The 56,801-nt window shown below is 48.9% G+C and carries 63 protein-coding genes, 1 tRNA gene, 1 other RNA gene and 2 pseudogenes (2 of these 67 running past the window's edge); 7 read left to right on the plus strand and 60 right to left on the minus strand.

Going from position 1 to position 56,801, the window contains the following annotated elements; all coding sequences use genetic code 11:
* The 10 genes from U719_RS12635 to U719_RS12680 all read right to left on the minus strand — a co-directional run.
* A protein-coding gene (locus tag U719_RS12635; RefSeq protein WP_023469164.1) for a PLP-dependent cysteine synthase family protein crosses the window boundary here: on the minus strand, positions 1-225 show its beginning. It extends 699 nt beyond the left edge of the window; only the first 225 of its 924 coding nucleotides appear in the window; its start codon is at positions 223-225; the stop codon falls past the left edge of the window.
* On the minus strand, positions 222-686 hold the full coding sequence (locus U719_RS12640) for an S-ribosylhomocysteine lyase (protein WP_023469165.1): 465 nt from the start codon (positions 684-686) through the stop codon (positions 222-224). The genes U719_RS12635 and U719_RS12640 overlap by 4 nt, the downstream gene beginning before the upstream one ends.
* 3 nt (positions 687-689) lie before the next feature.
* Positions 690-1,328: a class I SAM-dependent methyltransferase gene (locus tag U719_RS12645; protein ID WP_023469166.1), complete on the minus strand. Its 639-nt coding sequence runs from the start codon at positions 1,326-1,328 to the stop codon at positions 690-692.
* Positions 1,329-1,866: 538 nt separating this feature from the next.
* Positions 1,867-2,148, minus strand: coding sequence for a thioredoxin family protein (locus tag U719_RS12650; RefSeq protein ID WP_023469167.1), 282 nt, complete (start codon positions 2,146-2,148; stop codon positions 1,867-1,869).
* A 98-nt stretch (positions 2,149-2,246) separates the two neighbouring features.
* A complete protein-coding gene (gene gcvH / locus U719_RS12655) occupies positions 2,247-2,630 on the minus strand; it encodes a glycine cleavage system protein GcvH (protein WP_023469168.1) in 384 nt (127 codons plus the stop codon).
* Positions 2,631-2,694: 64 nt separating this feature from the next.
* Positions 2,695-3,057 carry an arsenate reductase family protein gene (locus U719_RS12660; protein ID WP_023469169.1) on the minus strand — a complete coding sequence of 121 codons (363 nt, stop codon included), beginning with the start codon at positions 3,055-3,057 and terminating at the stop codon, positions 2,695-2,697.
* Between the two features lie 39 nt (positions 3,058-3,096).
* On the minus strand, positions 3,097-3,549 hold the full coding sequence (locus U719_RS12665) for a DinB family protein (protein WP_023469170.1): 453 nt from the start codon (positions 3,547-3,549) through the stop codon (positions 3,097-3,099).
* 75 nt (positions 3,550-3,624) lie between these two features.
* Positions 3,625-5,409, minus strand: a complete 1,785-nt coding sequence (locus tag U719_RS12670; RefSeq protein ID WP_023469171.1) for an acyl-CoA dehydrogenase family protein — start codon at positions 5,407-5,409, stop codon at positions 3,625-3,627.
* Positions 5,406-6,596 carry an acetyl-CoA C-acetyltransferase gene (locus U719_RS12675; protein WP_023469172.1) on the minus strand — a complete coding sequence of 397 codons (1,191 nt, stop codon included), beginning with the start codon at positions 6,594-6,596 and terminating at the stop codon, positions 5,406-5,408. The genes U719_RS12670 and U719_RS12675 overlap by 4 nt, the downstream gene beginning before the upstream one ends.
* A 17-nt stretch (positions 6,597-6,613) precedes the next feature.
* Positions 6,614-9,031 carry a 3-hydroxyacyl-CoA dehydrogenase/enoyl-CoA hydratase family protein gene (locus U719_RS12680; RefSeq protein WP_023469173.1) on the minus strand — a complete coding sequence of 806 codons (2,418 nt, stop codon included), beginning with the start codon at positions 9,029-9,031 and terminating at the stop codon, positions 6,614-6,616.
* 183 nt (positions 9,032-9,214) lie between these two features.
* On the opposite strand from U719_RS12680, the gene U719_RS12685 reads away from it, so the two are divergent.
* Both U719_RS12685 and U719_RS12690 read left to right on the plus strand, forming a co-directional pair.
* Positions 9,215-9,862, plus strand: coding sequence for a class I SAM-dependent methyltransferase (locus U719_RS12685; protein ID WP_023469174.1), 648 nt, complete (start codon positions 9,215-9,217; stop codon positions 9,860-9,862).
* A 2-nt stretch (positions 9,863-9,864) separates the two neighbouring features.
* Positions 9,865-10,125, plus strand: a complete 261-nt coding sequence (locus U719_RS12690; RefSeq protein ID WP_023469175.1) for a hypothetical protein — start codon at positions 9,865-9,867, stop codon at positions 10,123-10,125.
* A 418-nt stretch (positions 10,126-10,543) separates the two neighbouring features.
* On the opposite strand, the gene U719_RS12700 is transcribed toward U719_RS12690, so the two are convergent.
* The 13 genes and pseudogenes from U719_RS12700 to U719_RS12760 all read right to left on the minus strand — a co-directional run bounded on the left by U719_RS12700 (position 10,544) and on the right by U719_RS12760 (position 20,761).
* Positions 10,544-11,362 carry a DUF2785 domain-containing protein gene (locus U719_RS12700; protein WP_023469177.1) on the minus strand — a complete coding sequence of 273 codons (819 nt, stop codon included), beginning with the start codon at positions 11,360-11,362 and terminating at the stop codon, positions 10,544-10,546.
* Positions 11,363-11,421: 59 nt separating this feature from the next.
* Entirely contained in the window at positions 11,422-12,339 is a 918-nt protein-coding gene (locus tag U719_RS12705; RefSeq protein ID WP_023469178.1) for a proline dehydrogenase family protein, read from the minus strand.
* Positions 12,340-12,423: 84 nt separating this feature from the next.
* Positions 12,424-13,098 (minus strand): TVP38/TMEM64 family protein, encoded by a 675-nt coding sequence (locus U719_RS12710; protein ID WP_023469179.1) that lies wholly within the window; start codon positions 13,096-13,098, stop codon positions 12,424-12,426.
* Positions 13,095-13,754, minus strand: coding sequence for a hemolysin III family protein (locus U719_RS12715; protein ID WP_041255537.1), 660 nt, complete (start codon positions 13,752-13,754; stop codon positions 13,095-13,097). The genes U719_RS12710 and U719_RS12715 overlap by 4 nt, the downstream gene beginning before the upstream one ends.
* Before the next feature lie 218 nt (positions 13,755-13,972).
* Positions 13,973-14,588 (minus strand): annotated as a pseudogene (hisIE, locus tag U719_RS17050) (bifunctional phosphoribosyl-AMP cyclohydrolase/phosphoribosyl-ATP diphosphatase HisIE).
* Complete coding sequence (gene hisF / locus U719_RS12725; RefSeq protein ID WP_023469183.1) at positions 14,585-15,334, minus strand: imidazole glycerol phosphate synthase subunit HisF; 750 nt, start codon at positions 15,332-15,334, stop codon at positions 14,585-14,587. The pseudogene hisIE and the gene hisF overlap by 4 nt, the downstream one beginning before the upstream one ends.
* Positions 15,328-16,032, minus strand: coding sequence for a 1-(5-phosphoribosyl)-5-[(5-phosphoribosylamino)methylideneamino]imidazole-4-carboxamide isomerase (gene hisA, locus U719_RS12730; protein WP_023469184.1), 705 nt, complete (start codon positions 16,030-16,032; stop codon positions 15,328-15,330). Before hisA ends, hisF begins: the two co-directional genes overlap by 7 nt.
* Positions 16,005-16,592: an imidazole glycerol phosphate synthase subunit HisH gene (hisH, locus tag U719_RS12735; RefSeq protein ID WP_023469185.1), complete on the minus strand. Its 588-nt coding sequence runs from the start codon at positions 16,590-16,592 to the stop codon at positions 16,005-16,007. The genes hisA and hisH overlap by 28 nt, the downstream gene beginning before the upstream one ends.
* A complete protein-coding gene (gene hisB, locus U719_RS12740) occupies positions 16,589-17,170 on the minus strand; it encodes an imidazoleglycerol-phosphate dehydratase HisB (protein ID WP_023469186.1) in 582 nt (193 codons plus the stop codon). Before hisB ends, hisH begins: the two co-directional genes overlap by 4 nt.
* A complete protein-coding gene (locus U719_RS12745; protein ID WP_023469187.1) occupies positions 17,143-18,114 on the minus strand; it encodes a histidinol-phosphate transaminase in 972 nt (323 codons plus the stop codon). Before U719_RS12745 ends, hisB begins: the two co-directional genes overlap by 28 nt.
* Positions 18,114-19,331: a histidinol dehydrogenase gene (hisD, locus tag U719_RS12750; RefSeq protein WP_023469188.1), complete on the minus strand. Its 1,218-nt coding sequence runs from the start codon at positions 19,329-19,331 to the stop codon at positions 18,114-18,116. Before hisD ends, U719_RS12745 begins: the two co-directional genes overlap by 1 nt.
* Positions 19,328-19,939 (minus strand): ATP phosphoribosyltransferase, encoded by a 612-nt coding sequence (hisG, locus tag U719_RS12755; RefSeq protein ID WP_023469189.1) that lies wholly within the window; start codon positions 19,937-19,939, stop codon positions 19,328-19,330. Before hisG ends, hisD begins: the two co-directional genes overlap by 4 nt.
* Entirely contained in the window at positions 19,940-20,761 is an 822-nt protein-coding gene (locus U719_RS12760) for an ATP phosphoribosyltransferase regulatory subunit (RefSeq protein WP_023469190.1), read from the minus strand.
* 122 nt (positions 20,762-20,883) lie between these two features.
* On the opposite strand from U719_RS12760, the gene hisJ reads away from it, so the two are divergent.
* Entirely contained in the window at positions 20,884-21,678 is a 795-nt protein-coding gene (gene hisJ, locus U719_RS12765) for a histidinol-phosphatase HisJ (RefSeq protein ID WP_023469191.1), read from the plus strand.
* 70 nt (positions 21,679-21,748) lie between these two features.
* On the opposite strand, the gene U719_RS12770 is transcribed toward hisJ, so the two are convergent.
* From U719_RS12770 to hxlA, 3 genes are all read right to left on the minus strand, one after another.
* Positions 21,749-22,498 (minus strand): hypothetical protein, encoded by a 750-nt coding sequence (locus U719_RS12770; RefSeq protein WP_158408703.1) that lies wholly within the window; start codon positions 22,496-22,498, stop codon positions 21,749-21,751.
* A 177-nt stretch (positions 22,499-22,675) separates the two neighbouring features.
* Entirely contained in the window at positions 22,676-23,224 is a 549-nt protein-coding gene (gene hxlB, locus U719_RS12775) for a 6-phospho-3-hexuloisomerase (protein WP_023469193.1), read from the minus strand.
* Positions 23,225-23,860 carry a 3-hexulose-6-phosphate synthase gene (hxlA, locus tag U719_RS12780; protein WP_023469194.1) on the minus strand — a complete coding sequence of 212 codons (636 nt, stop codon included), beginning with the start codon at positions 23,858-23,860 and terminating at the stop codon, positions 23,225-23,227.
* Positions 23,861-24,064: 204 nt separating this feature from the next.
* On the opposite strand from hxlA, the gene U719_RS12785 reads away from it, so the two are divergent.
* The gene (locus tag U719_RS12785) at positions 24,065-24,430 is read left to right on the plus strand and encodes a helix-turn-helix domain-containing protein (RefSeq protein WP_023469195.1); all 366 of its coding nucleotides are present in this window, start codon (positions 24,065-24,067) and stop codon (positions 24,428-24,430) included.
* A gap of 57 nt (positions 24,431-24,487) precedes the next feature.
* On the opposite strand, the gene U719_RS12790 is transcribed toward U719_RS12785, so the two are convergent.
* From U719_RS12790 to U719_RS12855, 15 genes are all read right to left on the minus strand, one after another.
* Positions 24,488-24,997, minus strand: a complete 510-nt coding sequence (locus U719_RS12790; protein ID WP_023469196.1) for a GNAT family N-acetyltransferase — start codon at positions 24,995-24,997, stop codon at positions 24,488-24,490.
* 29 nt (positions 24,998-25,026) lie between these two features.
* Positions 25,027-26,832: a DUF262 domain-containing protein gene (locus tag U719_RS12795; RefSeq protein ID WP_023469197.1), complete on the minus strand. Its 1,806-nt coding sequence runs from the start codon at positions 26,830-26,832 to the stop codon at positions 25,027-25,029.
* 78 nt (positions 26,833-26,910) lie between these two features.
* Positions 26,911-27,269, minus strand: a transfer-messenger RNA (tmRNA) gene (gene ssrA, locus U719_RS16665).
* Positions 27,270-27,327: 58 nt separating this feature from the next.
* Positions 27,328-27,798, minus strand: a complete 471-nt coding sequence (gene smpB, locus U719_RS12800) for an SsrA-binding protein SmpB (protein WP_023469198.1) — start codon at positions 27,796-27,798, stop codon at positions 27,328-27,330.
* A gap of 32 nt (positions 27,799-27,830) precedes the next feature.
* Positions 27,831-30,185, minus strand: coding sequence for a ribonuclease R (rnr, locus tag U719_RS12805; protein ID WP_023469199.1), 2,355 nt, complete (start codon positions 30,183-30,185; stop codon positions 27,831-27,833).
* 14 nt (positions 30,186-30,199) lie between these two features.
* A complete protein-coding gene (locus U719_RS12810; protein WP_023469200.1) occupies positions 30,200-30,940 on the minus strand; it encodes a carboxylesterase in 741 nt (246 codons plus the stop codon).
* Between the two features lie 101 nt (positions 30,941-31,041).
* Positions 31,042-31,275, minus strand: coding sequence for a preprotein translocase subunit SecG (gene secG, locus U719_RS12815; protein ID WP_023469201.1), 234 nt, complete (start codon positions 31,273-31,275; stop codon positions 31,042-31,044).
* Positions 31,276-31,412: 137 nt separating this feature from the next.
* Positions 31,413-32,330 carry a ribose ABC transporter substrate-binding protein RbsB gene (rbsB, locus tag U719_RS12820; RefSeq protein WP_023469202.1) on the minus strand — a complete coding sequence of 306 codons (918 nt, stop codon included), beginning with the start codon at positions 32,328-32,330 and terminating at the stop codon, positions 31,413-31,415.
* A gap of 27 nt (positions 32,331-32,357) precedes the next feature.
* A complete protein-coding gene (gene rbsC / locus U719_RS12825) occupies positions 32,358-33,326 on the minus strand; it encodes a ribose ABC transporter permease (protein WP_023469203.1) in 969 nt (322 codons plus the stop codon).
* A gap of 1 nt (position 33,327) precedes the next feature.
* Positions 33,328-34,806 carry a sugar ABC transporter ATP-binding protein gene (locus tag U719_RS12830; RefSeq protein ID WP_023469204.1) on the minus strand — a complete coding sequence of 493 codons (1,479 nt, stop codon included), beginning with the start codon at positions 34,804-34,806 and terminating at the stop codon, positions 33,328-33,330.
* 12 nt (positions 34,807-34,818) lie between these two features.
* Positions 34,819-35,208 carry a D-ribose pyranase gene (gene rbsD, locus U719_RS12835; protein WP_023469205.1) on the minus strand — a complete coding sequence of 130 codons (390 nt, stop codon included), beginning with the start codon at positions 35,206-35,208 and terminating at the stop codon, positions 34,819-34,821.
* On the minus strand, positions 35,205-36,083 hold the full coding sequence (rbsK, locus tag U719_RS12840; RefSeq protein WP_023469206.1) for a ribokinase: 879 nt from the start codon (positions 36,081-36,083) through the stop codon (positions 35,205-35,207). The genes rbsD and rbsK overlap by 4 nt, the downstream gene beginning before the upstream one ends.
* A complete protein-coding gene (locus U719_RS12845; protein WP_023469207.1) occupies positions 36,080-37,060 on the minus strand; it encodes a LacI family DNA-binding transcriptional regulator in 981 nt (326 codons plus the stop codon). Before U719_RS12845 ends, rbsK begins: the two co-directional genes overlap by 4 nt.
* 198 nt (positions 37,061-37,258) lie before the next feature.
* Positions 37,259-37,498, minus strand: coding sequence for a hypothetical protein (locus U719_RS12850; RefSeq protein WP_023469208.1), 240 nt, complete (start codon positions 37,496-37,498; stop codon positions 37,259-37,261).
* Positions 37,499-37,822: 324 nt separating this feature from the next.
* Complete coding sequence (locus tag U719_RS12855; RefSeq protein ID WP_023469209.1) at positions 37,823-38,170, minus strand: hypothetical protein; 348 nt, start codon at positions 38,168-38,170, stop codon at positions 37,823-37,825.
* A 153-nt stretch (positions 38,171-38,323) separates the two neighbouring features.
* Here U719_RS12855 and U719_RS12860 point away from each other — a divergent pair, with 153 nt between their 5' ends.
* Positions 38,324-38,626, plus strand: coding sequence for a hypothetical protein (locus U719_RS12860; protein ID WP_230088507.1), 303 nt, complete (start codon positions 38,324-38,326; stop codon positions 38,624-38,626).
* A gap of 138 nt (positions 38,627-38,764) precedes the next feature.
* Here U719_RS12860 and U719_RS12865 read toward each other — a convergent pair whose 3' ends face one another.
* The 10 genes from U719_RS12865 to U719_RS12910 form a co-directional block, all read right to left on the minus strand.
* Positions 38,765-39,013 carry a hypothetical protein gene (locus tag U719_RS12865; protein WP_230088506.1) on the minus strand — a complete coding sequence of 83 codons (249 nt, stop codon included), beginning with the start codon at positions 39,011-39,013 and terminating at the stop codon, positions 38,765-38,767.
* Between the two features lie 12 nt (positions 39,014-39,025).
* Positions 39,026-39,937 (minus strand): acyl-ACP desaturase, encoded by a 912-nt coding sequence (locus U719_RS12870; protein ID WP_023469212.1) that lies wholly within the window; start codon positions 39,935-39,937, stop codon positions 39,026-39,028.
* Between the two features lie 269 nt (positions 39,938-40,206).
* Entirely contained in the window at positions 40,207-41,499 is a 1,293-nt protein-coding gene (eno, locus tag U719_RS12875) for a phosphopyruvate hydratase (protein WP_023469213.1), read from the minus strand.
* Between the two features lie 59 nt (positions 41,500-41,558).
* Positions 41,559-43,106, minus strand: a complete 1,548-nt coding sequence (gene gpmI, locus U719_RS12880) for a 2,3-bisphosphoglycerate-independent phosphoglycerate mutase (RefSeq protein ID WP_023469214.1) — start codon at positions 43,104-43,106, stop codon at positions 41,559-41,561.
* Positions 43,107-43,859, minus strand: a complete 753-nt coding sequence (tpiA, locus tag U719_RS12885) for a triose-phosphate isomerase (protein ID WP_023469215.1) — start codon at positions 43,857-43,859, stop codon at positions 43,107-43,109.
* A gap of 27 nt (positions 43,860-43,886) precedes the next feature.
* Positions 43,887-45,071 carry a phosphoglycerate kinase gene (gene pgk / locus U719_RS12890; protein ID WP_023469216.1) on the minus strand — a complete coding sequence of 395 codons (1,185 nt, stop codon included), beginning with the start codon at positions 45,069-45,071 and terminating at the stop codon, positions 43,887-43,889.
* A 121-nt stretch (positions 45,072-45,192) separates the two neighbouring features.
* Entirely contained in the window at positions 45,193-46,200 is a 1,008-nt protein-coding gene (gene gap / locus U719_RS12895; protein ID WP_023469217.1) for a type I glyceraldehyde-3-phosphate dehydrogenase, read from the minus strand.
* Positions 46,201-46,253: 53 nt separating this feature from the next.
* Positions 46,254-47,282, minus strand: coding sequence for a sugar-binding transcriptional regulator (locus tag U719_RS12900; protein ID WP_023469218.1), 1,029 nt, complete (start codon positions 47,280-47,282; stop codon positions 46,254-46,256).
* A gap of 115 nt (positions 47,283-47,397) precedes the next feature.
* Entirely contained in the window at positions 47,398-47,658 is a 261-nt protein-coding gene (locus U719_RS12905) for a glutaredoxin family protein (RefSeq protein ID WP_023469219.1), read from the minus strand.
* Positions 47,649-48,791: an RNA polymerase subunit sigma-54 gene (locus tag U719_RS12910; protein WP_023469220.1), complete on the minus strand. Its 1,143-nt coding sequence runs from the start codon at positions 48,789-48,791 to the stop codon at positions 47,649-47,651. Before U719_RS12910 ends, U719_RS12905 begins: the two co-directional genes overlap by 10 nt.
* Positions 48,792-48,944: 153 nt before the next feature.
* Between U719_RS12910 and U719_RS12915 the strand changes: the two genes are divergently transcribed.
* Both U719_RS12915 and clpP read left to right on the plus strand, forming a co-directional pair.
* Positions 48,945-49,020, plus strand: a tRNA-Arg gene (locus U719_RS12915).
* A gap of 182 nt (positions 49,021-49,202) precedes the next feature.
* Positions 49,203-49,787 (plus strand): annotated as a pseudogene (gene clpP / locus U719_RS12920) (ATP-dependent Clp endopeptidase proteolytic subunit ClpP); the annotation flags it as partial.
* A 121-nt stretch (positions 49,788-49,908) separates the two neighbouring features.
* Here the strand turns inward: clpP and U719_RS12925 are convergent.
* The 9 genes from U719_RS12925 to ppaX all read right to left on the minus strand — a co-directional run.
* On the minus strand, positions 49,909-50,145 hold the full coding sequence (locus U719_RS12925; RefSeq protein WP_023469221.1) for a hypothetical protein: 237 nt from the start codon (positions 50,143-50,145) through the stop codon (positions 49,909-49,911).
* Between the two features lie 82 nt (positions 50,146-50,227).
* Positions 50,228-51,184, minus strand: a complete 957-nt coding sequence (gene whiA, locus U719_RS12930; protein ID WP_023469222.1) for a DNA-binding protein WhiA — start codon at positions 51,182-51,184, stop codon at positions 50,228-50,230.
* Positions 51,181-52,179: a YvcK family protein gene (gene yvcK / locus U719_RS12935; protein ID WP_023469223.1), complete on the minus strand. Its 999-nt coding sequence runs from the start codon at positions 52,177-52,179 to the stop codon at positions 51,181-51,183. The genes whiA and yvcK overlap by 4 nt, the downstream gene beginning before the upstream one ends.
* Positions 52,179-53,048: an RNase adapter RapZ gene (gene rapZ / locus U719_RS12940; RefSeq protein WP_023469224.1), complete on the minus strand. Its 870-nt coding sequence runs from the start codon at positions 53,046-53,048 to the stop codon at positions 52,179-52,181. The genes yvcK and rapZ overlap by 1 nt, the downstream gene beginning before the upstream one ends.
* 111 nt (positions 53,049-53,159) lie before the next feature.
* A complete protein-coding gene (gene trxB / locus U719_RS12945; protein ID WP_023469225.1) occupies positions 53,160-54,122 on the minus strand; it encodes a thioredoxin-disulfide reductase in 963 nt (320 codons plus the stop codon).
* Between the two features lie 61 nt (positions 54,123-54,183).
* Positions 54,184-55,668 (minus strand): tetratricopeptide repeat protein, encoded by a 1,485-nt coding sequence (locus U719_RS12950; protein ID WP_023469226.1) that lies wholly within the window; start codon positions 55,666-55,668, stop codon positions 54,184-54,186.
* 96 nt (positions 55,669-55,764) lie between these two features.
* Positions 55,765-56,145: a sporulation phosphorelay system protein KapB gene (kapB, locus tag U719_RS12955; RefSeq protein WP_023469227.1), complete on the minus strand. Its 381-nt coding sequence runs from the start codon at positions 56,143-56,145 to the stop codon at positions 55,765-55,767.
* A gap of 30 nt (positions 56,146-56,175) precedes the next feature.
* Positions 56,176-56,658 carry a DapH/DapD/GlmU-related protein gene (locus U719_RS12960; RefSeq protein WP_023469228.1) on the minus strand — a complete coding sequence of 161 codons (483 nt, stop codon included), beginning with the start codon at positions 56,656-56,658 and terminating at the stop codon, positions 56,176-56,178.
* Positions 56,642-56,801: the 3' portion of a pyrophosphatase PpaX gene (gene ppaX, locus U719_RS12965; protein ID WP_023469229.1), read on the minus strand. The gene runs 497 nt beyond the window's last position; 160 of the gene's 657 nt are visible here — the last part of the coding sequence; its start codon lies beyond the right edge, outside the window — the gene reads right to left on this strand; it ends in the stop codon at positions 56,642-56,644. The genes U719_RS12960 and ppaX overlap by 17 nt, the downstream gene beginning before the upstream one ends.

The following is a 56,801-nucleotide window of genomic DNA, read 5'->3' on the forward strand; positions in this document are numbered from 1 at the left end:
GCCGGTATTCCCGGCTGTCGGCTCGATGATCGTACCGCCTGGTGTCACATGTCCGTTTTCGATTGCTGCATCAACGAGTTGAATGCCAAGGCGGTCTTTGACGCTGCCCCCAGGGTTCATCCATTCGAGCTTCGCCAAAATGCGCGTACCAGCAGGCAAATCGAATGAAGTGATCTCGTAGAGTGGTGTGTTTCCGACGAGGTCGCGGACGTTGTTCGCGATCATCCGAAGACGATGTCCCATTCATCACGACCGGCAAGCATTTTCTCGGCATAGTGCTTCGCTCCTTTGAGGTCATGTGCGCTCGCAAATCCACATTGGACTTCGTTTTGCGCTGGAATCTCTTCTGCTGCGAGGACGTCTTTCAACGTCTTCTCAACGAGTTCGCTCATTTTTTCGACCGAGTCGAAGTTCATCATCGCCATGTAGAAACCTGTTTGGCATCCCATCGGCGAGACATCGATGACATCATCCGAGTAGTTACGGATGTTTTCAGCAAGTAAGTGCTCGAGTGTGTGCATCGCACGCATCGGCATTTGCTCAACGTTTGGTTGCGTGAAACGGATATCGTATTTGACGACTTGGTCGACTTTACCTTCTTTATAACCCGCGACGCGGATATAAGGTGCTTTGACTTTCGTATGATCCAGGTTAAAGCTTTCGACGTTCATTTTTTGAAGTGCCATGATTTATTCCCCCATTTTCTCGGCTTCTACGAGCCAGACGAAGTGATTGTATTGTATAAATTTAACAGTGAATCCTCGTGCTGTAAACAATTCTTCCATGACTGGAATCAACGGGTAGAACTCGCGTTCGAGATCTTCCGCTAACGCGTCGAACCCTTGAGCACGTGCTTCACGAATCGTTTGCAGGCGTGCCTCTTCTGAGACGAACATCGTATCCGCGTAGACGATTTTTCCGTCTGCCGGTAAATGTGATGCCATCAGTTCGATCGCTTCTCCCTTTTCCTCATCTGTTAGATGATGAAACGCATACGTCGAAACAAAACTGCGTGCTTCCTTCGCTTCGAACGAGAGGAAGTGACCGTCTTGTACATCAAGTGACGGAATCTTTTCCGTCAGGATTGCCCGCATCTCCGGACTTGGTTCGACGGCGAGTACGGCGTCGTGACGTGCCAGAAGACGTTGTGTCAGGTTCCCTGTGCCTGCTCCGAATTCAATGACCGGCGACTGCGCTTTATCCGCTACTGTATCCAAAATCTCATCGTATCGACGAAAAACCTCTTTATACTCCGGATCGTGTCCGGTTACTGTCTCGTCATACGTCGATGCCCATTCTGTGAAAACATCCATAAAACGTACTGTCATGCCTTGTCGTCCTCCATCTCACCAGTTAATTCCGAGTAATCGGATATGAATTAAAGTAATTTTCCTTATTCGCATTGTAGCAAGGAGATTCTATCCTGGCAAGCGACCGGCTCAAAAAACTTCCAGAAAACAAAAAAAGGCGTTGCCGGCGAACCGACAACACGAATAATGTGGTTAGAAATGCTACGAAGGAAAACCCAGCTCCATTCGGAATTGTTCGCTCTTCCGCGTGGAGGACGGCGCCTGTTCGACATGATCGCCAGCTTACGTTCACTTCCTGATCGGTCCTTTCGATCCACCACCCGTTCATTGCACCGCTTCGTCTTTGGGGGACGACTTAAGGGGAAACAATACACCGGCTTAGGATGGGAGAAAGGGTTCAGGACTTGAATCGTATTGAACGATCATCTCTGCTAGACTTCCTATAATGCATTTCTAGAAGTTGTTATGAATATACCATTCATATTTCTGCGTTGTCAACGGATTATTGTAAATATTCCGACAATTTAACAAAAAGAAAAATCCAATCGGACTTCTCTTACCGTTCTTGACAGAAAGCAAAGACGTTTTGAACGGACTGGAAAGCATAAAGTCGCTCTACGACTTGATTTTCTTCAATTCGCAACAACGCAGGAACACTCATGACACGGGCTTCTTCTAAAAAATCCGGAATGAAATTCCCGTTCGCCTTCTGAATCGATTGACCTGATTCCGTCGCTTCGACGATATCGAGCATACGTTCCGCGATGGCGCATGTCCCGCACATCGGTGCATAGACATACAATAGCCCGTTTTCCGGGACGGTCGTGACCTCTTGCATGACGGTCGCTCCTTTCTTCGTGGTATCTGTCGTCAGTATACAAAAAAAAGAGAGCGGACGAAACGCAAGCGCCTCGTTCACTCTCTTTTCGTTAAGTATTACTCGTTGATCATCGATTTGTATGCTGCAGCATCCATCAATGCTTCGACTTGCGATGCATCTTCGATTTCGATGTCGACCATCCAAGCGCCTTCGAATGGTGACTCGTTGACGAGTTCTGGGGAATCTGAAAGATTTTCGTTGATGGCAACGACTTTACCAGAGATCGGTGCATATAATTCCGAGACTGTCTTGACCGACTCGACTGAACCGAATGGCTCGTTTGCTGTGATCGTATCACCGACTTCAGGCAATTCGACGAAGACGATATCCCCGAGTTCGTGTTGCGCGAAATCCGTGATTCCGATGCGCGCCTTGTTTCCTGATACTTCGACCCATTCATGTTCTTCCGAATAGCGTAAGTTGTCTTTTACTTGACTCATTTCCGATTCCCCCTGTGGACTAATTTGGACTAACGTGTTCAGTATACCAAAATCGACTCTGAACTTAATACCATTTTCCTTGATACATTTCTTCCTTGAAGCCGATCGTGACGTCTTTCCCGTCTGTAACGATCGGACGCTTCAACAACATACCATCACTTGCGAGCAACTTGTATTGCTCGTCTTCCGATAACTCTGGAAGTTTGTCCTTGATCCCTTGCGAACGATACGATTGACCGCTCGTGTTGAAGAATTTCTTCAACGGCTCTCCACTCTTTTGATGAAGTTCCTGGATCGTCGTTGCAGATGGTGTTTCCTCGACGATATGTTTGTAATCCACTTCGACACCGTGCTGTTCGAGTGCTTTTTTCGCTTTGACGCACGTACTACATTTCGGATAGCCGTACATCGTGACTGTTTTTGTCATATTCCTCACCTCACCTCACCTTCAAGAGTAGCAGATGGATCACTTCTGCTTCAAGCGTGCGAGCGCCCCGTCAATCTGATCTTGATGATGGGCGTCATGGGCAACGAACGACTCGACGAAGGCTTGCGGTCGAAAATCCTCATAGGTCGCTTCAAATTGCTCGTCAGACAAACGATCGAGGTGATTGACGATGTCACGCCGGACGCTGATTGCTTTCTTCAATAAGGCGAGCGGATCAATATGATGCGCATATTCGACCGCTAGTCGATTGAACTGATCAAAATCCGTCTCGACGAGCGTCAACGGTTCATCCGGTAATTTCGAGATGGCATGATCGTAATAAAACCGGTCCCATAAATACAGATGACTGACGCACTCAAGGACGGTCCACTTGTTAAGCGCAAGCGGCAGATCCCATTCTTCCGGCGACAAACGTTCAAGGGATTGATAGTAGGCAATCGCAAATTGCAGTTCAACCAATTCTTGGCGCATCTCGTTTTCCTCCTCCAACCAAAAACTTCGCCTTTACAGAGATTTTCCCTGCAAAGGCGAAGCGGTAAACCTGACTTAGACCGTATATTTGTTTGACTCGATGAGGCGTTTTGCGATGTCGCGTTTCGTACCGATGACGTTGATCGGCTGGTAACGGCTGAATTTTTTCAGCGCTGAGAGCAACATCCGGAGCTCGTCGCCGCTTGCTGCCGCGTAGAGTGTCTCTTTCGCGTCACGCTCGACAGCTTCGAACGCTTGTTGTGCGAAGACTTCCGTGTAACGGACTTTCAGTTCGCTCTTCTCGATTCCTTTGTCGGCAATCGCTTTGTCCGTCCGGACGATTGCTGACTCGAGCGCATAGATCGCACTCATGATGTCGGCTGTATTCGCTAAAATCTCTTGCTCGCCTTGGAGTTTGTCCTGGTATTTCTGGACCGCTGTTCCGGCAGTCAACAAGAAGATCTTCTTCATCATCGCGAGTAAGTGGCGTTCGCGATCAAGTGGTGCTGTTCCGATTTCGGTCGGCATGAAGCTCATCACTTCTTGTTGTAGACGCTGTGCTTCCGCAAGCAACGGCAGCTCGCCTTTCATCGCTTTCTTCAGCAGTGTTCCTGGGACGAGGAGACGGTTGATCTCGTTCGTTCCTTCGAAGATCCGGTTAATCCGTGAATCACGGTACATGTTCTCGACTTCATATTCTGCCATGAAGCCATAACCGCCGTGGATCTGGACCGCTTCATCGATGACGTAATCAAATGTTTCCGAAGCAAAGACTTTGTTCATCGAGCATTCAATCGCGTACTCCGCGATTGCATCGGCGATTTTCTTACCGTCCTTGCTCTCTTCTTCTGACAACTGATCGAGACTGTCTTGGAACAGACCACCCGTCCGGTAGACTGAACTTTCCATCGCATACGTCTGTGCTGCCATCGTCGCGAGTTTTTCTTGAATCAATGGGAACGAGCTGATCGGTGTCTTGAACTGTTTCCGTTCATTCGAGTACTGGACTGCGAGATCAATCGCCCGTTTTGACGAACCGACAGCACCAACAGCTAATTTATAACGACCGACGTTCAAGATGTTAAAGGCGATGACGTGACCGCGTCCGATCTCACCGAGGACGTTATCGACTGGTACTTCTGCATCTTGTAAGATCAACGTCCGTGTCGATGATCCTTTGATTCCCATCTTTTGTTCCTCGACGCCTGTCGAGACGCCTGGATACGATCCTTCGACGAGGAAGGCGGTGAACTTGTCACCGTCAATTTTTGCGTAGACAACGAACAAGCTTGCAAAACCAGCGTTCGTGATCCATTGTTTTTCACCGTTCAAGATGTAGTGCGTACCAGCTTCGTTCAAGACAGCCGTCGTTTTAGCACCAAGAGCATCCGAACCAGAGCCTGGTTCCGTCAACGCGTACGAAGCAATCCACTCCCCTGAAGCGAGTTTCGGCAAGTATTTATGCTTTTGCTCTTCGTTACCGAAGAAGACGATCGGCAACGAACCGATTCCGACGTGTGCGCCGTAGCTGAGGGCGAATGAACGACCCCGTGCGAACTTTTCCGTAATGATCGAAGACGAAATCTTATCCATCTGATAGCCGCCATATGCTTCCGGAACGTCTGCACCGAGTAGACCAAGCTCGCCTGCTTCACGGAGGAGACCGACTGATAATTCGAACTCGTGTTTTTCGATTCGGTCAAGGACAGGAACGACACGATCTTCGACGAACTTCGCTGTCATGTCACCGACCATTTTGTGTTCTTCCGAGAAATCCTCTGGTGTGAAGAGACGTTCTGGTGCTAACTCATCTAATACGAAACTGCCACCTTTGATTAATTCGTTTGTCGTTTGGCTCATTGTCCTGTTCCTCCTTCAACTAATTCGAATACACCTGCTGCGCCCATTCCGCCACCGATACACATCGAGACGACACCATACTGGACATTCCGACGTTTCATTTCATGCAAGAGCGTCAATGTGAGTTTTGTTCCTGTACAACCGAGTGGGTGACCGAGGGCGATCGCTCCACCGTTGACGTTGACGATGTCTTCGTTTAATCCAAGCTCGCGGATGACACCGAGCGACTGCGATGCGAACGCTTCGTTCAACTCGATCAATCCGACGTCTTCAAGCGTGATGCCTGCGAGTTCAAGTGCTTTCGGAATCGCGACGACCGGTCCGATTCCCATCACTTCCGGACGGACACCACCGACCGCAAACGACTTGAACTTTCCGAGAATCTGTAACCCTTGGCGTTCTGCTTCTTCCCGTTCCATGACGAGGACAGCTGCCGCACCGTCTGACGTCTGCGAAGAGTTCCCTGCTGTGACGCTGCCGCCGAGGCGGAACGCTGGGCGAAGTTTCGCGAGACCTTCCGGTGACGAATCCGGGCGAACACCTTCATCGTGTTCGACGACGAATGTCTTCTCTTCGATTTTCAATTCATCATTGACGAATTGTTCCGTCACCGTTACCGGAACGATTTCGTCAGCAAACTTACCAGCCGCGATTGCTGCTGCCGCTTTTTGGTGACTCTTCAACGCAAACGCATCTTGATCTTCCCGTGAGACATTGTAGGTCGCAGCGACTTGCTCCGCTGTGTGCCCCATGCTCATGTAATATTCCGGTGCCGTGTCGACGATTGACGGATTAGGTCGGACGACGTGACCTGGCATCGGGACTTGACTCATTGATTCGAGTCCACCAGCGACGACCGCAGTTGCTTGCCCCGTCATGATTTTCATCGCTGCGTCAGCGATCGATTGTAGTCCACTTGAGCAATACCGGTTGATCGTGATCGCCGGTACCTCGTGTGATAATCCACCGAGGACCGAAGCGTAACGGGCGATGTTCATGCCTTGTTCCGCTTCCGGCAAGGCACATCCGAGAATGACGTCATCGACCGCTCCCGTGTAACCGGACCGTTTCAACGTTTCCTGGATGGCGATGCCTGCTAATTCATCCGAGCGCATCGATTTGAATGCGCCCTTTTTTGCTTTTCCGACCGGTGTTCGTGCACCGGCGACGATTACTGCTTCCTTCATCCGAATCCCCCCAGTCCTCAGTTACGAAGCGGCTTGCCTTTGACGAGCATGTGCTGCATCCGTTGTTGTGTCTTCATCTCACCGATCAGGCTCAAGAATGCTTCCCGTTCGATGTCGAGCATATATTGTTCATCGACGTGGCTACCGAAGGCGACGTTTCCGCCGGCGATGACGTGTGCGAGTTTACTTGCGATTTTCAAATCGTGTTCCGAGATATAACCGCCGTAGAACATTTCGCGTGTTGCGAGTTCAAGCGTCGCTTTCCCCGCACGACCGACGACTGGAATCTTCGCTTTCGCTGGTGCCGTGTAGCCGGTCCGGTCCAGTTCAAGGACGAGTTGTTTCGCATCATACGTCAAGTGATCCCGGTTCATCGAGATCTGATCAACAGAGCGGACATATCCGAGTTCGCGTGCTTCAAAGGCTGATTTTGAGACTTTTGCCATTGCGACGTTTTCGAACGTCTTTTGTGCTGCTTTCTCGATATTAACGAGTCCGTCTGGTGTGTTTTCTAACAGTCGACGATACGTATTGACGTTTCCGCCGCCTCCCGGAATTAGACCGACACCGACTTCGACGAGACCCATGTACGTTTCAAGCCCGGCTTGCAGACGAGCTGCCGGAAGCGAGATCTCCGTACCGCCACCAAGCGTCATTCCTTGCGGCGCAGCGACGATCGGACGTGATGCGTAACGAATCTTTTGAATCGATTGTTGGAACTTGTTGATGATCCAGTCGAGCTCGAACCAGTTCTCATCTTCCGCTTCCATCAGCATCATCGCTAGGTTTGCACCGACACAGAAGTTCTTGCCATCGTTCGCGATGACGAGACCACGGTGATTTTTCTCAACGAGATCGACCGACTGTTCGATCATCTGCATGATGTCGACACCGATTGCATTGCTCTTCGATGTGAACTCGAGCACCGCAACATCGTCGCCGATATCAAGCAAGCGCGCCCCGTTGTTCTCTAGTAAAACACCGTTTGACTTCCGTACATCACGGAGACGGATTTCCTTCGGATTGACCGTTGCTCCAACGTAGTCTTTCGTTGCAACGTCATAATGACGACCGGACGCATCATAGAAGCTCGTTTTTCCTGCTGCGAGCATCTCATCGACCCATGCCGGTACTGCGTAACCGTCTTGTTTCATCTTCGCGACCGTCTTCTCGACACCGAGTGCGTCCCATGTCTCGAACGGTCCCATCTTCCAACCGAAGCCCCATTTCATCGCTTCATCGATCGCTTTGATGTCGTCTGCGATTTCTCCAGTCAGCTGAGCCGAGTAGAGCAATGTTTTCGCATGGATCGGCCAGAGTAAGGCGCCGACACGATCTTGCGCAAAGACGACGGCTTTCAGTTTATTTTTTGCGCCTGGAAGTGCTTTGGCTTGTCCGATCGACGCTTCAGTAAGCGCTTTCTTTTCGACGTACTCGAATGTTTCGAGATCAAGTTCAAGGATCTGTTTTCCGACTTTCTTATAGAAGCCTTGACCCGTCTTCGCACCGAGTGATCCTTGTTCGACAAGGCGACGCATCTCAGCCGGGACCGCGAACGTCTCCTTCTCTTCGCCTTCTGGCAACAAGTCATAGACGTTGTTCGCAACATGGACGAACGTGTCGATGCCGACGACGTCGAGTGTCCGGAATGTTGCTGACCCTGGGCGACCAAGGAGTGGACCTGTGACCGAATCGACCTCCCCGATTGAATAGCCACCTTTTTTCATCTCATCCATCGTCACGAGGAGACCGTATGTCCCGATTCGGTTACCGATGAAGTTCGGTGTATCCTTCGCAATGACGACACCTTTCCCAAGTCGTTCCTCAGCGAATTGTTTCATGAAGTCAACGACACTCGGATCCGTGTCTGACGTTGGAATCAACTCAAGTAACTTCAGATAACGTGGTGGGTTAAAGAAGTGTGTCCCGAGGAAACGACGGTTAAATGATTCCGAACGCCCTTCACGCATCGCTTCAATCGAAATGCCTGATGTGTTCGAGCTGACGATTGCGTCTTCCCGAATGAACGGTTCGATCGTTTTAAACAATTGTTGTTTGACATCGAGTCGTTCGACAACGACTTCGACGATCCAGTCCGCTTCTTTCAGACGCTCTAAGTCGTCTTCTAAGTTTCCGACCTCGATGAAGTCAATCAATTTTTTCGACGCGAGTGGTGCTGGATTTTGTTTCAAGAGTTTTTCGCGGTTATCGCGCGCGATGCGGGAACGGACGCGCGGATCACTCAGCGTCAAGCCCTTCTTCTCTTCTTGTGCCGTAAGTTCTTTTGGTACGATATCAAGCATCAATGTCCGTATGCCAGCATTCGCAAGATGTGCCGCAATGCCTGCACCCATCACCCCTGAACCGATGATGACGGCGAATTGGATGTGTTTCGTCAACTGGATTGTGGTCGGCTGACCGATTTGACTCGCCATGATGTACCCCCTGAGTTTAAATTGAATGAACAACCATTCATTATACTGACAAAAAAAGAAGCCGAACGACTTTCGTGTGCTTCTTCTACATCTTCATCATAAATGAATAATGATTCAGTAGCAATAAAAAATCAGTCAATGGACAAATTTTCCTGTTAGACTGATAAAAAGGAGTGGATAGAAATGAGTCAAACCGAGCATGTATGGAATCAAAAAGCCGCTGACTGGGCGGATCGCGCTGACGATATGTGGACGAACGGCAGTCGGAAAACCGTTTTGCCGTTCTTACGAAAAACGATCACCGGTGGTCGTTTGCTTGATCTCGGTTGCGGTGATGGGGCAGCCTGTCGCTTACTGACACCGGACTTTCAGACAGTCGGACTCGATGTCTCAGACGAGATGATCCGAATCGCCCGTGAGAAGTCACCCGAGCAGACGTTCATCGTTGGAACGGGTGAAGCATTGCCGTTCGCCGATCATGCGTTTGACGTCGTCCTTGCCGTTAACTCACTCGAATGGTCGACACGTCCCGTAAAGGTTTTAGAAGAAATCGAACGCGTCGCCCCACTTGTCGTCATCAGTCTACTTGGTCCGACAGCTGCTCCGCGGCAACTTGCTTATCGTCGTCTGTATGGTGAGGAAGTCGCGATGGGGAATACGATGATGCCGTGGGAACTGTTGCAATTAGCAAAAGAACGGGGCTGGACGTTGCTTGATGAAGCGGTCATCCAAAAGGAAGGCGCCGTCATGACGGGGCATCGGTTACTTGATCAAGCACATGCTTTCTCGTGTTTGTTTGCTTTTCAGACGACAGCTGCGAGGGAAAGATAAGTATGTCATATAGTCGTTTTTTCACTTCAATTTTAGGTGTGATTTCCATCTTCTTTTTATTTTACGTACAAGAGCTTGGTATTTTCGAAAAGTGGCAATTCTATATTTTCTTCATGGTTGTATTCGTTGGTACACAGGCCTTAGGAGAACGGGTATTATTTCGTCGATTCGAAGAAAAACGATTCCATCCACAGACGGCTGTTTTATTAGTTGCACTATTATTTGTTGGAATTTTTATTGCGGCGAATGTTTTGTATCCTTGATATAAATCGAGTCTTACTACAACGTTGCTAACCTCACTGTCCTTTCACCCGCTTTCCTCAAGCTAGACACAAGCCAGTCTTCCTCATCCTTCGGATGACGAATCCGGGTCTTGATTGTCTCTGACAGCGCGATAAAACGTCGCGCTTTTTCTTGTAGGAGTCGGGTAAAGACATGTGAGGAGGTTGAACGTATTCAATACTAAAAGCGATCGATTCCATTGACGGAATTCGATCGCTTTTGATGTGAGTTCATTTAGGACGAACCGGGCATCTTCGACTCCTACAGGAAAAGGAAGCATGAACCATGCTTCCGTCAGGGAAGAGGAAGACCCGGCAAATCACATGAAATGTGAGATGCCGCGGCTTACTTCCCGCCTGAGGAAAGCGAAGATGATAGGGACGTCCGGTATACTATGCTTTATCCTCCGTGCGTTCGCTGATGTACCTGTCGCAACCACTCTTCAATTAAGACAAGATCCGATTGTTCTTCCCATTTCAGTCGGAAATAGAGTGTCTGTAGCATCTGTTTAACGTTACGATACGTCGTCCACTCCGCATCTCCCCATGTCACGTCACTCTCAAGCCACTCCTTAATATTACGTTCGATTCGTTGTAATAGGACGTCTTCCGACAGTCCATGACGACAAGCTTGCAACCACGCCGTCACCATCCGGTCCGCTTCTTCATCGACATAGAGATAATCGGATCGGATCAACTGACGAATCATCGCATCAATCGCTCCGAGCTCCTCCTGCGGACGACTCGCTGGGTCCGTAAACCAAACCGCATAAACATCCGCGATATGTGCCATGCTGTGTGCCCACCCCATTCCGTCAATGAATCCACGGACATCCTTTTCTTGCTCCAAATAGGTTTGTAAGTAAGTGGACAGCCGATCCAACTGACTTTGCGTCAATAAGTGTCGGGTTTTGTCCATCACTAACAATTCAGCGAGTGCTAATGCTGAAAATGATCGCGTCAGAACAGCTGTTGTGTCCGCTGTTCCCATTCTATACATCAATCCATGCCCGCTTAAAATAAAATCGAAAATTCGATTGGTGTCTTCTATCGTAAAGGATTCTGATGCGATGTAGGTCGCTAACTGCGGATAGATCAATCCATCCCGTAACTCAGAATCCGTCGAACCGATATGTAGAAGTAACTCATCGAGTAATGCAGGCGTTACACTCGCGTCTTGTTGTAGCAGTTCCTTTAATTCTTGTTCTGTGCATGCCATTCTGTCCTCTCCTCTCTGAATCAAAAAAAGACGATGCAACGTTGCATCGCCTTCTCTTCTTATCCTTTGACCATTCCTTTGAGAACGAAGGCAACGTTTGCCGGTCGTTCTGCTAAGCGGCGCATGAAGTAACCGTACCAGTCACGTCCATAAGGAACGTAGACACGGACTTTATAGCCTTGTTTGACGAGTTCGAGTTGACGCTCGACCCGGATACCAAATAACATCTGGAATTCGAACTGGTCTTTTTCGATCCCATTTTCTTTAGCGTGACGGATGACTTGCTCGATCATCGCATCGTCATGTGTTGCGACGGCAGCATAGTTTCCGAGTGATAATTGTAACTTCACGAGCTTGATGTAGTTATGGTCGACGTCTTCCTTCTCTGGGAACGCAACCGTTGCCGGTTCTTTGTATGCCCCTTTGACGATCCGGAGATTCGTCTCGAAGCGTCCGACACGTTTGATATCATCTTCCGACCGGTAGAGGTACGACTGGATGACCGTCCCGATGTTATCGAAAGATTGGCGCAATTCTTCAAACAATTGAATCGTCTTTTCACAACGTGGCTCATCTTCCATATCAATCGTGACGAAGACACCGAGTTCTTTCGCCCGTGTTAAGATCCGTTCCATGTTCGAGCGAATCAAGTCGTCCGAGATATCGAGTCCGAGTGATGTCAGTTTCAACGAAAGTTGCGAGTCTAATTTTTCTTCCGCAATCATCTCAACCGCACGAATACATTCTTGTGTCATCATCTCTGCTTCCGCTACCGTCGAGATGAACTCCCCTAAATGGTCCATCGTGACGCATAACCCTTTTGCGTTCAATTCCTGGATCGCCCGTTTTGATGCTTCCAATGAATCCCCTGCCACGAAGCGACTTGCTCCGAATTTAAGCCCGTATCGCTTGGCGAGACCGTTCAATGTCTTGTTTTGCGATAAGAAGATAAAACCATCCCGTAGTACTTTTTCCATCACTCATGATTCCCCCTAAATAAATGCTAGGCTGTTTTACCGTATCGGTTCACATCTCTGCACTCATATTATGCCATAAAGCGCTTACATACGCTCTTTATTTCGTTTATTTTTGAGAATCCGTTGAGCAACAAGTCCTACGGCAAAGAATAGGACATATAGTCCGATCGCAACGAAAAATTGCCAGGAGAACGGATCGCGCAGGCTTGAGCCGATATTGTTGTAAACGAACGCACCGGGAATGATCCCGAGATAGTTGGCGATAGCGAACTGTTTAAAGCGGATTTTTGATAATCCGGACGCGTAGCTGATCGCGTCAAACGGAAACAGTGGAATCAATCGAACGACAAGCACAACGAGAAAGCCGTTCGTTGCAATCCGTTCGTCGAGTACGTTCAGCTTCCCTTTGCCAATCAATTTCTCAACTCCACGGCGACCGAGCAACCGGGCGATCCAAAAGCTAAGTAATCCACCCGTACCAGCACCAATAACATCAAGTAGTGTCCCGAGCCATGGACCGTACGTGTAACCGCCAAAAATGGTCAACAGACTTGCTGGGAAAAAGACGAGTGGTCGAATCGTGTAAGCGAGTACGTAAAGCAACATCCCGGTCAGACCTTGATCCCGTACCCAATCCGATAATGCTTGAATGTCGAATTGCTCCAGCATTCCCGACATCCGGAAGTACAGGAGCAATCCAAGTCCAAACATAAAATACAGCGTGAGCGGGAGCCAGTCCCGGAGCCGTAATTTCTTCATGACATCGTCGCCGGAGCAACGTAATAGAAAATCGAGAGGAAGATCAGGACACTGCCCGCAAGGACGAACAGATGCCAAATCGCGTGGTTATACGGCAAGCGTGCCCAGACGTAGAAGATGACGCCGAGAGAGTACGCGAGTCCACCACCGAGGAGCAATAAGAATCCTTGTAACCCGAGTGCTTCATAGATCGGCTTGATCGCAAACAGACAACACCAGCCGAGGATCAGATAAGACGCATTCGAGATCCAGACATATTTACCGGTCGAATAAAGCTTCCAGATGATACCGAGCGTCCCGACACCCCAGACAATCCCGAGCAATGTCCAACCGAGCGGACCACGGAGTGTGATCAAGGCGAATGGTGTATAACTACCAGCAATCAAGAGATAGATGCCAGCATGATCTAAAATTTGTAGAACCTTGTTTGCTTTCGTATGCATCAGCGAATGCATCAAGGTCGAGAACAGATAAAGGAGAATCATCGTTGCCCCGAAGATACTGACAGCGGTGACGTTCCAAGCGCTGCCGGATTTCGTCGCCTGCAGGATCAACATCACGAGCGCGACGATACTGAAAATGACACCCAATCCGTGTGTAATGGCACTGGCGACTTCCTCTTTCAAGGAGTCACCTTTCGCGAGTAGCTCTTCGATCGTTTCTTTCGATTGTTGCTTGATCGTTTGCTTAAGTTCTTTTTTGGTAACCAACCGAACACCTACTTTCTAATGACACAAGACTAACACTTTGATTATACGCTCTGAAGCGACAGCGTGCCTATCGAAAGATTCTGTCGATTTGATGACAACCGTCATCTGTTTGTCTTTTCCCGCTTATACAAAAATCCACACCGCCTAGGCGATGTGGATGTCGTTTACCATTGTTCAATATCCGGGCGATCCTTGAACGTCGATTTTGTACCGTGACGTTCGTTAAGGACGGCTTCGACTTCTTTGAATGAGACACCGCGCTCAGCGAGCAAGACCGTTAAGTGATACAACAAGTCTGCTGTCTCTTCTGCTAACGTATCGTTACCAGCGAGAACGACTTCAAATGCCTCTTCGCCGAACTTCTTCGCGATCTTCTCATATCCAGAAGCAATCAAATAGTTCGTATAGGATTCTGCTTCTTTCGCGTCAATCTTCGCTTTGACGGTCTGTTCCAGTTCGTATAACATCGGGCACCTCCACTTCCGTATAGAAACAACTGCGATTTCCGGTATGGCATGTCGGACCATTCGCTTTGACCGTGATCAAAAGACTATCCTGATCACAGTCGATCCACATCCGTTTGAGCTCAAGCGTATTCCCGCTCGTCTCCCCTTTCGTCCAAAGACGATTCTTCGTCCGCGAGAAAAAGGTGACAAGACCGGTCGTAAGCGTCTTATCATAGGCGGCTTGGTCCATGAAGCCGACCATCAAGACATCGTTCGTCTGCTCGTCGACGACGACGGCAGCGACGAGTCCTTTTGAAAAATTCAATGTCGTCATCGGACTTCGACTCCCCGTTCTTTGAGGTAGGCTTTCGTTTCCGGCATCGTGTATGTTGCTTCATGGAAGATCGAAGCAGCTAAGGCTGCGTCAGCTCCTGCTTCCAATCCTTCCGCTAAGTGATCAAGTGTTCCGACTCCACCGGAAGCAATAATCGGCACGTTGACGACTTCACGCAGACGACGGATCAAGGCGAGATCATAGCCGTCTTTTGTGCCGTCAGCGTCCATTGACGTAACGAGTAATTCGCCGGCACCAAGCGCGACAGCTTCCTGTGCCCACTCGATCGCGTCACGTCCGACGGGTTGTGTTCCACCGTGTGAGAAGACACCCCACGAGTCGCCCGTCTGCTTCGCATCGATTGCGACGACCGTCGCTTGGACACCGAACAGGCGGCTGACTTCTTGAATCAGTTGTGGATTTTGAAGCGCTGATGAGTTGAGTGAAACTTTGTCAGCCCCGGCACGAATCAAGCGTTTCGCGTCTTCGATCGTCTTGATTCCGCCACCGACCGTAAACGGCATATAAATGACTTCCGCGACGCGTTCGACGATATCAAGCATCGTCTCGCGACCTTCTTGCGTTGCTGAGATATCGAGCAGGACGAGTTCGTCCGCCCCTTGCTCGTAATAGTATTTCGCGACGGCGACCGGGTCACCAAGATCACGTAAGTTTTGGAATTTGACCCCTTTGACGACACGTCCTTCCTTGACGTCAAGACAGGGAATGATCCGCTTCATCAACATACGCGTAACACCTCTTTTAAGGCGAGTGATCCGTCGAGTAACGCCCGACCGACGACCGCTCCGTCCATCCCGATTTCTTTGAGGCGCGCGACGTCATCGATTGTCGTCACACCACCGGAAGCAATCAATTCGACCCCTTCCCGTTTTAAACGATCGAGTCCATCAACGTCCGGTCCCATCATCATTCCGTCACGCGAAATGTCTGTATAAAGGAACGTCTTGATGCCTTTACCGATCAGGTGCGTCATCGCTTCTTCGAGCGTCCAACCGCTCGCTTCGAGCCAGCCGCGTGTTTGAACGATACCTTCTTTTGCATCTAACGCAACAGCCAGTTTATCACCAGCGAGAGCAATCATCTGCTCGAGTAATGCTTCGTCTTCTAGGGCGACCGTGCCGACGAGAATCCGGTCGATCCCGGCACCGACGTATGCTTCGACGGTTTCGATGTTACGGACACCACCACCAGCTTCGACGAACAAACCGGTCTCCTTTTTGATGTCGGCGATCAAGCTCAAGTGCAACGGTTCGCCGGCTTTCGCGCCATCAAGATCGATCAAGTGGATCGCTGTCGCACCATCTTCCTTGAAGCGCTTCGCAATCGTCAACGCATCACCGAAGAATGTCTGTTGGTCAAAATCTCCTTGCTTCAGGCGTACGGCCTGTCCGCTCATTAAATCGATTGCTGGGTAGAGTTGCATGTCGTCTCTCTCCATTCCTTCAGTAGTTTCAGTCCGACTTCGCCACTCTTCTCTGGGTGGAACTGCATCCCAGTGACTTGTCCTTTTTGAACGATTGCCGGAACAAGACGTCCGTATTCAACCGCGTCGACGATCCATTCTGGGTCACAAACAGCGCCGTACGAGTGGACGAAATAGACCGCTTCGCCGTGGTTCGTCAGTTGGTGCCAACCCATGTGTGGTAAGCGGACGTCATTCGGTAATTTTTCGATCGTTCCCGGTAAAATCCCGAGACCTTCCGTCAGTCCATCTTCGTCACTCGATTCAAAGAGCAGTTGCATCCCAAGACAAATCCCGAGGAACGGTTTCTTTTCGGCTTGTTCTTTTAAGAAGTCGACGAGTCCCGTTTCCTTCAGGCGCTCCATTGCCGGTGCATAGGCACCGACACCCGGTAAGACGAGTGCTTCTGCTTGGTCAAGCAACTCCGTGTCACTCGTGACGATGACTGCTTCGCCGAGCTCCTTTAACGCCCGCTCGACATTCGCGATATTCCCGACGCCATAATCGACGATTGCTATCATTGATCAATCAACCCTTTCGTAGACGGTACGCCTTCGCTCGTCACGGCAACTGCCTGACGGACGGCCCGACCGAGTGCTTTGAACAACCCTTCGATCATGTGGTGTGTGTTTGAACCATATAAGACTTCGGCATGAATCGTCATCCGAGCACTCCGTGATAAGCCTTGGAAGAACTCTTCTGCGAGTTCCGTATCAAAGTCACCGAGCTTCGGATTCTTGAAACTAGCACGGAAGACGGTGAACGGACGACCGCTGAAATCAAGGACGACCGACGCGAGGGTCTCGTCCATCGGTACACGCGATTCGCCGTAGCGTTCGATCCCGGCTTTATCACCGAGCGCTTCCGTCAATGCTGCCCCGAGAACGATCGCTGTATCTTCGACCGTGTGGTGGGCATCGATCCACGTATCACCTTTTGCAGTTACCTTCAGACCGATCCGGGCCTGGAAGGCGAATAACGTCAACATATGATCAAAGAATCCGACACCCGTCTTGATCTCAACCGGACCTCCTGCGAGATCGATCTCGACCTTGATGTCTGATTCTGCACTTACTCGTTCGCTTGCGCCACGCCGCATCGTAATTCCTCCTCTACACACGTTTCTAATACTTGCATCGCTTCTGGTGATCCACAACTGACACGGAATGCCTGGTCAAATAAACGAATCCGTAATCCGGCGTCAGCACAACGCTGCGTAAAGCGTTCGGCTTCTGGATACTCGACGTAGACGAAGTTCGCTGCACTCGGATATGTCTTGCCGATTGGCGCGAGAATCCGTTCGATCGCTTCGCGGCTCGCATACGTTTCTTCTAAGACCCGATCGAGTTCCGGTTCTGCCATGATGGCGATACCGACAGCTGCTGATAGACCAGAGACGTTGTACGGTGATTTAATCTGTTCGATTTCTTCAATGATTTGTTCGCTCGCGATGACAAAACCAAGTCGAAGCGATGCGAGTCCGAACGCTTTCGAGAGCGTCCGTAAGATGATTGCTTTCGGATATTCTTCGAGTAAGTGAAGCATCGACTGTTCGAGCGCGAAGTCGATATAGGCCTCATCGATGACGACGTATTTGCCACTGTCGAGCAAGCGCCGGATGTCCGCTTCCTTGCGGAGGACACCGGACGGATTGTGCGGGTGACTCAAGAAGATGATCTCACCAGGAGCTGCGATCAATCCCTCGACGTCAAGCGCCATTTCGTCGAGTAACGGCACGCGTTCGAACGGTGCCCGTGCCCGGTCAGCGTAAAACTGATACATAACGAAATCCGGTTCTGAGGCGATGACCGGCATCCCGGGTCCGCCGTAGCGGGCACATAAGTAGCCGATCAACTCATCCGAGCCGTTTCCGGCGACGAGTTGCGTCGGACGGACACCAGCGTACGTTGCATACGATGCCTTGACTTGATCGATGATTTCGACAGGATATTCATTTAAAGGGAACGTTGCGATCAATTCCTGGATCGCTTCGATCCCAACTGGACTGTGGGTCGTGAATCGTTCGTTTTGGTGTAATCGCATTAGTCTTCCCTCACTTCGATGGCTTGTGCGTGTGCTTCGAGTCCTTCGACCCGGGCAACGGTTTTCGCTGCGTTCGCGAGACGTTGTACGCCTGCGCGAGTGGCTTCGAGCATCGTCTGGTGACGCAAGAACGTCCGCGCTGATAATCCAGACGCAAAACGGGCTGTCCCGGATGTCGGTAAGACGTGGTTTGTTCCAGCGACGTAATCGCCAAGCGTTTCCGGTGTCTCGTGACCGAGGAAGATCATCCCGGCGTGACGGATCGATTTGACGACCTCTTGCGGATTGGCAACGGCAAGTTCCAAGTGTTCCGCTGCGAGGCGATTCGCTTCTTCGATTGCTGTTTCGAGTGGAGCGACGAAGACGCCACCGTTTTCCATCGCACGACGGGCAATCTCTTGACGCGGCAATTGCTGTAAGCGCCGTTCGATCTCCGTATCCACCGCTTGTTTCATCTCTTCCGTTGGCACGAAGGCGATCGCGACAGCGTCACGGTCGTGTTCGGCTTGCGCAAGTAAGTCGGCTGCGATCCGGTCCGGATGCGCCGTTTCGTCTGAGATGACGACGACTTCCGATGGACCGGCGACGGAGTCGATACCAACGATTCCGTAGACTTGGCGTTTTGCTTCAGCGACGAAGCGGTTCCCAGGTCCGACGATCAAATCGACGGCTTGGATGCTTTCTGTTCCGAATGTCAGCGCGGCAACAGCTTGCGCTCCACCAATCGTATAGATTTCTGTCACACCAGCGATCCGTGCTGCAACGAGGACCTCATCACTTAAGTTCGTCATCGGTGTCACCATGACGACGCGTTCGACACCAGCAACTTTTGCTGGAATGGCGTTCATCAAGACGGTCGACGGATAACTGGCTGCACCACCTGGTACATAGATCCCGACCGAATCAACGGGAACGAACCGTTGACGTCGTGTCACGTCTGCTTCGACGAGTTCGATGTCAGACGGAAGTTCTTGTTCATGCCATTCGACGAGTCGTGTCGCCATCAACTTCAACGAGTCGATCAAGTTGGCATCTGCCTGTTCGAAGGCTTGCGTGATCCGTGTTTCACTGAGACGGAAATCTTCGAGATCGACCTGATCGAATTGGTTCGTGTAATCGCGGACAGCAGCGTCACCGTCTGTTGCGACGCGTTCAAGAATCGCGCGGACCGCGAGCTCCGTGTCGCGATCGATGCTGAAAGGTTTTGTCGGTGTCATGATCGTGTCACTCCTTCTGTCAATTGCTCGAGCAAGCGGATGACTTCAACCCGCTTCCGTTTTAACGTCCATTCGCTCGTAAAGAATCGAGCGCTGATATCGATGATTTTTTCGTATTCGTTTAGTCCGTTTGCCCGTAACGTCTCACCTGTCTCGACGATATCGACGATTGCGTCAGCAAGTCCGAGTAACGGTGCCAACTCGACCGAACCGTTCAACGGTACGATATCAACGTCGACACCGAGTTCGCTGAAGTAGCGTTTCGCGATGACCGGATATTTCGTCGCAATCCGGACGCGGCGTCCACCTTCGAATTGCAAGGGCTCCTTCGCACAGACCGACATTCGGCAGACGCCGAACGGTAATTCCGCCAGTTCCGATAGCTCTTGATCCGATTCGAGTAAGATGTCACTGCCGGTGATCGCGACATCAAGAACACCTTGAGCGACGTACGGAATCAAATCCGATCCTTTCATGAAGACGAATTCGTGCTCGCCCCGTTTGACGATCAGTTCGCGTTCAATGGCTCCCCATGTCTCGACGCCAGCTTCTTTTAGATAACGTTCTGTCGCTTTCGACAGCCGTCCTTTCGTAATTCCGATTCGCATTTAGAGCACCTCCGCCAACCGTTCGACCGAGAATCCGATGCCGAACGCCTGTTGTTCTTGTCCGAATTGTTCATAAAGCCGGTCGTAGCGTCCACCGACGAGGACGGGTTCCGTCACACCTTCGATGAAACCGTGGATCGTGATCCCGTCGTAGTACGTCTGTAAACCCATTTGACCGAAGTCGAGATCGGCATTGACGGCTTCCGCGAGATCAAGCACGGCATTGAGTCGTGACTCGTCGACGTACGGTAGGATCGTCTCCGCCCCTTCACGTCCGAATAATAAAGGAAGTTTTGCAAGTAAGGCATCATCGAGTTGACCCGCGATTCGCTTCAGTTCAATGACGTTACGTAAACGGAGCATCTGTGTCACTTGGTCGCGTAAGTGGTGATCACCGACGCGCGTCTCGATCAAATGCTCGATTAAACCGGCATCACCGATCGAGAGTGTGACTTCTTTTCCCGTCAGTTCCTCGACGAGTCGGACCGCAAGTTGAATTGCTTCGACTTCTGCGATTTGTCCTCGTTCCTCAAATCCAACCTGGAACTTCTCTTCCGGTTGAAAGACCGACCCACTGTAGAAGACACGTTTATATTGTTCGCGACCCCGTTCGCTGAGTGCACGCGCGACACTAGTCGTAAAATCCATCCGAATCTGTTCCCGTCCACCGATTTCCTCAATTAAGGGGGTGATTAATCGGGTATAGTTAGATTGTTCGAGTCCATCTTCGAGCTGACGAATGACCTGCTGGAGCCGCGTTGCCGAGGCACCGACATAGTCTGTCGCTCCATCCTTGAGTCGAATCGTAGAAAATGATTGCATACTCCCACTCCTTTATCTTATTATCACTGTACCACGCTAAATTATTTAACGATAAGATACCGCGTTTCGGGCACATTGTCAATCGCTTTGCTTGCCAATTCTAAAAAATCGGAGGGTTACTCATGCAATTATTGAAATGGGACGGTCACGTCCACAGTCCATATTGTCCACACGGTACGAAGGATCCACTCGAAGCCTACATCGAGCGCGCCTTAGAGCAAGGCTTAGAACGGATCAGCTTCACGGAACATGCCCCTTTACCTGAAGGTGTGACGGATCCTGCGCCAGATAACGATTCCGGAATGTCGTTCGCGACAGCCGATGCCTACCTGAAAGAATTGACACAACTCCGCGAGACATACAAGAATCAAATCGACATCCGGATCGGGATGGAGTTCGACTACTGGGAAGGGCATGTCGACGGTACGCGTGACATCATCGCCCGCTATGCTGACGTCTTGACCGACGGGATTCTCTCACTGCATTACTTATACATTGATGATCAGTATTATGGCGTCGACTTCAGCAAGGAAAGCTTTGGTGAGATCGTCACGAAACTCGGAAGCGTCACGGCGGTCCATGAACGCTATTATGAAGGCATCCAAGCCCTCGTCATGACGGACCTCGGTGCACACCAGCCGAAGCGACTCGGTCACTTGACGTTACCGACGAAGTTCATCCAAGCCTATCCGCTCGAGTCGAACCCAACGAACCTCGACGACACGTTACGGAAGATCCGTCAGGCGAACTTCACACTCGACGTCAACACGGCAGGACTCCGAAAGCCGTTATGTGGTCTTTCCTATCCTTACCCGGAACTCTTGCAAGTCACGCAGTCGTTATCGATTCCGCTCGTCTATGGATCAGATGCCCATCTCGCAAAAGATGTCGGTGCTGATTTTGATTTCAAATGGTAAGAACGGAAATAGATAAAAGATTGCGCGCTTCACTTACTCTGACGGGAGTTGTGTGAAGCGCGCGATTTTTTTATTCTGTTCCCCCATACGGAAACGATCCTGACGTGACGGATGGCAGTGATGCCGCAAGTATTTTAAGGCGATCAACTGATACGTTACCGGCTAACAGAACCGTCTGTTCGCTGTCCTGATAAGACAAGCTAGCTTCCCGCTTCGTCTCATGGACGTAAGCTTCTATTCCATTCGCCAATGTCACGACCTCCGACGGTTTGCTGTCCATCGGTTGCTGCGGGAGCTTCGAAACCGTAAGGATTGATTCTTTTCCAGCAAACGTCCATGTGATTGGCGCGTCTTCCGCATCACTCCAACTCATTTCGTTCGTTGTGAATGTCGAAAATGCGAGCTTCAAGCCACGTGATTCTGAGCGTTCCGTTGTAACAGGTCCTGTCGCAGGAAGAACACCAGTCAATATCCAGCGATCAGACTGTTCATAAAACAAAACGATGTAATGATGTGGTCCTTCCGGAGACTGCAGCGTGACAATCGCTTTTTGACCAAGAATCGCTTCCGACAAGATATCATCATTAGTCGGTACGGCGGTTTGTCCGTTTTTATAGGTCAGCTGTATTTGCTCGACGCTCGCTTTGCCTGGTGTATCTGCATCGACGGAGGGCTCTTTAATTAAAATTTCTTCGACTTCATTTTGTCCTTTAGTTGGTTTCACGGATGCAACTTCTGCAGATGGTTTTACAGCATGTTCTTTCGTCTCCATTGTACACCCCGATAAGACGCAACTACTGATCAATACAATAGTTGTCATCGACTTCGTAAAACGCATTTTTCCTCCCCCTTACCATACCTTTACTTCTTTTAGTATGGCAGGTCGATACATGCTAGTATCCGAATAAATTCTCACAAACAGGAAATGTTTTATTAAAAATCAAGTCAAAAAAGACCGGTAAACGTATCGCATACGTCTACCGGTCTTCTGGTTTATCTATTCTAAGTTGGCGTGTTTCCCGTACATCGTTTGTGAATCGAGCTGCTTGTCTTCCATTATCTGCAGAATCAAGGCATCATAGAACAACAACATCGTCTGTTCGAACAACGAGCCCATTGGTTGAACCGTCTCATCCGCTGATGCCGCTTGTTCTTTCGGAACCCCGGGCAGTTGGACGACTAAGTCGGCTAATCGTGCTAACGTCGACGTCGGATTGATCGTGACGACGGCAACCGTTCCACCGAGTTGCTGTGCTTTCTCGACGATTGGAACCAATGTTTTCGTCTCACCCGATCCGGAACCGACGATCAACAAGTCACCGTCGCGCAAGTTCGCTGTGACCGTCTCGCCGACGACATAAGCGTCGAGTCCCATGTGCATTAGTCGCATGACGAATGCTTTTCCCATCAAGCCGGAGCGACCAGCTCCTGCGAGAAAGATCCGATTCGCTTGAAGAACAGCGTCTGCCAGTTTTTTCGTCTCCGTCACATCGATTGCTTCAACTGTCGAAGTCAGTTCATCGATAATCGTTTGAATGTGTGTCATTTACGCCTCTTGCAGCATCCGGTGCATCGTTGACGCTGTCTCTTGTTTATCATCTTGTCCCGTGATGCCACCACCGACGATGATCAGATCAGGACGTGCCGCGATGACTTCCGGTAACGTCTCCATCTTGATACCACCCGCAACAGCTGTTTTTGCATTTGTCACAACTGACTTGATTGTCGCGAGATCCTCGAACGAGTTTTGACCGACCGCTTGGAGATCGTAACCTGTGTGGACACAGATGTAGTCGACGCCTAATGCATCAAGTTCTTTCGCACGTGTTGCGATATCTTTAACAGCAATCATATCAACGAGAATCTGTTTGCCTGATTTTTTTGCTTCTTCGACTGCCCCTTTGATTGACATGTCTTCCGCTGCCCCAAGGATCGTCACGATGTCAGCACCGTGTGCGACAGCTTGACTGACTTCGTAACCGGCAGCATCCATGATTTTCAAGTCAGCGAGGACCGTTAAGTTCGGGAACGCGGCTTTCATTTCTTTGACGGCGCGGAGCCCTTCGTTGATGACGACCGGTGTGCCGATTTCAACGATATCTAAATTGTCTTCCCCGATTTCTTTGACTAAAGCAATCGCACCTGCTGTATCGACTAAATCAATTGCGAGTTGTAATTTCATTTTGTATCTCTCCCATTCTTCTCTGTATTGTCGTACCTGACACTTCCTTCAGACGTTCAGGAAGGAGCAGGACTAAATATAATCCGCAGGAGCATTCTTGAGAAGTACGCACTTTTAATTTACATAGTGCGGTTTTTCATACATAGTGCAGAAAAGTATACTGTCGATGGGAAGAAAGACTATACTGGAGCAGGAGGTGGATTGATGCCACATTTTGAAGACCGTCAGTTTAACTGTGAGAAGGAATTGACCCTCTCGATCATCGGGGGCAAATGGAAGATGCTCATTCTTTGGCACTTAGGCAAGGAAGGAACGAAACGCTTCGGGGAACTGAAAAGTCTGATGCCTGGGATCACGCAACGGATGCTCGTCAATCAACTGCGCGAACTCGAGGACCACCATATCATTCACCGGGAAGTCTACCCGGTCGTACCACCGAAGGTCGAATATTCGTTGACGCCACACGGTTATAGCTTAATGCCGATTTTAGATGCGATGTACGACTGGGGTAAGGATTATGCGAAAAATGTTCTGGAGATCGACTTCGAACAACAAAAGATATCACCATAAAAAAAGATGCTCATGGTCTCGTCTCTTTTCAGAGATAAGTCCACGGAGCATCTTTTTTTAGGATTCTTCGGTCGTATAGATTTTCGACATCGCCAGTTCATCAACGTATTCCCCATCGATGAAGAGCGACGCAATCCGTGTCCCTTCGATGTTAAAGCCAAACTTATGATAGAGCTCGATTGCCCGCAAGTTATCCTTGCGAACCGTCAACTCGAGTCGGATGAGCCCTGCTTCAATGGCAAACGCATCGACTGCCTCAAGTAGACCCGCACCAAGACCACGACCCGTATAGGCGTCAAGCAAGCCGATGACAAGATTCGCCCGGTGACGAATCCGACTCGGCTCACCACCAACGACGAGCACATAACCGACGAGTTGCTCGTCGACATCCACGACGAAGATGTCCGAGTTCGCAGCCTGACCGAACTTCTCGATGAACGCCTCCGCCTGTTCCGTTGACAGGACGCGTTCTTCCGGCTCATACAACATATATTTCGTTTCCCGATCAATGCGTCGCATTAAGTCCGATAAGGCTTTTCCATCCATCAACGTGGCTCTTCGTATCATAGGTGTCAGCTCCGTTCTAAATAAAAATTTTACTTGGTTGCAGAATCTAATATACCCCAAAATTCTTCAGCTAGAATCGTGGCTCTCTTTTCAATATCTGTTTTTTCGAACGAGCTTGTTTCTGTGCAGAACACTCTTACACAATCGTATTTACTTTTAGAATAAATTTTCTTTTTCTCTGAAAAATTTAAAGTACGCTTTTTCTTTTTCTTTTGCTCATCAATTTCTTTATTTAACATTTGCTCAAGAACTAATAAATTTCCAATATTATTAACATCACCATCGGATTCATCAATAATATGCTCAATAGAGTAATCCATATCGTTATATTTTCTTTTATTCTTTATATCCGATAAACGTTTAATAGCATAAGATGCAGGAAAAGCATCTATTCCTGTTCTAGCTGTTTTTTTAGAAAATTCCAAGTTTTTAAATGCACTAATTAATTCCTCTTTAGGAATAAGCTTAATCAAATCTTTTCTCATATCAGAACAAGCTTTACGTACATCCATTTTATTATTTGCTTTTGATAGTTTTTTCACAAAATTGTTATAAGGATTTGTAGTTTTATTAGATCTTAAATTCAAACTAGTACCAAATGCTGAAAAATGAAAATCACAAATAAATCGTAAAAACTCCGATTTTTCTGATTGCCTTAATTTAAAAGTTTTCTTCTCATTTTTTAAATAAAAAGCTAATAGACTTGGTCTTATTTGAACTGCTTTAAACTTGTTAATAGATAATAAGCACTCAAGTTCTTCCTTATGTTCCATTCTTGTAAATTCATTTCTATCTGGAGAAATTATTTTTTTATAAATTTTCAATCCTTTTTCTAATTCCTCTACAAATTGAATTAACTCTGAGTCTTTTTTTTTAGCGAATTTAGCATTAAATTTTTTGTATAAATTTTTTCCATTTGCTTTATCTAATGGATACACTGCTTTCCAATAATGTAAAAAGAATTCATTAAATGTTGTATCTAAGTTCGCTAATTCTTTTTTTAACAAACTCCATGTATCCTCAATTTCATCTACGCCAGCTTCAGTCAATCCTATCCTTCCAAAAATAGTATTTTTAATTAAATCTACTTGAGAGAGAGGTTTTCCTTTAGAGTTGATGTTTTCAAAAATTTTGTTAGCTTGATCTTTCTCATTTACAAATACATCTATTATTTCCGAAGTTAAAATTTGATCTCTTAGTGCTTTGAGAGCAAAAACATAAAATTGGTCCTTAATTTTCACATTATGTATTTTATTCAATTTTGTTAAAAGAGCGTCCTTTTTTAAGTTTGCTAAAAAGTTTTCAAAAGTACTAAATAATAATTCTTCTTCTTCAGTAGAAGGCTCCACCTTATCATTTTTTGTATTATAATCCTGAATAGTTTGTGTAAAATAGGGATAACTAGTAGCAGTTTTTAATTTTCTTTGAGGTTCTCCATCAATTCTTTTTATCAGATATTCTGTTTGTATAGTATTAGCATATTCTTTTGCAGATTTGCCTTCTTCTTTGGTAGGATTTTCCTGTTCGTATTCGTATAAAGAATTTCTTATGGCTGCCAAAAGAATTGTTGCAGTAGTCAATCTTTGTTGACCATCAATCACTTCTACTTTAGAATCTTCTTTATTACCTAAAAATAGCATATTACCCAAAAAATATTTTTGATTGCTAAAAGTTTCATTTTCTTCGTTAAATTTAATTTGAGTTAACATATCTTCTAAAAATTCATTGTAGTTACTAGTATCCCAAGAAAATTCTCTTTGAAATCTAGGAATCTTGTATACTCTTGTAGCTGTTAAAAGCCCTCTCAAATTATCGCTCATTGCTTCAAAATTCATATTTACCTCCTGAATAAATAGTATAAAAAAATGCTAAACCTGAGGTTCAGCACTTTTCGAAATCCTTAAGATTTCAGGGTATGGAGACGGTGGGAGTCGAACCCACGTCCGAAGGCATCGTATACTTAAGCTTCTACGTGTGTAGTCAATTTATTGGGATCTCGTCGTCAGGCTGCCAATTGACAGGCGTCCGTCCGACCAGTCTGATTCCATCTCTTCTCTTTCCCTCCAGACGGAAGGGTCCAAGCGTAGCCTGTTTAAAGTGAGACCCTAGAAATCAGCCGACCAGGCGACAGCTGCTAGGATCCGCAGTTGCTATTACGCTGCTGCGAGTTGTGTGTTAGTTTTGCCAGTTATGGCTGGTGCGTTTTAACGAGGCCGACCCCTCGACACGCCACAGAAGACCGAACTACCCCCGTCGAATCCGTAACGTCCCCAAGATATAAAATTGGGGCTTTCCGAATACTAATATTCTAGCAGAAAAGTGTTACGGGTTCAATACTTTTGCTTATCGCGTAGTGCTCGCTCGATATCACGCTTCGCATCCTTCTTCTTCAGGTCGTCGCGTTTATCGAACTTCTTCTTCCCGCGCCCGAGTCCAATCAAGCATTTCGCGTATCCGTTCTTGATGTAGACTTTAAGCGGTACGATCGTATAACCATCCCGTGAGACCGCGCCGATCAAGTTCGCGATCTGTTTCTTGTGCAGCAACAGTTTTCGTGGACGGAGCTGTTCATGGTTATAGCGGTTCCCCTGTTCGAAGTGGGCGATGTTCGAGTTCCAGAGAATCGCTTCTCCCCCGTCGAACCGGACGAACGCGTCCCCGATGCTGATTTTTCCTTTACGGACCGATTTGATTTCCGTTCCCGTCAAGACGAGACCGGCTTCAATCGTATCCTCGATCGCATAATCGAACGAGGCCCGTTTGTTGTTCGCTAAGACTTTCGAATCTGTTCCCTTTGGCATGTTCGTTCACCACATTTCCGATGCGGAAGCGCTTATTTGCGCTTCCGTTTCTTATTCGAGACCGCCTTATGGAACGGCGGTTTATCTTTCTTATTCTTTAACGAGAATCCTTTTCCTTTGCTTTGGTCGCTCTTACCTGACCGTTTCTTGCCACGGCGATCATCTTTCTTCTTGTCGTCGCGCTTTTGTCCCGGACGTCCACCGCTTGAACGGATCGTCTTCGACTCGAACCGTTTCTTCGGTTGCCGCTCTGGCATTCCGACGACGCTGAAGTCGATCGTCCGTTCATCGATGTTGACGTTCGTGACCTTGATCTCAACGACGTCCCCAATCCGGAACTGTTGCTTCGTCCGCTCACCGATTAACTGATAGTTCGCTTCATCGTAGCGGTAGAAGTCATCCGTCATCGCTTGAATGTGGACGAGTCCTTCGATCGTGTTCGGCAATTCGACGAACATTCCGAAGTTCGTGACACCACTGACGACGCCTTCAAACGTCTCACCGATGTGTTGCTCCATATACTCGGCTTTCTTCAACGCATTCGTTTCCCGCTCCGCATCTACCGCACGACGCTCGCGTTTCGACGAATGATCCGCGATTTCCGGGAGGATCTCTGAGTAACGGTCTTGCGTCTTCTGTGACTTGTCGTTGTAGATGACATATTCACGCAACAGACGGTGGACCATCAAGTCCGGATAACGACGGATCGGTGACGTGAAGTGCGTGTAGTAGTCCGTCGACAGACCGAAGTGACCGATCGGTTCGATGTCGTATTTCGCTTGTTGGAGCGAACGGAGCATGACCGTACTGACGACTGCTTCTTCTGGCTCCCCTTCGACAGCGTTGAGGATCGATTGCAACGTTTTCGGTGCGACTGACTCGCCCTTGCGTTCGACGTTGATCCCGAAGTTACCGATGAACTTGAAGAACGTATCGAGACGTTCAGCTTTTGGCTCATCGTGGATCCGGTACATGAACGGCAGTTTTTGACGCTGGATGTGCTCTGCGACCGTTTCGTTCGCTGCGAGCATGAACTCTTCGATCAGCTTCTCGGCGACCGACCGCTCCCGGAGGATGATCTCACTCGTCTTGCCTTCTTCGTTGACGAGGACCTTCGCTTCTGGGAAGTCAAAGTTGATCGCCCCACGACGGGAGCGGCGTTCGCGCAGGATTGCTGCGAGTTCCGCCATCTTGTCGAAGTACTCGACGAGATCTTGGTACTTCGCGATCACTTCCTCGTCTTCGCGTTCGATGATTTTCCGGACGTCCGTGTACGTCATCCGTTCCGTCGTCTTGATGACACTCTGGAAGATTTCATGGTTGACGACAGCACCGTTCGCATCGATTTCCATGATACAGCTGAGCGTCAAACGATCGACGTGCGGATTGAGCGAGCAGATTCCGTTCGATAGACGGTGCGGAATCATCGGGATGACGCGGTCGACGAGATAAACACTCGTTCCGCGCTCACGCGCTTCTTCATCGAGTGCTGAATCTTCTTTGACGTAATGCGAGACGTCGGCGATGTGGACACCAAGCTCGAAGTTGCCGTTCGCTAATTTCTTAACGTGAACCGCATCATCGAGGTCTTTTGCGTCCGCCCCGTCAATCGTTACCGTCAATTCATTCCGTAGATCGACACGTCCGACCAAATCCTTTTCATCGATCTGATCCGGTACGGCATTCGCCTCAGCGATCGCTTCCGGTGAGAAGTCGACGTTGATCCCGTGCTTATGGACGATCGACAAAATATCGACGCCTGGGTCATTTTTGTGACCGATGATTTTTAAGACTTTTGCCGTTCCGGCGTAGCGACCGTCAGGATACTTCGTAATCCGGGCGAGGACTTTATGGCCATCGACGGCACCGAGTGTATCGTCGTTCGCGACGACCGGTAAGAACGTCAGTTTCGTATCATCCGGTTCGATGTAAGCGATTGATTCGATCCGTCCTTTTGGACTGACGAACGTTCCGACGAAATCAGCTGGTCCGCGTGAGAGAATCTTGAGCAGTTTCCCTTCACGACGGTCACCCCCGTTTGACTCGGCAAAAACTTTGACGAGGACACGGTCGCCGTTATAGACGTTCTTCAGTTCCGGTGCCGGTAAGAAGATGTCGCCTTCAGAACCATCTTCCGGTGAGACGAAACCGAAACCGCGTTGGTGGACGGAAATCTTCCCTGCGACTTGACCGATTTGCGCGAGCGTTCCGTACTTGTTCGAGCGTGTCCGGGCAATCAACGCTTCGTCTTCCATTGCGTTTAGCGTCCGGATCAATTCCTTGAATGCTTCCGTATCCGCTAGTTCTAGTTTTTTCGTTAATTGATCAATCGACAACGGACGTTCTTCCGTCGTGATGACCGTTAGTATTCGTTCACGTAATTCCAACGTGACACCTCCAGTTACTTGCTCCAGTTCAATGACTCCAGGAAGTCCAAGATGTCAGAGTGGAGCTGATCTTTTTCTTTGTCGAGCGTAATGACGTGACCTGAGTTCTCATACCAGATCAGCTCTTTTTGGAAGGCACTGACTCCATCATGGATGATGTTCGCGGAGTCGGTGTTGATCATGTGATCGTTGCGCGCTTGGACGACGAGCGTCGGTGCGTAGACGTCCTCAAGCGAATCGCGTGTCTCGCGCAGCAGTTCCTGTAAGTCCTTCAAGGTCGGCATCGGTTCGAAGGACGCCATCTCGTGGTCGATCTCTTCTTGTGATTTGCCTTCTCGCTTCTTGAATTCTCGTGCGTACTCGGTGACTCCTGCATACATGACTTCTTCACTTTTGATGTAGGCGGGTGCACACATCGGGATGACCGCTTTGACCGGACGGTTCATCGATAACTTCAGCGACATGACGCCACCGAGCGACAGTCCGCAAACAGCGATTTCGTCATAGCCTTTATCGACGAGTTCCTGATATCCGGCAAGGACATCCTGCCACCAGTCGGCTGGCCCGGTCTTCGTCAGCTCTTCGGGTGGGGCAGCGTGCCCTTTATATTGTGGTGCTAGGGACGTATAGCCCTGCTTCTGTAAATAGCGACCGAGGATGCGGACATCCGCGCTCGATCCCGTGAATCCGTGTAATAGTAAAACGGCACGTGGGCCGGCTTCGAAAAAGAATGGTTTTGGTAAAGTGATTTTCATAAAATGATTCCCCCTCTAACTCTATACCCCATATCCGGAAAAAATGAATATCGAGAAATACAAAAAACGACAGCGCGATCATACGGCTGTCGTTTCAATGCTCACTTATAAAAAGCGACGAGTAACGCCAAGATGAAGAGTAATGCTCCTAAGATAGACGCCACACGATTTAGGACCGCATCCAAGCCACGAGCTTTTTGGCGACCAAATAATTGTTCTGCTCCACCCGTCAATGCTCCGAGTCCGGTCGTACGACCTGACATCAATAGAACGACGATGATGAGAAGAACGGAAACGACGATGAGGCCGACAAGAGCCACGTTATGAATGATCATCGATGATCCTCCTTCAGTAATATACGCTTCTTTCATTATAGAGAAAAACAAGTACGGGAACAAGGAATAGATTTAGGAACTTTTTCCTGCCTGACGAAAAGAGACACCTGAATCGTCGACTCAGGTGTCTAATCTCCTTATTGTTTGATCAATTCGAGATCAACTGGGATGTTCTTCTCGACTGTTTCACCTTTTAAGTGCTTGATTGCTGTCTCGACACCCATCTTCCCGATCTCAGTCGGTTTTTGAGCGATTGTTCCTGCCATTTTTCCGTCTTTGACAGCTTTGACGGCATCATCCGTCGCATCGAAGCCGATGACTTTAACATCATTCAGACCCGCTGCTTTTAATGCTTCAACCGCACCAAGTGCCATCTCATCATTGTGTGCGAAGACGGCTTTGATGTCTTTGTTGTTCTGGAGGATGTTCTCCATGACCGACAAACCTTTTGCTCGGTCGAAGTTTGCTGCTTGTTTTGCGACGACGTCGAGTTTACCATCGACTGCGTCATGGAACCCTTTACCACGGTCGCGTGTTGCGGATGCTCCTGGAATCCCTTCGAGTTCAACGACTTTTGCTTTATCGCCGACGAGTTCGATCATGTACTCACCTGCTTGTTTCCCACCAGCGACGTTATCCGACGCGATGTGTGCGACGACGTCGCCTGCTTCTGCGTTCCGGTCAACTGTGATGACTGGGATGTTCGCATCGTTCGCTGTTTGGACTGCTGCACCGACTGCTGCTGAATCCGTTGGGTTGATCAAAATGAGATCGACTTTCTTTTGAACCATGTCTTCGATATCGCTTGCTTGTTTTGCTGCATCATCTTGTGCATCTGCGACTTGAAGTGTTGCACCTTGTGCTTTGGCTTCTTGTTCTGCCCCTTCTTTTAACGAGACGAAGAATGGGTTGTTGAGTGTTGAAATCGAAAGACCAATCTTGAAGTCTTTCGTCTTCTTCTTCGTTTCACCGTTGCTGCTGCCTGGCTGTTCCGTCGAACAGGCTGCTGCGAAGACCATTAATGCCATCATGACGACTGCAAGTAGTTTTTTCATCTATAAATCCTCCTTTTTGAGTGTGGGTTACGCTGCTTGTTTCCGGTCCGCGAGTACCGCGAACAGAATGACTAAACCTTTGACGACGAGTTGGAAGAACGAGGAGACACCAAGCAAGTTAAGACCATTGTTCAGTGTTCCGATGATCAAGGCACCAATCAAGGTACCGACAATCCAGCCACGACCACCTGACAAGCTCGTCCCACCAAGGACAACCGCTGCGATGGCGTCGAGTTCGTACGATGTCCCCGCTGTCGGCTGTGCCGAGTTCAGACGGGACGTCAGGATGATGCCGGCGAGTGCTGCCATCAACCCTGAGAGTGAGTAAATCATGATTTTGACTTTATTGACTTGAATCCCCATCAACTTCGCTGCTTCTTCGTTGCCGCCGATCGCATACGTATAGCGACCGAACGTCGTCTTCTTCAAGATGAAGTAGAGGACCGCGAAGGCGATCAACATCGTCAGAACCGGTACCGGGAAAATCCAGAAGTAACCGCGTCCGAACAATTCGAACCAGCCACCTTGGCTCAGACCAGTGATTGGTTTCCCGTCCGTATAGACGAGCGTCAATCCCCGGAAGATCGTCATCGTCGCAAGTGTCGCGATGAACGGTGCGACTTTTCCGAGTGAGATGACCATTCCGTTCAAGGCACCCATGACAGCTCCGACGATCAATCCAGCCAGAACAGCGATCAACGCTGACGTTCCGTCCGTCATCAGACCCGCGACGAAGGCGGACGAGAGCGCGAGAATCGAGCCGACCGATAAATCAATCCCACCCGTCAGAATGACGAACGTCATTCCGAAGGCAATCAAGGCATTGATCGAGACTTGCCGTAAGATGTTAAATAGATTATTCAGTGTTAAAAAGTCCGGTTCCATGATCGAGACGACGAGGACGATCGCGAACAATCCTGCGAGTGGTCCAAGCTTTTGTCCGATCCCAAGACGTCTCGGTTTTGCTTCCGTTACATTGCCTTGCATCAATTCCATATCATTGTCCTCCTGTCGCAAGTGTCATGATGCTTTCTTGCGTCGCTTCCTGTCGTGTCAACATGCCGCTCATCTTGCCTTCGCGCATGACGTAGACCCGGTCGCTCATCCCGAGAATCTCCGGGAGGTCCGAGCTGACCATGATGATCGCGACACCCGTCGCAGCGAGTTCGTTCATGATGAGGTAAATCTCTTTCTTCGCCCCGACGTCGACACCACGTGTCGGTTCGTCGAGAATCAAGACTTTCGGTTTTGTCCCGAGCCACTTCGCGAGGACGACCTTCTGTTGGTTCCCCCCGGAGAGTGACTTCGCCGGCTGGTCCATCGAGCTGTGCCGGACCGAGAGTGACTTCAAGTATCCTTCCGCGAAATCGCGTTCTGCCTGATCCTTGATGACACCGGATCTTGATAACGAACGAATCGTCGGCAGCGAGATGTTCTCACGCAGTGAAAAGTCGAGGAACAAGCCTTCGCCTTTGCGGTCTTCGGTCAAAAAGCCGATACCCTGACGGATTGCGTCGTACGGTGTCTTGATTTTCAGCGACTGTCCGTTCAGTTCGATCGTCCCGTCTTTCAGGCGATCGACCCCGAACAATCCGCGCATGACTTCCGTCCGCCCAGCGCCCATCAAACCAGAGAAGCCGATGATTTCGCCTGCTTTGACGGAGAACGAGACATCGTCGAACCGTTTTCCGCTCGCCTGTTTAACCTCAAGGACAGTTGCACCGATCGACACGTCACGGTCCGGATACCGTTCGCCCATCTCACGACCGACCATCTCCCGGACGATCTGTTCGAACGAGGTCTCGGGAATCGCGTGCGTCGAGACGGAGATCCCGTCCCGTAAGACCGTGATCCGGTCACAGAGCTCGAAGATTTCCTCCATCCGGTGTGAGATATAGACAATCGAGACACCTTGGTTGCGCAGTGCCGTCGCGACGCTGAACAAGGCACGAATTTCTCGCTCCGTCAGTGCGGCTGTCGGTTCATCCATGATGATGACCTTCGCGTCCGTCATCAGAGCTTTAGCGATCTCAATCATCTGTTGTTGACCGACCGATAACGTCCGAGCGAGTTGATCAACGTCCATGAAGACATTTAATTCAGCGAGTTCACGTTCCGCCTGCCGCTTCATCTCCCCTTGCTTGAGAATCCCGAAGCGTGACTTCAACTCCCGTCCGAGGAACAAGTTCTCCGTCACCGTCAAATCCGGGAGGATGTTCAGCTCCTGGTGGATGAAGGCAATCCCCGCTTCTTCGGCAAGCTTCGGATTCTTATACTCGACGTCCTGTCCATCAACCCGGATCGTCCCTGCGTCCGCTTTATGGACACCGGTCAAAATCTTCATCAATGTCGATTTTCCGGCACCGTTCTCTCCCATCAAGGCGTGAATCTCACCCGCAGCGAGTTCGAAGTCGACACCTTTCAGGACAGGGACGGGACCGAATGCTTTTTTGATACCTGTCATCTCGATACGCATCGCATGACCCCCTTAAAAGATTACGCCGGAATGGAAGATGACATTTGCGTACGGTGTCGCTTCTCCGGTCCGGATGATGACCTTCGCCTGCTGTGTCTGTTTCTTGAACTCCTCATGTGAGACGAATGTCGTCTCGATCTTCATATCTTCCAGTGCCTCGAGCACGTCCGGATTCGCTTCTTTGATCTCCGTTGCTAGAGTCAGCTGTTCGATTGCCATGTCATCGGCAACGACACGGACGACGTCGAGGAATGATGGTGTGCCGAGTTCCAGTGCTAAATCGATTCGTGCAACGCCGTCTGGAATCGGTAAGCCGCAATCGGCGATGACGATCGTATCGGTATGACCGAGATCGGTCAGCACCTTACTGATATGACTGTTTAAGATACCATGCTTCTTCATGCGTCTCCCTCCATCTGTTCCCGTGTCGGCATGCCGCCTTGTGCGCCGAGTGCGCGGATCGATAAACCAGCTGCCCGGTTCGCGAAACGAATGGCTTCAACGAGCGATTGTCCTTCCGTTAAGGCAACGGCTAAAGCACCGTTGAACGTATCCCCTGCTCCTGTCGTATCAACGACCGTCGTCTCGATCGCTGGAATCGTCACGATCGCCTCTCCGTCGTAGAAGCGTGCGCCGCGACTACCTTCGGTCACGATCAGTTTATTCGGGTATTCCATGAGCCAATGTTCGATTGGTTGGTCTTGTCCAAAGATCAAGCCACATTCATGTTCGTTTGGCGTTAAGTATGTGACGTGTTCAATCAATTCTGGACTGAGTGACATCGCCGGTGCTGGATTCAAGACGACTGGAATGCCGGCTGCATATGCTTCGCGAGCAACGGTCTCGACCGTTTCGATTGGAATCTCGAGCTGGAGTAAGATGATTTCACTGTCTGCGAGAATCGGTGCGAGTGCATCATCCGCAAACTGAACATGTTGATTGGCAGACTGAACGACGACGATCGAGTTATCGCCTTCTGCGAGCGTGATGTGTGCCGTTCCTGTCCGTTCACCTTCAATCGTTTGCAAGTGCGTCGTCTGCACTCCTTGCATTTTGAAGTTTTCGCGGATCGCTTCACCGTTCGCGTCACTACCAACGCAACCGATCATTTCGACCGTACTGCCAAGACGCGCGACTGCGACCGCTTGGTTCGCACCCTTTCCGCCCGGTACGGTATGAAAGGCATCCCCGATGACTGTTTCGCCTGCGCCTGGACGGCGTTTACTTTCGACGACGAGATCCATCGAGATACTGCCGATGACACTGATTTGTTTCATGCTTCCTCATCCTTCCGTTTCGTCGTTTCCCGTTCGATGATCTCAACCGTCAACTCATGATGGACGGCGGCAATCGGTGTGCCTTCAATCCGCTGAATCAAGAGTTTCGCGGCCAGCTCTCCCATTTGATAGATCGGCTGCGCAATCGTCGTCAACGGTGGTGAAATCATTTGACCGAGTTCGATACCGTCATAGCCAATAACTTGTAGTTCGTCCGGAATCGTGATCCCGCGCTCTGCAGCGACTTGCACCGTTGCTGCGGCAATGACATCACTCGCAGCAAAGATCCCGTTGCAATGATAGTGATCAAAGAGATAGTTCGCTGCGTCAAGCGCCCCTTGAAAGTGGAACGGTGACTCGATGCTTGCAACGAGATGGGTTCCGGCGATCTCTTCGAAACCGTCCCGTCGTTTTTTGATCGTCGGGAGTTTCGAGGGACCACTGATGACGGCTAGTTCAGTTGCACCAGCTTCCAGTAAAAGCGTAGCCGCCTTCTTCCCGCCCTCGTATCCGTTTGACGTTACCGTCGGAATCGCTCCTTGTAACACACGGTCTAACGCTACGACCGGCACTTCGAGTTCTTCATAGTTCGGATTGTTCGAGTAGTTCGTCGTGATGATCAATCCGTCGACATGCATCGCCTCGAGTGACTTGATATATTCGCGTTCTTTCTGAAACTGTTCGTCTGTGTTACACAAAATGACTTGAAAACCATGTTGATGTGCCATATCTTCCACAGCTCGTGCGAGTTGTGGGAAAAACGGGTTCGTGATGTCTGGAACGATCAATCCGATCAGTCCGGATCGTTTTTGGAACAACGATCGCGCGACCCGGTTCGGTCGATAATCCAACTGTTTGATTGCCTGAAGCACCGCCTTACGCGATTTCTCACTGACATAACCCTTTTCGTTCATGACGCGTGAGACCGTCGCGACGGAGACATGTGCCGCTTTCGCTACTTCCCGGATGGTCGACATGTTTCGCCACCTCTTTCTTTTGATAACGCTTACAAGAATCATCATATTGTGTAACCGGTTACACATCAATCTTTTTTCTTTAAAAATATTTTATTTTTTTCGAACTCGTAGATTGGACTATAAAAAAGAAGCCTGACGCGGCTTCAGACTTACGATCACTCTGTATGATCATGCACTTGAAACACTCTGAATTATGTCTTAAATAAAGACAATCAGCGAGAGACCAATCAAAATATTAATGAATCCTAACCCATCCGTCGCTTTCGTGTACAACGATGGTTTATCTTTTTTGGCACTATCGTTTAGATACATCAATGTCACGGCAATAATGGTCGTGATGCCCAGAGGTGCATTCAAAAAACTATCGGAATACGTAAATAAGTTGTTCGTAATGTAGAGACTATTTAAGACAGATAAACCAAACAATACTTTATGCATGAAACTCACTCCTATAATCAACGGAATCTTACGAAAGCAACTAAGATCTGATTTCGCTCTCCCTCTATTATAGAATATTCTTCCAGTTACTCTTCCTTACACTATTGAAAGAAAGTATTTGGAGGTATACGCAAATAAACCGCAAGACAGCGTCACGCCATTTTGCGGTTTATTTCTTGTCATCTCAGTAAGCACGTTAGATTGTTGATTTCCGGAAAAGACGGAGACTCCTGCGGGAATAGCGGAATAGGTAAGACTCCGTAGGAGCACACGCGAAGAGGAGGCTTGCCTTCCGCCCGCGGAAAGCGACGTCTTGGACGAAAATCAATTCACGTTTCTACCTCTTTTTTTCTTCCTACCTGTATACAAACGTCGAATCAAAGCAACAATGAACGCAATGATTGCCAGTGGCTCAAACAAATAAATCAATAGGAACGTGACATCAATGACGGCATCCTCCGGATTATAACGGATGATATAGAGCGCACCGGGTAAGATGGCAATCAATCCGCCAATTCCGAGTGCCGTTCCCAAAATCAGACTCTGACGCGAAAACCGGCTCGTGATTTGATACAAACCGATGAATAGTATGAGTTCCGTAAAATAGATGAGGCGCAACGGGATGTCACCAATCGACGTATCAAGCCCTAAAAACAAAAACCGAAATAGCATGTCGATTCCCCCTTCCCTCTAGTTCTACCCCGAACAGCGTCCTCGTAATGCTTCATTTCCAGTTTCCCTGCATATCCTCGCTTCAATTAGGGAATAGCTAGAGAGTTACAGTCACATACAGAGAGTTGGGATCGGATGAAAGAAGAACACTCGATGAGGGTCGTCAGTTGTCTGAATGATTATTTCGAACGTCATCAGCAGCCCCTTCAGGTCGATCTCTTACGAGGTCTGCCACCTATCGTGCTATTGTTGCGCGATGACGCGAAACGTGCCTTTCCGAAGGAAGCGAACTTGCACGATGAACTGTTACAAGACATCAAACGTTTGATTCAGGAATGTTTGGATCCCGATACACTGCGCGAATTGGGAATCGATGTCGATCTCCCGGACTTTTTCGTGACCCGTGCACCGCTTCATTCTGCCCATCATTATCTCGTTACATTCATCGAAGACTGACTTCATGTTAAAAGCAGCTATTTCTTCTTTCACAGAACATGTGAAGCAAGAGATAACTGCTTTTTTTAGGGATAATAAAAAACCGATAGCGCCAAAGCACTACCGGTCATATTTCCCTTCACGTATGGTAAATACGACTTAATTCTCAACCTCAAGAATCGCTTCGATTTCAGCTTCTACTTCTTTGTTGACCATTTGCGAACGTTTTTTACGTAATTCGAGATCCATCTCCTGATCGATGAACTGATTCGTATGCTTGTCGAAGCAATCAAAGCAGATCGGATAAAAATCTTTTGCTTCTTTATTCAGAGAATTGAATTCCCACGTGTCGAGTTCCAAGTAACTGACTTGGTTGTTCGTTTCAGTTCCACAGATTTCACACTTCATCTTCATTCCCCCTTACGCGTCAAGCTTCGCTTTTTCGAGTTGGCGTTCCTGACGTTCCTTGATACGCTTCAAACGTCCATGATACTTCATGATGTTCGCTTGAGATTGTTTCGCTTCTTCGCTTGTCGGTTCCAAATCAGCGATGCCCCAGAATTTGACGACGACGTCTAATACTTGGTCGAAGTATTGGAGTGGTCCATAGTTCGTATCAACAGCAATCGTCTTCATGCGTTCCGTGAAGTCCGGCATGACAGCACCTGGCATCGAGAAGTTGATGATGACGTCTTCGAAGAAGACGATGAAGTTCGGGTCAAGCTCTAGGTGTGCTTTGACCGTGTCACGATAGAACGCATAATGGAGCGCTTCGTCCTTCGCTAGACGACGGAGTAGCGTTGCTAAGTCTTTGTCGTGTGCCCCTGCGATTTTCGCGACGTTGTTATAAAAGACGAGTGTCGCTAATTCTTGCAGTGACGTATATGCCATTGTCGCTAACGGGTTCGTGAAGTCCGGGAACCAGCCGTTTTCAACGACGCGTCTTCTTAATTGATGAAGTCGCGTTGGATTGACGTTTCGCGTGACGAGTAAATACGTCTCGAGTAAGTTCGAGTGCTGATCTTCTTCTGCTGTCCATGTCCGGACGAAGTCATTGATGACTTCCATCGAGTTCTTGAATGTATAGTCTAAGTGCGACGTGTACCACGGTAGGTTGACTTCTGTCAGTAATGCCGTCTCAATCGCGACGATGACACCTTCCGGAAGTGTGACTTGGCTTTCGTCCCAAGGAACGCGTTTGAAAGACATCGCCTTATCCCACGGAATGAACTCGTGGTAGCTCCAGTCGATGTTGGCTGAACGCTCCTTGTGAAGTCGATATAACTCTTGAATGCGTGGTTCTAAACGGATATCTAAATCTGAATTTAACATGATCGTATCTCCTTTAGACGGATTTGTCATCTTCATCGAGCAAGATGTAATTAATGCCTATAACTATTTAATTTGCACTTATTTATGAGTATAACATTTTAGTCATCTACTAGGATGAATCAATTTTTTGACAGTTCAGTATAGTTTTGATGACAAAATTGATTTTCATGTTTGACATTGCTTGATATACAAAAAACCTCCTATCCGTGTGTACGTATCACACGAATAGGAGGTTTTCCTTATAGCTTGTTCAAACGATCAACCTGAAATTACTTCTTGAGGTTGTAGAATGATTTGATTCCGTCGTAGACAGCAACGTCTGAAAGCATGTCTTCGATGCGAAGAAGTTGGTTGTATTTCGCGATACGGTCTGTACGTGAAAGTGAACCAGTTTTGATTTGACCAGCGTTTGTCGCAACAGCGATGTCAGCGATCGTTGAATCTTCAGTTTCACCAGAACGGTGAGAAACGACAGCTGTGTAACCAGCTTTTTTAGCCATTTCGATTGCGTCGAATGTTTCAGTCAACGTACCGATTTGGTTAACTTTGATGAGGATCGAGTTCGCGATGCCTTTTTCGATACCTTCAGCAAGTTTCTCAGTGTTCGTTACGAACAAGTCATCCCCAACGAGTTGGACTTTGTGTCCGATACGATCTGTAAGAAGTTTGTGACCATCCCAGTCGTTTTCGTCACAGCCATCTTCGATTGAGATGATTGGGTATTTGTCAACGAGTTGTGCGTAGAATTCAACAAGCTCTTCTGTTGAGAGGACTTTGCCTTCGCCAGCGAGGTTGTATGTTCCAGCTGCTTTATCGTAGAACTCAGAAGAAGCGACGTCCATTGCAAGGTAAACATCTTCGCCTGCTTTGTAGCCAGCTTTTTCGATTGCTTCAAGGATAACTGTGATTGCTTCTTCGTTTGATTTCAAGTTTGGAGCGAATCCACCCTCGTCACCAACTGCTGTGTTAAGACCCATTCCGCTAAGAACTGATTTCAACGCGTGGAAGATTTCAGCACCCATACGAAGTGCTTCTTTGAATGTTGGAGCACCGACAGGCATGATCATGAACTCTTGGAAGTCCACGTTGTTGTCTGCGTGTGATCCACCGTTGATGATGTTCATCATTGGTGTTGGTAATGTTTTCGCGTTGAATCCACCGAGGTATGTGTAAAGTGGAAGACCAAGCTCATCAGCAGCAGCACGTGCAGCAGCCATAGAAACACCAAGGATTGCGTTAGCACCGAAGTTACCTTTGTTTTTCGTACCGTCGAGATCGATCATCTTTTTGTCGATTCCAGCTTGGTCGAAGACATCGTAACCGATGATTTCTGGTGCGATTTTTTCGTTGACGTTGTCAACAGCTTTCAAAACACCTTTTCCGAGGTAACGTGCTTTGTCGCCATCACGGAGTTCGACTGCTTCGTGCTCGCCAGTTGATGCACCTGATGGTACGAGTGCGCGACCGAAACCGCCATCTTCTGTATAAACTTCTACTTCTACTGTTGGGTTACCGCGTGAATCAAGAATCTCGCGTGCGTAAATCTCTGTAATCATTGACATTTAAATTCGCTCCTTTTGTGTGTAAGAAATATGTGCTGTAATTCTTTCGATCGACGGGATTATTTCTTCAATACGATCGATTTACCAGTCATCTCTGCTGGTTGGTCCGCTCCGAGGAGATCAAGGACCGTTGGTGCGAGGTCAGCGAGTGCACCTGTGAGTGGTTCAAGGAGTTCAACGTCCTCGACCGTCACGATACATGGAACTGGTTCTGTCGTATGCGCCGTCATCTTACTGCCGTCCGCATTGAGGACTTTATCCGCGTTCCCGTGGTCAGCCGTGATGACTGCCGCGCCGCCTTTGCTGAGAATCAAGTCAACGACTTTCCCAAGACACTCATCGACAGCTTCGATCGCCTTTTTCGTCGGCTCGAGCATACCCGAGTGACCGACCATATCCGGGTTTGCGAAGTTGAGGATGATCGCGTCGTGTTTGTCCGAGTTGATTGCGTCGACGAGGGCATCTGTGACTTCATAGACGCTCATCTCCGGTTTCAAGTCGTATGTCGCGACTTTTGGTGAAGGGATCAAGATCCGATCTTCCCCTTCGTATGGTTCTTCACGTTGTCCGTTGAAGAAGAACGTGACGTGCGGATACTTTTCCGTTTCCGCGATGCGTAGCTGTTTGAGACCTTGTTTTGACAATGTCTCACCAAGCGTGTTCTTGATGTCTTCAGGCGGGAAGACAATGTCCGTATCAATCGCATCCGAGTACTTCGTCATCGAGACGAGTAGCAGGTTCTTCGGTGCGTTGTCCGGAAGTTCGAATCCGTCGAAGCCATCTTTTTCTTTGTAGACTTTCGAAAGCTGAATCGCACGGTCAGGACGGTAGTTGAAGAACACGATCGCATCGTTATCGTGGATCGGTGCGACTGGCGTACCGTCTTCCTGCACGACAACAGTTGGTTCGATGAACTCATCCGTTACGTCTTGTTTGTACGAAGCTTCAACCATGCCGATTGGATCCTTCGTCGTTGGACCTTCACCGAACGTGATGACGTCATAGACTTTCTTGACGCGCTCCCAACGGTTATCGCGATCCATCGCATAGTAGCGACCAGAGATACTCGCGAATTGTCCAACATTCAATTCATCCATCTTCGCTTGCGCGTCACGGAGGAAACCAGCGCCCGATTGTGGGTCGCAGTCACGACCGTCCGTGAAAGCATGGAGGTAGACTTTTTCGATTTCGTGAAGTTTCGCGAATTCGAGCACCGCATATAAGTGGTTGATGTGACTGTGGATTCCACCGTCAGAGACCAAACCGAAGATATGAAGCGCCGAACCGTATTTCTTCACGTGACCTGCCGCATCGTTCATCGCTTGACGCGAGAAGAACGAGCGATCCTTGATCGCGTTGTTGATTCGGGATAGCGATTGATAGACGACGCGACCTGCACCGATGTTGAGGTGACCCACTTCTGAGTTCCCCATTTGACCTTCAGGCAAACCGACGTATTCGCCTTTCGCATTCAACAACGTATGCGGGTATTGACCCCAGTAACGGTCGAAGTTCGGTTTGTTTGCCGCCGTAACGGCATTTCCGAACTCCTCGTCACGCATACCAAAACCATCAAGGATGATCAGTGCGACTGGACGTTTTTTCATTTAAATCGCCTCCAACAGTTTGAGGAACGATCCTGTCTCAAGACTTGCACCGCCGACGAGCGCGCCGTCGATGTCTGGTTGAGCCATATATTCTTTGATGTTTTCCGGTTTGACGCTACCACCGTATTGGATGCGGACAGCTTCTGCTGCTTCAGCACCGAATTCAGCTGCAACGACGTCGCGGACGAATTTACAAGAATCTTGTGCATCTTGTTCTGTCGCTGATTTACCTGTTCCGATTGCCCAGACAGGCTCGTAAGCGACGACGAGATTTTTCACTTGGTCGACAGTAAGACCTTTGAGGCTGTTTGCTGTCTGTTCGCGGATGACGTCTTCGAACTTGCCGCCTTCACGCTCTTCCAGTGTTTCACCTACACAAACGATTGGAACGAGGCCGTGCTCGAACGCTTTTTTCGCTTTGCTGTTGATGAACGCATCTGTTTCGCCGAAGTACTCACGACGCTCAGAGTGACCGAGGATGACGTAAGTCACGTCGAGTTCTTTGAGCATGAGCGGGCTGATTTCACCAGTGAACGCACCGCTCTCTTTGTCGTACATGTTTTGAGCACCGATCTTAAGATCCGTACCAGCTGCTGCTTCTGTCAAGTGTGCCAAGAATACTGCTGGCGCACAGACGGCTGCGTCGACTGTCGTCGAAGCAGGTACAGCTCCTTTGACTTCCTCAACGAATGCGACTGCATCCTTGAGCGTCAGATTCATCTTCCAGTTACCTGCGATAATTGGTTTACGCATTGAGAAACACTCCCTTGTGAACTTAGATTACTTGTCGTTTAGCGCTTCGACACCAGGAAGAGCTTTCCCTTCCATGAATTCGAGACTTGCTCCACCACCTGTAGAGATGTGGCTCATTTTGTCAGCAAGACCGAATTTCTCTGCCGCAGCAGCTGAGTCGCCACCGCCGATGATTGAGTACGCATCGCTGTCCGCAAGAGCTTGCGCGACACCTTTTGTACCGTTTGCGTATTTATCGAGTTCGAATACGCCCATCGGTCCGTTCCAGACGACGAGTTTCGAGTTCTTGATTGCCTCTGCATAGAGTTCAACCGTTTTTGGACCGATATCAAGTGACATGTGATCGGCTGGGATCTCTGTGATGTCACGTGGTCCGACATATGTTTCTTCTCCGAATTCCTTCGTGATGACGCAGTCGATTGGCATGAGGAACTTAACGCCTTTTTCTTCTGCTTTCTTCATGAATTCCTTCGCTTGGTCGATTTTGTCGACCTCAAGAAGTGAAGTACCGACTTCGATACCACGAGCTGTGAGGAACGTGTACGATAAGCCGCCACCGATGATCAACGTATCGACGATGTCGAGTAAGTGATCGATGACACCGATTTTGTCCGCTACTTTCGAACCACCGATGATTGCCGTGAACGGGCGATCTGGGTTAGAGAGAGCTTTACCGAGAACTTGAAGTTCTTTTTCGATGAGAAGACCGGCAACTGCTGTGTCGACATGGTGTGCGATACCTTCTGTCGATGCGTGTGCACGGTGTGCTGCGCCGAACGCGTCGTTGACGAAGACGTCAGCGAGTTTCGCGAATCCTTTAGCGAGCTCTTCGTCATTTTTCGTTTCACCAGGATAGAAGCGAACGTTCTCTAAGACGACGACATCGCCGTTTTCGAGTTTGCTGACTGCTTCTTCTGCAACTGGACCGTATGCTTCTTCAACGAGCTTGATGTCTTTACCAAGCAATTCGCTGAGGCGTGCTACGACTGGTGCAAGTGAGAACTCAGGGTTCTTTTCGCCTTTTGGACGACCCATGTGACTAGCGAGAATGACTTTTGCTCCGCCTTCGATCAAGTGTTTGATCGTTGGGAGTGCAGCACGGATCCGTGTGTCATCCGTGATTTTACCGTCTTCCAACGGTACGTTGAAATCCACGCGTGTAAATACGCGTTTTCCTTGTACATCGATGTCGCGAATCGATTTCTTATTCATACATTCGTCCTCCGTCTCTTACGTATAGTGAGGGGCGAATGCCCCTCCCGCTTTTTTCCGCAATAAGAGCGGAGACTGATATCGTTTCCGCTCTTATTCAATTGCTATTTAATTGCTCGAATTACTTAGCGATTTCTGCGAAGTGTTTGAGTGTACGAACGAGTTGGCTAGTGTAAGACATTTCGTTGTCATACCAAGCAACTGTTTTAACGAGTTGTTTGTCGCCGACTGTCATGACTTTAGTTTGTGTTGCATCGAAGAGTGATCCGTAAGAGATACCAACGATGTCAGAAGAAACGATTTCGTCTTCAGTGTAACCGTAAGACTCGTTAGCAGCTGCTTTCATTGCTGCGTTGACTTCTTCTACAGAAACTTTTTTGTCGAGTACAGTTACGAGCTCAGTGAGTGAACCTGTAGCGACTGGTACACGTTGTGCAGATCCATCAAGTTTACCTTGAAGTTCTGGAAGAACGAGACCGATTGCTTTTGCAGCACCAGTTGAGTTTGGAACGATGTTTGCTGCTGCCGCACGTGCACGACGGAAGTCACCTTTAGGGTGTGGAGCGTCGAGTGTGTTTTGGTCACCAGTGTAAGCGTGGATCGTAGTCATGAGACCTTCAACGATTCCGAACTGATCTTGGAGAACTTTAGCCATTGGCGCGAGACAGTTTGTAGTACAAGAAGCACCAGAGATAACTGTTTCAGTTCCGTCAAGGATTTCGTGGTTCGTGTTGAAGACGACTGTTTTCATGTCGCCAGTTGCAGGTGCAGAGATAACGACTTTTTTAGCGCCAGCTTTCAAGTGAAGCTCAGCTTTTTCTTTGTCTGTGAAGAAACCAGTACATTCGAGAACGATGTCAACACCGAGCTCGCCCCATGGGAGTTCTTCTGGGTTGCGGTTAGCAAGTGTTTTGATTTCTTTACCGTTGACGAGGAAGTAACCGTCGTGTACTTCAACTTCGCCGTCGAAACGACCTTGAGTCGTATCATATTTGAGAAGGTGTGCAAGCATTTTAGTGTCTGTAAGGTCGTTGATCGCGACTACTTCGATTCCATCAAATTGAAGAATTTGACGAAGTGCCAAACGTCCGATACGTCCAAATCCGTTAATACCAACTTTTACTGCCATGATAATTTTCCTCCTTTTAATGTAAAGCGAGTTATCTATTATTCAAAAGGGGGTTACCCTTTCAAAATCGAAGCTGCTGCGCCTTCATCCGTAATCAGGATGATGTCTGGCGACTGTTTGACATAGGCGTTGATCGCTTCTGCCTTCGAATGACCACCTGCGACGACGATGACGTGTTCGACTTGCTTCAAGTCAGCCAGTTGAAGACCAACCGTCTTGACCCGGTGCACGATGTTCCCGTCTCGGTCGAAGTAATATCCGAATGCTTCCGCTACTGCCTGTTCATGTTCCAGTCGGGTCAGGAGATCCTCAGACGCGCGACGACGTTTTGCCATCGTTTTCGCCTCACCAATTCCATGTACCACGATTGAAGCACCTTTAATCATTTGAAGCACATTTTTTATGCTCGGCTCTTCGATCATCTTGACGAACGTCTCTGTACTGACCATGTCCGGGATGTGAAGCAGATGATAATCACTTTGAGCGCGTGATGCCATCCGTGAGCATACTGTGTTCGCTTGTAATTCGAGCGTTTCTCCCAGTCCTCCGCGTGCCGGAACGAACGTCATTGGACGGTGTTCCTTGTCTGGCGACATCATCGCCGCGACGGATGCCATCGTTGTACCGCCTGTGACAGCGATCGTATTGTGATGGTCTGAAGAAAGCTCTCGTTTGAGTCGTGCGACGGTTGCCCGCCCCATGTCTCGCTGTACCCAGAAGGTTTCATCGGAATCACCCGGTACGATGACGACGTCACGTACTCCGAGTCTCTCTTTCAAGGCTTTCGCCATGTCTGAGATCCCTGCGAGTTCTCCCATGATGCTGTGCATGCTGCGAAGAACATTTCGTCCTTCATCCGTCAAGGACATCCCCTGCGTCGCGACCTCTAGGAGGTCTTGCTGCTTCAAGAAGTCGACTTCCCGCCGTAAGACGCGTTCCGTCAAGCCAAGGCTCGTCGCAAGCGTACGTCGTCCGATCGGTTGCATCAGTCGTACATAATGAAGGATGTCGTAGCGTGTCTGCATTTCTTCGATCAGATCAGGCACGATTCGTTTTTGGATCTGGACTAACTGCCGAATCATGTATTTCCCTCTCCTCTCAAGTAGCTGGACGCTTTCTGTCCCGCATGTCATAACGTGTCCCACTTGGTACACCGTTATCATAACAGTCCATTTCTCGCCTTGCAAGTCTCGTTTCTCAAGTTTTTTGAAGTAAGCGGTTTCTTATCGTTTCCGTCTCGAATTTGCCATAACTCCAGATTTCCTCGTCATGCATGACGACCGGAATCTCGTATAAGAATCGTAGACTGAGCGCTTCATCCTGATCGATGTTGACTTCCTCGAACGTCCATTCCGGAAACTCATCGAGTACGAAGTCGAGTAAGATGGCGGCCTCTTCACATAGCGTACATCCCGGACGTGAATAGAGTGTTAAGTGTCTGTGTCGTTTTAATCCCATTCTGATTGCGCCTTCCTTTGCTGCATCGTTTTTTTCGTTAAACCAAGCGCTGCCCGGTACTTCGCGACCGTCCGCCTTGCGACTGTCAGACCGTCTGCTTGCAGACGATCCGTCAATTGCTGATCACTTAACGGACGATCGCTGTATTGAATGTATTCGGCGATCCGCCGTTTAATCAAAAAACTCGAATCTCCGGTTGTCGTCCGTGAGACGAACAAGTCTTCTAGAGCAACGAGACCATGGACCGTCTCGACGTACTTCGCAGCAATCGCTCGACCAATCGTTGACGGATGATGCCCCGTCGCCTCAGCGACTTGTTTTTTCGTCAATGGCTCAAGATGCAGTTCTCCTTTGAACCAGCGTTCTTGTCGCTCAAGCAAAACTGAGAGGATGGCATGCATCGTGACACGGCGTCGTTCGTACGCGCGCAAAAAAGGCGTTGCCTCTTTTAGTTCGAGCCACGTCTGATCCGTATCGAGTGTCATCCAATCGATCTGAAGTTTTCCATCTAACAGGTGAATCCGTGCTTCTGCCATGACCGGTCGTTCTTCTTTAGGAAGATCCGGTGTCCGGCTCAGGCGTGTCAATCGTTTTCGAAACCGCGCTCGATCCGCCTCACTGTACTGAGCGAATACCTGACTCGCCGGTTCATGTCGCAACCGATCCGTTAGTCCGATCAATTCCGTGTCGTCTAGCTCGATTGCCTGTAACCATTGGCACTCGCGCTCCGAGCGGGCAGCGATGCCGACCGGTTGACATTGTTGTAAGAGAGTCCGTGCTTCTGTAATCGTTGCGACATCGGTCGAGAAGGATGCAGCGAGCTGCTCGTCCGACGTCCGTAATAAACCGTCCGCTTCTAAATACACGATGAGTTGTTCCGCCATATATCCTATTTCCTGTCTGACTGATTCTAAACGTATTTGTGCAAGAAGCTCGTCTTCATAGGATGCCATATTACCTGCCATCTGCTCGACCTCTAGCGAAACCTGATTCGGGTAATGACGATGCAACCGTCGTTTCAACCGTCGCCATTCCTCCTCGAGCTCTGCCGCCGGTTGCTCAAGCACATGTAATTGATACTGTTGTGACGCCGATAACGTCATCTGTTGCGTCTGTTCCTGACGTTGATCCATCGATTCCCCTCCCTCACTTCTTATTATAGAAGAAACGTTTTAAGAAATGTGCTCTGAACCCCTTTTGAGTCGCCGGAGAAAAGAAAAGTCCTGCTTCCCTATTGCTTTCCTGAAAAAATGTCGCTATACTATTAATTGTTCAGTACATCAGATGCACCCGTAGCTCAGGGGATAGAGCACTGGTTTCCGGTACCAGGTGTCGGGAGTTCGAATCTCTCCGGGTGTACCATTTATTCAACTACAAGGCAATGCCAGCAATGGCGTTGCCTTTTTTCTATATTGATATGTTTCATTTGCCCTTGTAATGGAAAAATACCTAAAAGTCGCATCGTATCTTTTGACCAATATTGACCAAAGGATTATGATAAGGATAAGTCGAATAGGAAGCTACATACCAACTATAAGGAGGCAAAGACTATGTTAATTCCAACAGTCATCGAACAAACAAACCGCGGGGAACGTGCTTACGATATCTACTCACGTTTGCTAAAAGACCGCATCATTCTTCTCGGGAGCGCGATTGACGACAACGTCGCCAACTCAGTCGTTGCCCAACTTCTGTTCTTAGCAGCAGAAGATCCAGATAAAGAAATCTCGCTTTACATCAACAGCCCAGGTGGTTCGATCACTGCCGGTATGGCGATTTACGATACAATGAACTTCATCAAGCCACAAGTCTCAACGATTTGTATCGGTATGGCAGCATCCATGGGTGCATTCTTGCTCCAAGCTGGCGCAAAAGGAAAACGTTTCGCGTTACCAAACGCTGAAATCATGATCCACCAACCACTCGGTGGTACACAAGGTCAAGCATCGGATATCAAAATCCATGCGGAACGTATCATCAAAATGCGTGAACACCTCAACAAAATCATGGCTGAAAACACAGGACAACCACTTGAAGTCATCGAACGCGATACAGAGCGTGACAACTTCATGTCAGCACAAGCTGCTGCTGACTACGGTCTCATCGACCGCGTCATGGAACGTGCATAAGTCACCCAGAGTGTCTCCTTCGGGAGGCACTTTTTTTGTATCTGCAGGAAAGCGAACTCTTCTCTATTCATCTGTATACAACAAAAAACCTCCCGTTCCTTGTAGAACGAGAGGTCGATGATCAGTCGATCAAGTCTGTGATATCTGAAACGATGTCGTGGTTTTCACGAATCAGCGAGTAGATTGCGTTCGCATGTGGCGAAAGCTCTTCTTCTGCTTGTAATTGTTTCAGGAATAAAGATGTTGCGAACGCAACGAGTGTGCTTTTCGGTACACCGATTGATTTTGCTTTTTTCGTTAATACTTCGTCAAACTTCGCGTCTACAGTGAGCGAAATACGTTTCTTTTCGTTAGCCATTTCAAAAACTCCTTAATTCGAACATTTAGTTGCATCGACTATATATTATAGTAGACTATGGTTCATCTCGCAAGCGACCCTCTTATAAGGCCCCTGTCATCGACTCTCCATTCCGTACTTTTTCAGCGATTTGATCAATCTTCCGCAACCGGTGATTGATTCCTGATTTTGAGATGGAGCCGCTTTCGACCATCTCCCCGAGTTCTTGTAACGTGACATCTTGATGTGTGACGCGCAAGATCGCGATCTCTTTCAACTTATCCGGTAAGACATCGAGCCCGACCGTCCGCTCAAGGAACTTGATGTTCTCGACTTGGCGTAATGCCGCACCGACCGTCTTGTTGAGGTTCGCTGTCTCACAGTTGACGAGACGGTTGACCGAGTTACGCATGTCTTTTAAGATACGGACGTCCTCGAACCGTAGCATCGATTGTGTCGCATCAACGAGCTTGAGGAAATCGGAAATCTTCTCGCTCTCCTTGATGTAGAGGATGTGTCCCTTTTTCCGTTCGATCGCTTTCGCATTCAAATCAAAGACGTTCGATAGACCACGGAGCGCTGCATTATGTTCCTCATATAAGCTAAAAATCTCTAAGTGATACGACGACGTCGCCGGATTGTTGAGCGAACCACCGGCGAGGAACGCTCCTCGTAAATACGCGCGTGCCTTCCGTTCATCGTTTAAGATCGTATCACTGATCGAACGAATCATCGTGAACCCTTCCCCTAAAATTCCGAGGTCTTGCAAAATCTTGTCCGCCTGTTGTTTGACGCGGACGATATAGACATTATTCTTTTTCAGACGCATTTTTTTCCGCACGAGCAGATCGAGATGGACGCCATATGCTTTTTTCAACAGCGAATAGATCCGACGGGCAATCGAAGCATTCTCAGTCGAGATATCAAGTGTCAGACCACGTCCGAGACCGAACGAGATCGCACCGTTCATCCGCGCGAGCGCCGCGAGTTCCGCCTTCATCTCGTGATCGGTGATCGGAATCTGCGTTAATTCTTTTTTGACTTCTGAGGCAAAGCTCATGTCAGCTCCTCCTTCCCTTCGAGTTGACGCATCCGCCGAATCGATAGTACTTTTCGCATGACGAGGCTTGCGACCGCATCTGAGTCATGACGGATGAAGTGATGATTGTAATCGACGATATCATCTGCCAGCACTTCAACGCCTGCGAGCTCGAATTGTTTTTCATTATAGGTGACGATGTCGGCATGATCCTTTTGATACTTTTTCAAGTAACCGGCATCGATTGACTCATTATTGACGATGATCGTATCGACGACGCCTTGACCGAGAAAACGTTCGAGCGTCGATAAATGCTCATTGGCAGTGAACGCCGTCGTCTCGCCTGGTTGTGTCATGACGTTACAAATATAGACGACTGGAGCCAGCGATTGCTGAATCGCTTCCCGGATCTCATCAATCAAGACGTTTGGGATGATACTCGTATAGAGACTTCCTGGTCCAAGGACGATCACATCAGCATCAAGAATTGCTTGAATCGCTTCTGGTACTGGACGGACGTCTTGTTCCTCAAGGAAGATTCGTTCAATCTTCTTACCGACCGTTGGAATCAGTGACTCTCCTTTAACGATCGTCCCGTCCTCGAATTCGGCACATAACGTGATTGTCCGTTCCGTCGCCGGATAGACTTTTCCTTCTGCGTTCAACAATTGTCCCATGACACCGATCGCTTCGACGAACGAACCGTTACAGAGTTGTGTCGCTGCCGTCAGCATCAAGTTGCCGAGCGAATGCCCATGCAATCCTTCGCCGGTCTCAAACCGGTACTGCATAATCCGGTCCATCAAGGTTTCCGATTTCGACAAGGAGACGATGACATTGCGAATATCGCCTGGTGGCAACATATTAAACTCCGTCCGCAGACGACCAGAACTGCCGCCGTCATCCGCGACCGTAACGATCGCTGTAATGTCGAGCGGGTAATGCTTCAGTCCACGAAGAAGCGTTGAGAGTCCTGTCCCGCCACCAATGGCGACGACTTTACGTTCCCATTTCATCACTTCTCCTCCTTCGCATGCACATAATCCCGGTGGTTCGTCTCAATGTGATACTGCGTCGCGAATTCCTTGCTGATGGCTTCCGCGAATGTAATCGACCGGTGTTTCCCGCCCGTACAACCGAGAGCGATCACGAGTTGCGACTTCCCTTCCCGCTCGTATTGCGGAATCAGGAACTCGAGCAAGTCAACGAGTTTTTTATAGAACAGCTTCGCTTCCGGCCACTGCATGACGTATGATGCGACTTCCTCATCGAGTCCTGTCTTTGGACGCAGTTCCGGAATGTAGAACGGATTCGGTAAGAACCGGAGGTCAAAGACAAGATCGGCATCAAGCGGTAAGCCATGTTTGAAGCCAAACGACATGACGTTGACCGTAAACGGAATCCGCTCTCCTGTCGTAAATTCTTTCAACAAACGTTCTTTTAGCGCAAGCGGTTTGATGTCACTCGTATCGATCAGCATTTGTGCTTTATCACGGAATCCTTCAAGTAACGTCCGCTCGCGTTCAATCCCAGTCAGTGGTGAGTCAGTCGGTGCAAGCGGATGGGAACGACGCGATTCTTTGTAACGGCGTACGAGGACATCATTACGCGCATCGAGATAGAGCATCCGCGTTTGTAAGTTCGTCTTTTTCAAATCCTCATAAACGACAAAAAAACTATCAATGAAATCACGCGCACGTGTATCGATGGCAACGGCGATTTTAGGACGCACTTGTCCGATGACTTCGATGAGTTGTGGCAATAACGTCGGTGGTAGATTGTCAACGCAAAAATAGCCTAAATCCTCAAAGCTGTTCATTGCGACTGTCTTACCAGCCCCACTCATACCCGTAATGATCACAAGTTGCGGTTGATTCTGTTCCATCTTTTCGCCCTCCAGACAACAGTTCCGTGTGTATTTTTCGCTTCTTTCTCAGTATATCATAAAAAAAGAGCCAGCCTCACTGAAGGTACCTTCAATGAAACTGGTTCGTTATTACGCGTGTGAGGATTCTTGTAATTCTTCAAGTAACGCTTCGATGAAGTGTTGCGCGTTTTGCGCGGCAATCGAACCATCGTTTGTCGCTGTAACGACTTGACGCAATGTCTTTTCACGAACGTCACCAGCAGCAAAGATTCCTTTGATGTTCGTTTCCATCGCTTCGTTTGTCACGACGTAGCCTTGGTCGTTCAAGATACCGAGGTCCTGGACGTAACCAGTGATCGGGTTCATCCCGATGTAGATGAAGACACCATCGATCGGATGCGTCGTTACGTCAGCTGTTTTTGTATTGATCAGCTCGATACCGCCGACTTTCCCGTCTTGTTCGTTGATCTGTTTAACCGTATGGTTCCAGATAAAGTCGATTTTCGGGTTGTCGAACGCACGTTTTTGAAGAATCTTTTGAGCGCGGAGCTCGTCACGACGGTGTACGATCGTGACTTTTTTCGCGAAGCGTGTCAAGTAGACGCCTTCTTCAACCGCAGAGTCGCCTCCACCGATGACGAAGAGTTCTTTTTCTTTAAAGAACGCGCCGTCACAGACGGCACAGTACGAGACACCGCGACCACCGAGTTCTTCTTCACCCGGTACGCCGATTTTCTTATATTGTGCACCAGACGCGATGATGATCGCCCGTGCGTAGTAATCTTTGTTGTGTGCATGAATTGTTTTGTATGCTTTACCGTCTTCGATGCTTCGAACGTCTCCGTACGCATATTCTGCGCCGAATGCTTTCGAGTGGTCGAACATTTTTTGCGAGAGATCAGGTCCGAGGATGCTGTCGTATCCTGGGTAGTTCTCGATATCTTCTGTGTTCGCCATTTGACCGCCCGGAATCCCGCGTTCGATCATCAATGTCGAAAGGTTCGCACGTGATGCATAAAGTGCGGCTGTCATCCCAGCAGGTCCTGCCCCGATGATGATGACGTCATAAATTTTTTGTTCTGTTTCCGCCATGATTCCACCCCATTTATCGTAATCGTTGTAGTTTGAGTATAGGTGAGAATCGCCTAAACGTCTAACACTTTGCTTGCAGCGGTGCCAGCATCCGTTCATGTGTCCGGATCATCGATGCGACGTGATCGAACGAACAATCGACGAGTGATGCACATTCCTCAATCAACATCCCATCCCGTAAATCATGGAAAAGATAAAGCAGTGATGCCGCAGATGCTTCAATCGAATCGAACGATTCCCCGCTTAAGACGAGCTGTGCGAAGCGTTCATAAAAATCCCCTTCGAGACTCATCCGTTCTTCGTCTGAAACGAACCGTTCCGCAAGACGGATCGTCTGCAATGCCCGGTGAATGCGTTCATCCACGACATCAGTCCGTCCTTCCATCTCGATGATAATCTGTTCCGTCAATAACAGGACGTCTTCCTGATCTGTCACTTCTGGCATCATCGACAATGCAAGCCGTGCTTCAGCATCGTTCAGTTTACCAAGGAGAAGTGCCGTAAAGATCCGCGAGACATCATCTTCCGTCTTCAGCGCTTGGATGAGTGCCGAGCGAAACTGCAGGTTGTGCCGGATGTCATACGTATCCGTCTCTTCCTTTAACGCTTGTGCTTCGTCCGACTTCAAGAAAGCGGCTGCTTCTTCGACGTGTCCTGTCTTATAGGCAGAGATTGATAACCAGTGCCCAAAGAGTGGATCTCCCCGGTAACCGCGACGCTCGAGCAACTTCAACTCTTCATAGGCGATATCGTATCGTCCGATGATCGCAAGCGTTGATGCGACCTTATAACGTGTCTCAAGGTGCACGGAACGCACGTGTTCGAGTTGACGAGAGAGACGATGCGCCTCTTCGTCCTGACCCATCTCGTGTAACAAGACGAGCGTGTTACAGAGGGCATGCAAATTCCCCGGATTCCCTTCAAGGACCCGTTCAAGGGAAGCGAATGCCTGATCATTCTCTCCTAAATAGAACTCGACGATCGCGAGGTTGTTGTAGGCAGGCCAGAACGTCGGGTAATGGGCAATCAGTCCCGTCAACGTCTCCTGTGCCGCGAACAGCATCCCTTTATCGATCTGGCGTTGTGCCTGACCGTGCAGACGAATCAATTCATCCTCTTCGTCGTCTTCCATCTCTTGTTCGAGATCAATCAGTTCCACGAGTGCGGCCGATGCCTCCGCGTGTTTGCCGTTTGGTGCTTGCTCTAAATATTCCATCGCATGTTGTCGCGCTTCTTCGTAAAGTGAGACGTGTGCGTAGTTATTCGCTAAATAAAAGAGTGCTTCCGTATTTGATGCGTCGAGTGCGCGTACTTGTTTCAAGACATCATTCGCATGATTGATTTCTCCTGTCTCGAATAAGACACGGGCATAACGGAGCAAATAACGGATGTCCGCTGGCTGAAGTGTCGTCGCCTCATCTAAATGATAGACGGCTTCGTCCAGTCGCCCTTCCCGGTGCGCCTTCCGTCCGCGGAAATAAAAAAGTTCCGCTTGGCGCGCTGTTATCGCAAAGGGGTCTGCTTTGTATTTGGTTAATTCCATCATGATTCAAGCCCCCATAAATAGTAAACTGGTTTCGTAGTTGCAGACACAAGAATACCCTATCTCTAGGAGGCATGCAACAGAAAAAAACGCCGGAGTTCATCCCCAGCGTTTCGCATAAATCGATTCCAGTTCTTTGTAATTCTCTAAGCATTTTCGTACAAAAGCATCCGTCTCTGGATTCAGTCCTTCAAGACGTGCCACGTCCTTGTCATATGCCTGCCGTAAGCTCGTCGCATAATCGGGAATCTCTCCGTCATACGCATAAACGACTGCGGGCGAAACCGTGATCTTTTCGTGCTTATGCAAGGCGGTCCGGATATGGAAGAGTGGAACATCGACTTGGTTCGGTTGGTGAAGATCTCCTTGAACGGGATGCTTCTCAACAGCCAACACCTCAACGACGAGACCTTGTGGACGTTCGGCGAATAATCTTCCGAAATACTTTCCTGTCTTATACGTAAAGCGGATGTGCGTCATCTTTTTTCCTTCTTCCTTCTCACAGTTTTGTCACATTTCGTGCCGGCGAAGCGGCTGACTCGAGACGCGTTCATTCGGCGCAATATCCCGGTGAACGACCGATCCGGCACCAACGACAGCACCATCTCCGATCGTTACGCCCGGTAGGATTGTCACGTTTGCACCGATCAAGACGTTGCTTCCGATGACGACGTCACCTAAACGGTACTCCGTCGTCAAATATTCATGACAGAGAATCGTCGTATTGAAGCCGATGATCGTATTATCACCAATCGTGATCCGCTCCGGAAACATCGTGTCCGGCATCACCATCAAGGCAAGTGCCGTCTTCTCCCCGATCTTCATCCGAAGACATGTCCGGTAGAGTGCGTTCTTAAAACGTAGCGACGGAGCAAATCGACCGATCATGATGATCGTAAAGCACCACATCACTTTAAAGAACGACACCGTCCGGTACATGTGCCAGAGTGGATTCGTCGTTCCGACCTGAAACCGATCAGTTCGCCGCGCCATTTTGTTCCTCCAGCCAAGTAGCAAGATGATCCATCGAATCAATGATGACGTCCGGCTCGAGGGCTTCTAAGTACGCGCGTCCTTTGATCGCCCAACCGACCGCGACCGTCTTCAGTCCCGCGTTCTTGCCACCGAGAATGTCC

It is taken from the genome of Exiguobacterium sp. MH3 (assembly GCF_000496635.1).
GTDB classification, from domain to species: domain Bacteria; phylum Bacillota; class Bacilli; order Exiguobacteriales; family Exiguobacteriaceae; genus Exiguobacterium_A; species Exiguobacterium_A indicum.

Coding starts and splice junctions, on each gene's coding strand:
- U719_RS12810 (WP_023469200.1), bottom strand. CDS start 30,940: ATGAAAATCACTTTACCAAAACCATTCTTTTTCGAAGCCGGCCCACGT.
- U719_RS12925 (WP_023469221.1), bottom strand. CDS start 50,145: ATGGCTAACGAAAAGAAACGTATTTCGCTCACTGTAGACGCGAAGTTT.
- gpmI (WP_023469214.1), bottom strand. CDS start 43,106: ATGAAAAAACGTCCAGTCGCACTGATCATCCTTGATGGTTTTGGTATG.
- trxB (WP_023469225.1), bottom strand. CDS start 54,122: ATGGCGGAAACAGAACAAAAAATTTATGACGTCATCATCATCGGGGCA.
- U719_RS12855 (WP_023469209.1), bottom strand. CDS start 38,170: ATGCTATTTCGGTTTTTGTTTTTAGGGCTTGATACGTCGATTGGTGAC.
- U719_RS12710 (WP_023469179.1), bottom strand. CDS start 13,098: ATGAAGAAATTACGGCTCCGGGACTGGCTCCCGCTCACGCTGTATTTT.
- gap (WP_023469217.1), bottom strand. CDS start 46,200: ATGGCAGTAAAAGTTGGTATTAACGGATTTGGACGTATCGGACGTTTG.
- hisG (WP_023469189.1), bottom strand. CDS start 19,939: ATGCGAATCGGAATTACGAAAGGACGGCTGTCGAAAGCGACAGAACGT.
- U719_RS12950 (WP_023469226.1), bottom strand. CDS start 55,668: ATGATGGAATTAACCAAATACAAAGCAGACCCCTTTGCGATAACAGCG.
- U719_RS12960 (WP_023469228.1), bottom strand. CDS start 56,658: ATGGCGCGGCGAACTGATCGGTTTCAGGTCGGAACGACGAATCCACTC.
- U719_RS12685 (WP_023469174.1), top strand. CDS start 9,215: ATGAGTCAAACCGAGCATGTATGGAATCAAAAAGCCGCTGACTGGGCG.
- smpB (WP_023469198.1), bottom strand. CDS start 27,798: ATGCCAAAGGGAACAGATTCGAAAGTCTTAGCGAACAACAAACGGGCC.
- hisH (WP_023469185.1), bottom strand. CDS start 16,592: ATGATAGCAATCGTCGATTATGGCGTCGGGAATATCGCGAATGTCGAG.
- eno (WP_023469213.1), bottom strand. CDS start 41,499: ATGTCAATGATTACAGAGATTTACGCACGCGAGATTCTTGATTCACGC.
- U719_RS12905 (WP_023469219.1), bottom strand. CDS start 47,658: ATGGGATTAAAACGACACAGACACTTAACACTCTATTCACGTCCGGGA.
- hisB (WP_023469186.1), bottom strand. CDS start 17,170: ATGCGGCGTGGCGCAAGCGAACGAGTAAGTGCAGAATCAGACATCAAG.
- kapB (WP_023469227.1), bottom strand. CDS start 56,145: ATGACGCACATCCGCTTTACGTATAAGACAGGAAAGTATTTCGGAAGA.
- hxlB (WP_023469193.1), bottom strand. CDS start 23,224: ATGACACACATTCAAACGATTATCGATGAACTGACTTCGACAGTTGAA.
- U719_RS12910 (WP_023469220.1), bottom strand. CDS start 48,791: ATGGATCAACGTCAGGAACAGACGCAACAGATGACGTTATCGGCGTCA.
- U719_RS12900 (WP_023469218.1), bottom strand. CDS start 47,282: ATGATTCGGCAGTTAGTCCAGATCCAAAAACGAATCGTGCCTGATCTG.
- U719_RS12680 (WP_023469173.1), bottom strand. CDS start 9,031: ATGGCGAGTCAAATCGGTCAGCCGACCACAATCCAGTTGACGAAACAC.
- tpiA (WP_023469215.1), bottom strand. CDS start 43,859: ATGCGTAAACCAATTATCGCAGGTAACTGGAAGATGAATCTGACGCTC.
- U719_RS12665 (WP_023469170.1), bottom strand. CDS start 3,549: ATGCGCCAAGAATTGGTTGAACTGCAATTTGCGATTGCCTACTATCAA.
- hisD (WP_023469188.1), bottom strand. CDS start 19,331: ATGACACCGACAAAACCTTTCAGCATCGATCGCGACACGGAGCTCGCG.
- U719_RS12860 (WP_230088507.1), top strand. CDS start 38,324: ATGAGGGTCGTCAGTTGTCTGAATGATTATTTCGAACGTCATCAGCAG.
- U719_RS12865 (WP_230088506.1), bottom strand. CDS start 39,013: ATGAAGTGTGAAATCTGTGGAACTGAAACGAACAACCAAGTCAGTTAC.
- yvcK (WP_023469223.1), bottom strand. CDS start 52,179: ATGAAATGGGAACGTAAAGTCGTCGCCATTGGTGGCGGGACAGGACTC.
- U719_RS12870 (WP_023469212.1), bottom strand. CDS start 39,937: ATGTTAAATTCAGATTTAGATATCCGTTTAGAACCACGCATTCAAGAG.
- U719_RS12850 (WP_023469208.1), bottom strand. CDS start 37,498: ATGCATAAAGTATTGTTTGGTTTATCTGTCTTAAATAGTCTCTACATT.
- U719_RS12760 (WP_023469190.1), bottom strand. CDS start 20,761: ATGCAATCATTTTCTACGATTCGACTCAAGGATGGAGCGACAGACTAT.
- U719_RS12650 (WP_023469167.1), bottom strand. CDS start 2,148: ATGCAAGAGGTCACGACCGTCCCGGAAAACGGGCTATTGTATGTCTAT.
- U719_RS12645 (WP_023469166.1), bottom strand. CDS start 1,328: ATGACAGTACGTTTTATGGATGTTTTCACAGAATGGGCATCGACGTAT.
- hisF (WP_023469183.1), bottom strand. CDS start 15,334: ATGTTGATGAAGCGGATCATTCCCTGTCTTGACGTCAAGGAAGGACGT.
- rapZ (WP_023469224.1), bottom strand. CDS start 53,048: ATGGAACAGAATCAACCGCAACTTGTGATCATTACGGGTATGAGTGGG.
- U719_RS12675 (WP_023469172.1), bottom strand. CDS start 6,596: ATGAAGGAAGCAGTAATCGTCGCCGGTGCACGAACACCGGTCGGAAAA.
- U719_RS12640 (WP_023469165.1), bottom strand. CDS start 686: ATGGCACTTCAAAAAATGAACGTCGAAAGCTTTAACCTGGATCATACG.
- pgk (WP_023469216.1), bottom strand. CDS start 45,071: ATGAATAAGAAATCGATTCGCGACATCGATGTACAAGGAAAACGCGTA.
- U719_RS12745 (WP_023469187.1), bottom strand. CDS start 18,114: ATGCGATTACACCAAAACGAACGATTCACGACCCACAGTCCAGTTGGG.
- U719_RS12790 (WP_023469196.1), bottom strand. CDS start 24,997: ATGATACGAAGAGCCACGTTGATGGATGGAAAAGCCTTATCGGACTTA.
- U719_RS12770 (WP_158408703.1), bottom strand. CDS start 22,498: ATGACAACTATTGTATTGATCAGTAGTTGCGTCTTATCGGGGTGTACA.
- rbsK (WP_023469206.1), bottom strand. CDS start 36,083: ATGAAACAAATCAGTGTCATCGGCAGTATCTCGATGGATCTCGTCGTC.
- U719_RS12670 (WP_023469171.1), bottom strand. CDS start 5,409: ATGAGCCAAACGACAAACGAATTAATCAAAGGTGGCAGTTTCGTATTA.
- whiA (WP_023469222.1), bottom strand. CDS start 51,184: ATGAGCTTTGCCTCAGAAGTCAAAAAAGAATTAACGCAGATTCCGATC.
- hisA (WP_023469184.1), bottom strand. CDS start 16,032: ATGCAACTCTACCCAGCAATCGATTTAATGAGCGGACAGGCCGTACGC.
- U719_RS12705 (WP_023469178.1), bottom strand. CDS start 12,339: ATGGAAAAAGTACTACGGGATGGTTTTATCTTCTTATCGCAAAACAAG.
- rbsB (WP_023469202.1), bottom strand. CDS start 32,330: ATGAAAAAACTACTTGCAGTCGTCATGATGGCATTAATGGTCTTCGCA.
- U719_RS12690 (WP_023469175.1), top strand. CDS start 9,865: ATGTCATATAGTCGTTTTTTCACTTCAATTTTAGGTGTGATTTCCATC.
- hisJ (WP_023469191.1), top strand. CDS start 20,884: ATGCAATTATTGAAATGGGACGGTCACGTCCACAGTCCATATTGTCCA.
- secG (WP_023469201.1), bottom strand. CDS start 31,275: ATGATCATTCATAACGTGGCTCTTGTCGGCCTCATCGTCGTTTCCGTT.
- U719_RS12785 (WP_023469195.1), top strand. CDS start 24,065: ATGCCACATTTTGAAGACCGTCAGTTTAACTGTGAGAAGGAATTGACC.
- rbsD (WP_023469205.1), bottom strand. CDS start 35,208: ATGAAGAAGCATGGTATCTTAAACAGTCATATCAGTAAGGTGCTGACC.
- hxlA (WP_023469194.1), bottom strand. CDS start 23,860: ATGAAATTACAACTCGCAATTGATTTAGTCGATACAGCAGGTGCGATT.
- rbsC (WP_023469203.1), bottom strand. CDS start 33,326: ATGGAATTGATGCAAGGCAATGTAACGGAAGCAAAACCGAGACGTCTT.
- U719_RS12795 (WP_023469197.1), bottom strand. CDS start 26,832: ATGAATTTTGAAGCAATGAGCGATAATTTGAGAGGGCTTTTAACAGCT.
- U719_RS12830 (WP_023469204.1), bottom strand. CDS start 34,806: ATGCGTATCGAGATGACAGGTATCAAAAAAGCATTCGGTCCCGTCCCT.
- U719_RS12845 (WP_023469207.1), bottom strand. CDS start 37,060: ATGTCGACCATCCGGGAAGTAGCGAAAGCGGCACATGTCTCCGTCGCG.
- U719_RS12660 (WP_023469169.1), bottom strand. CDS start 3,057: ATGACAAAAACAGTCACGATGTACGGCTATCCGAAATGTAGTACGTGC.
- U719_RS12700 (WP_023469177.1), bottom strand. CDS start 11,362: ATGGCATGCACAGAACAAGAATTAAAGGAACTGCTACAACAAGACGCG.
- gcvH (WP_023469168.1), bottom strand. CDS start 2,630: ATGAGTCAAGTAAAAGACAACTTACGCTATTCGGAAGAACATGAATGG.